Source organism: Actinomadura scrupuli (assembly GCF_050971785.1).
Classification (GTDB): domain Bacteria; phylum Actinomycetota; class Actinomycetes; order Streptosporangiales; family Streptosporangiaceae; genus Actinomadura_E; species Actinomadura_E scrupuli.
On record NZ_JBPCCU010000002.1, the window covers coordinates 281968 to 338045 of the forward strand.

The 56078-nt window shown below is 71.7% G+C and carries 53 protein-coding genes and 1 tRNA gene (2 of these 54 only partly in view); 29 read left to right on the top strand and 25 right to left on the bottom strand.

Annotated elements, in window-relative coordinates:
* From ACRYCC_RS08980 to ACRYCC_RS08990, 3 genes are all read left to right on the top strand, one after another.
* On the top strand, positions 1-1303 hold the 3' portion of the coding sequence (locus tag ACRYCC_RS08980) for a DUF2207 domain-containing protein (RefSeq protein ID WP_433810220.1). It extends 422 nt beyond the left edge of the window; the window shows 1303 of its 1725 coding nt (coding positions 423-1725); its start codon lies beyond the left edge, outside the window; it ends in the stop codon at positions 1301-1303.
* Positions 1304-1371: 68 nt separating this feature from the next.
* Positions 1372-1830: a hypothetical protein gene (locus ACRYCC_RS08985; protein WP_433810222.1), complete on the top strand. Its 459-nt coding sequence runs from the start codon at positions 1372-1374 to the stop codon at positions 1828-1830.
* A gap of 77 nt (positions 1831-1907) precedes the next feature.
* Positions 1908-2180 carry a hypothetical protein gene (locus ACRYCC_RS08990; RefSeq protein WP_433810224.1) on the top strand — a complete coding sequence of 91 codons (273 nt, stop codon included), beginning with the start codon at positions 1908-1910 and terminating at the stop codon, positions 2178-2180.
* Positions 2181-2236: 56 nt separating this feature from the next.
* Here the strand turns inward: ACRYCC_RS08990 and ACRYCC_RS08995 are convergent, their stop codons facing one another.
* The 4 genes from ACRYCC_RS08995 to ACRYCC_RS09010 all read right to left on the bottom strand — a co-directional run bounded on the left by ACRYCC_RS08995 (position 2237) and on the right by ACRYCC_RS09010 (position 4682).
* Positions 2237-3148: a M56 family metallopeptidase gene (locus ACRYCC_RS08995; RefSeq protein ID WP_433810226.1), complete on the bottom strand. Its 912-nt coding sequence runs from the start codon at positions 3146-3148 to the stop codon at positions 2237-2239.
* Positions 3145-3507, bottom strand: a complete 363-nt coding sequence (locus tag ACRYCC_RS09000) for a BlaI/MecI/CopY family transcriptional regulator (RefSeq protein WP_433810228.1) — start codon at positions 3505-3507, stop codon at positions 3145-3147. The genes ACRYCC_RS08995 and ACRYCC_RS09000 overlap by 4 nt, the downstream gene beginning before the upstream one ends.
* A gap of 99 nt (positions 3508-3606) precedes the next feature.
* A complete protein-coding gene (locus tag ACRYCC_RS09005; protein WP_433810230.1) occupies positions 3607-3822 on the bottom strand; it encodes a hypothetical protein in 216 nt (71 codons plus the stop codon).
* The gene (locus tag ACRYCC_RS09010; RefSeq protein WP_433810232.1) at positions 3753-4682 is read right to left on the bottom strand and encodes a hypothetical protein; all 930 of its coding nucleotides are present in this window, start codon (positions 4680-4682) and stop codon (positions 3753-3755) included. Before ACRYCC_RS09010 ends, ACRYCC_RS09005 begins: the two co-directional genes overlap by 70 nt.
* Before the next feature lie 136 nt (positions 4683-4818).
* Here ACRYCC_RS09010 and ACRYCC_RS09015 point away from each other — a divergent pair, with 136 nt between their 5' ends.
* Complete coding sequence (locus tag ACRYCC_RS09015; RefSeq protein WP_433810234.1) at positions 4819-5736, top strand: class I SAM-dependent methyltransferase; 918 nt, start codon at positions 4819-4821, stop codon at positions 5734-5736.
* 70 nt (positions 5737-5806) lie between these two features.
* Here the strand turns inward: ACRYCC_RS09015 and ACRYCC_RS09020 are convergent, their stop codons facing one another.
* The 4 genes from ACRYCC_RS09020 to ACRYCC_RS09035 form a co-directional block, all read right to left on the bottom strand.
* Entirely contained in the window at positions 5807-7435 is a 1629-nt protein-coding gene (locus ACRYCC_RS09020; RefSeq protein WP_433810235.1) for an esterase-like activity of phytase family protein, read from the bottom strand.
* Positions 7436-7520: 85 nt separating this feature from the next.
* Positions 7521-8084 (bottom strand): O-acetyl-ADP-ribose deacetylase, encoded by a 564-nt coding sequence (locus ACRYCC_RS09025; protein ID WP_433810237.1) that lies wholly within the window; start codon positions 8082-8084, stop codon positions 7521-7523.
* A 71-nt stretch (positions 8085-8155) separates the two neighbouring features.
* Positions 8156-9439 (bottom strand): alkaline phosphatase family protein, encoded by a 1284-nt coding sequence (locus ACRYCC_RS09030; protein ID WP_433810239.1) that lies wholly within the window; start codon positions 9437-9439, stop codon positions 8156-8158.
* Positions 9440-9614: 175 nt separating this feature from the next.
* The gene (locus ACRYCC_RS09035; protein WP_433810240.1) at positions 9615-10385 is read right to left on the bottom strand and encodes an SDR family NAD(P)-dependent oxidoreductase; all 771 of its coding nucleotides are present in this window, start codon (positions 10383-10385) and stop codon (positions 9615-9617) included.
* A gap of 83 nt (positions 10386-10468) precedes the next feature.
* Between ACRYCC_RS09035 and mshA the strand changes: the two genes are divergently transcribed.
* Both mshA and ACRYCC_RS09045 read left to right on the top strand, forming a co-directional pair.
* Complete coding sequence (mshA, locus tag ACRYCC_RS09040) at positions 10469-11752, top strand: D-inositol-3-phosphate glycosyltransferase (RefSeq protein ID WP_433810242.1); 1284 nt, start codon at positions 10469-10471, stop codon at positions 11750-11752.
* The gene (locus ACRYCC_RS09045; protein WP_433810244.1) at positions 11749-12237 is read left to right on the top strand and encodes a type III secretion system chaperone family protein; all 489 of its coding nucleotides are present in this window, start codon (positions 11749-11751) and stop codon (positions 12235-12237) included. The genes mshA and ACRYCC_RS09045 overlap by 4 nt, the downstream gene beginning before the upstream one ends.
* 46 nt (positions 12238-12283) lie before the next feature.
* Here ACRYCC_RS09045 and ACRYCC_RS09050 read toward each other — a convergent pair whose 3' ends face one another.
* Positions 12284-13462 (bottom strand): PP2C family protein-serine/threonine phosphatase, encoded by a 1179-nt coding sequence (locus tag ACRYCC_RS09050; protein WP_433810245.1) that lies wholly within the window; start codon positions 13460-13462, stop codon positions 12284-12286.
* Positions 13463-13555: 93 nt separating this feature from the next.
* Here ACRYCC_RS09050 and ACRYCC_RS09055 point away from each other — a divergent pair, with 93 nt between their 5' ends.
* From ACRYCC_RS09055 to ACRYCC_RS09070, 4 genes are all read left to right on the top strand, one after another.
* Positions 13556-14053: a MarR family winged helix-turn-helix transcriptional regulator gene (locus tag ACRYCC_RS09055; RefSeq protein WP_433810247.1), complete on the top strand. Its 498-nt coding sequence runs from the start codon at positions 13556-13558 to the stop codon at positions 14051-14053.
* A 131-nt stretch (positions 14054-14184) separates the two neighbouring features.
* Positions 14185-14655: a MarR family winged helix-turn-helix transcriptional regulator gene (locus ACRYCC_RS09060; RefSeq protein ID WP_433810250.1), complete on the top strand. Its 471-nt coding sequence runs from the start codon at positions 14185-14187 to the stop codon at positions 14653-14655.
* A gap of 172 nt (positions 14656-14827) precedes the next feature.
* Positions 14828-16084 (top strand): PP2C family protein-serine/threonine phosphatase, encoded by a 1257-nt coding sequence (locus ACRYCC_RS09065; protein ID WP_433810252.1) that lies wholly within the window; start codon positions 14828-14830, stop codon positions 16082-16084.
* 11 nt (positions 16085-16095) lie between these two features.
* Positions 16096-16962: a phosphoglyceromutase gene (locus tag ACRYCC_RS09070; protein ID WP_433810254.1), complete on the top strand. Its 867-nt coding sequence runs from the start codon at positions 16096-16098 to the stop codon at positions 16960-16962.
* Positions 16963-17121: 159 nt separating this feature from the next.
* Here ACRYCC_RS09070 and phoU read toward each other — a convergent pair whose 3' ends face one another.
* Positions 17122-17784: a phosphate signaling complex protein PhoU gene (gene phoU / locus ACRYCC_RS09075; RefSeq protein ID WP_433810256.1), complete on the bottom strand. Its 663-nt coding sequence runs from the start codon at positions 17782-17784 to the stop codon at positions 17122-17124.
* A 187-nt stretch (positions 17785-17971) separates the two neighbouring features.
* Between phoU and ACRYCC_RS09080 the strand changes: the two genes are divergently transcribed.
* Positions 17972-19186 (top strand): sensor histidine kinase, encoded by a 1215-nt coding sequence (locus ACRYCC_RS09080; RefSeq protein ID WP_433810258.1) that lies wholly within the window; start codon positions 17972-17974, stop codon positions 19184-19186.
* Positions 19183-19863 (top strand): response regulator, encoded by a 681-nt coding sequence (locus ACRYCC_RS09085; RefSeq protein WP_433810260.1) that lies wholly within the window; start codon positions 19183-19185, stop codon positions 19861-19863. Before ACRYCC_RS09080 ends, ACRYCC_RS09085 begins: the two co-directional genes overlap by 4 nt.
* 120 nt (positions 19864-19983) lie before the next feature.
* On the opposite strand, the gene ACRYCC_RS09090 is transcribed toward ACRYCC_RS09085, so the two are convergent.
* The gene (locus ACRYCC_RS09090; protein WP_433810262.1) at positions 19984-20673 is read right to left on the bottom strand and encodes a copper chaperone PCu(A)C domain-containing protein; all 690 of its coding nucleotides are present in this window, start codon (positions 20671-20673) and stop codon (positions 19984-19986) included.
* Positions 20674-20788: 115 nt separating this feature from the next.
* Positions 20789-21538, bottom strand: a complete 750-nt coding sequence (locus ACRYCC_RS09095) for a hypothetical protein (RefSeq protein ID WP_433810263.1) — start codon at positions 21536-21538, stop codon at positions 20789-20791.
* Between the two features lie 324 nt (positions 21539-21862).
* Here ACRYCC_RS09095 and ACRYCC_RS09100 point away from each other — a divergent pair, with 324 nt between their 5' ends.
* Both ACRYCC_RS09100 and ispF read left to right on the top strand, forming a co-directional pair.
* Positions 21863-22345, top strand: a complete 483-nt coding sequence (locus ACRYCC_RS09100; protein ID WP_433810265.1) for a CarD family transcriptional regulator — start codon at positions 21863-21865, stop codon at positions 22343-22345.
* A gap of 66 nt (positions 22346-22411) precedes the next feature.
* A complete protein-coding gene (gene ispF / locus ACRYCC_RS09105) occupies positions 22412-22891 on the top strand; it encodes a 2-C-methyl-D-erythritol 2,4-cyclodiphosphate synthase (RefSeq protein WP_433812123.1) in 480 nt (159 codons plus the stop codon).
* Positions 22892-22896: 5 nt separating this feature from the next.
* Here ispF and fahA read toward each other — a convergent pair whose 3' ends face one another.
* Together fahA and ACRYCC_RS09115 are read right to left on the bottom strand one after the other, a co-directional pair.
* On the bottom strand, positions 22897-24108 hold the full coding sequence (fahA, locus tag ACRYCC_RS09110) for a fumarylacetoacetase (RefSeq protein ID WP_433810267.1): 1212 nt from the start codon (positions 24106-24108) through the stop codon (positions 22897-22899).
* Between the two features lie 59 nt (positions 24109-24167).
* On the bottom strand, positions 24168-25715 hold the full coding sequence (locus ACRYCC_RS09115; RefSeq protein WP_433810268.1) for a hypothetical protein: 1548 nt from the start codon (positions 25713-25715) through the stop codon (positions 24168-24170).
* A gap of 225 nt (positions 25716-25940) precedes the next feature.
* Between ACRYCC_RS09115 and ACRYCC_RS09120 the strand changes: the two genes are divergently transcribed.
* From ACRYCC_RS09120 to ACRYCC_RS09160, 9 genes are all read left to right on the top strand, one after another.
* Entirely contained in the window at positions 25941-27113 is a 1173-nt protein-coding gene (locus ACRYCC_RS09120) for a homogentisate 1,2-dioxygenase (RefSeq protein ID WP_433810269.1), read from the top strand.
* 99 nt (positions 27114-27212) lie between these two features.
* Positions 27213-28025, top strand: a complete 813-nt coding sequence (locus ACRYCC_RS09125; protein WP_433810271.1) for a DUF6585 family protein — start codon at positions 27213-27215, stop codon at positions 28023-28025.
* Positions 28022-29425, top strand: a complete 1404-nt coding sequence (cysS, locus tag ACRYCC_RS09130; RefSeq protein WP_433810273.1) for a cysteine--tRNA ligase — start codon at positions 28022-28024, stop codon at positions 29423-29425. Before ACRYCC_RS09125 ends, cysS begins: the two co-directional genes overlap by 4 nt.
* A 224-nt stretch (positions 29426-29649) precedes the next feature.
* A complete protein-coding gene (gene rlmB / locus ACRYCC_RS09135; protein ID WP_433810275.1) occupies positions 29650-30603 on the top strand; it encodes a 23S rRNA (guanosine(2251)-2'-O)-methyltransferase RlmB in 954 nt (317 codons plus the stop codon).
* A gap of 35 nt (positions 30604-30638) precedes the next feature.
* A complete protein-coding gene (locus tag ACRYCC_RS09140; protein ID WP_433810277.1) occupies positions 30639-31364 on the top strand; it encodes an SMI1/KNR4 family protein in 726 nt (241 codons plus the stop codon).
* Positions 31365-31437: 73 nt separating this feature from the next.
* Complete coding sequence (locus ACRYCC_RS09145; protein WP_433810279.1) at positions 31438-32379, top strand: aldo/keto reductase; 942 nt, start codon at positions 31438-31440, stop codon at positions 32377-32379.
* 104 nt (positions 32380-32483) lie between these two features.
* A tRNA-Thr gene (locus tag ACRYCC_RS09150) sits at positions 32484-32560 on the top strand.
* Between the two features lie 191 nt (positions 32561-32751).
* Positions 32752-34254, top strand: a complete 1503-nt coding sequence (locus tag ACRYCC_RS09155) for a peptidase M16 family protein (RefSeq protein ID WP_433810281.1) — start codon at positions 32752-32754, stop codon at positions 34252-34254.
* Positions 34255-34276: 22 nt separating this feature from the next.
* Positions 34277-35896, top strand: a complete 1620-nt coding sequence (locus tag ACRYCC_RS09160) for a hypothetical protein (RefSeq protein WP_433810283.1) — start codon at positions 34277-34279, stop codon at positions 35894-35896.
* A gap of 93 nt (positions 35897-35989) precedes the next feature.
* On the opposite strand, the gene ACRYCC_RS09165 is transcribed toward ACRYCC_RS09160, so the two are convergent.
* From ACRYCC_RS09165 to ACRYCC_RS09195, 7 genes are all read right to left on the bottom strand, one after another.
* Entirely contained in the window at positions 35990-37009 is a 1020-nt protein-coding gene (locus ACRYCC_RS09165; RefSeq protein ID WP_433810284.1) for a D-alanyl-D-alanine carboxypeptidase family protein, read from the bottom strand.
* Between the two features lie 121 nt (positions 37010-37130).
* Positions 37131-38399, bottom strand: a complete 1269-nt coding sequence (locus ACRYCC_RS09170) for a sensor histidine kinase (RefSeq protein WP_433810285.1) — start codon at positions 38397-38399, stop codon at positions 37131-37133.
* Position 38400: 1 nt separating this feature from the next.
* Positions 38401-39117 (bottom strand): two-component system response regulator CseB, encoded by a 717-nt coding sequence (gene cseB, locus ACRYCC_RS09175; protein WP_433810287.1) that lies wholly within the window; start codon positions 39115-39117, stop codon positions 38401-38403.
* Between the two features lie 105 nt (positions 39118-39222).
* The gene (locus ACRYCC_RS09180; protein ID WP_433810288.1) at positions 39223-39966 is read right to left on the bottom strand and encodes a hypothetical protein; all 744 of its coding nucleotides are present in this window, start codon (positions 39964-39966) and stop codon (positions 39223-39225) included.
* 5 nt (positions 39967-39971) lie between these two features.
* A complete protein-coding gene (locus ACRYCC_RS09185; RefSeq protein ID WP_433810290.1) occupies positions 39972-40646 on the bottom strand; it encodes a TetR/AcrR family transcriptional regulator in 675 nt (224 codons plus the stop codon).
* A 17-nt stretch (positions 40647-40663) separates the two neighbouring features.
* Positions 40664-42109 (bottom strand): MFS transporter, encoded by a 1446-nt coding sequence (locus tag ACRYCC_RS09190; RefSeq protein WP_433810292.1) that lies wholly within the window; start codon positions 42107-42109, stop codon positions 40664-40666.
* Positions 42110-42273: 164 nt separating this feature from the next.
* Entirely contained in the window at positions 42274-42426 is a 153-nt protein-coding gene (locus ACRYCC_RS09195; RefSeq protein ID WP_433810294.1) for a hypothetical protein, read from the bottom strand.
* A gap of 859 nt (positions 42427-43285) precedes the next feature.
* Here ACRYCC_RS09195 and ACRYCC_RS09200 point away from each other — a divergent pair.
* Positions 43286-43705, top strand: a complete 420-nt coding sequence (locus ACRYCC_RS09200; protein ID WP_433810296.1) for an FAD-dependent oxidoreductase — start codon at positions 43286-43288, stop codon at positions 43703-43705.
* A gap of 167 nt (positions 43706-43872) precedes the next feature.
* Positions 43873-46146 carry a S8 family serine peptidase gene (locus ACRYCC_RS09205; RefSeq protein ID WP_433810298.1) on the top strand — a complete coding sequence of 758 codons (2274 nt, stop codon included), beginning with the start codon at positions 43873-43875 and terminating at the stop codon, positions 46144-46146.
* Between the two features lie 72 nt (positions 46147-46218).
* Here ACRYCC_RS09205 and ACRYCC_RS09210 read toward each other — a convergent pair whose 3' ends face one another.
* On the bottom strand, positions 46219-47817 hold the full coding sequence (locus ACRYCC_RS09210; protein ID WP_433810300.1) for an MDR family MFS transporter: 1599 nt from the start codon (positions 47815-47817) through the stop codon (positions 46219-46221).
* Between the two features lie 97 nt (positions 47818-47914).
* On the opposite strand from ACRYCC_RS09210, the gene ACRYCC_RS09215 reads away from it, so the two are divergent.
* Entirely contained in the window at positions 47915-48466 is a 552-nt protein-coding gene (locus ACRYCC_RS09215) for a MarR family winged helix-turn-helix transcriptional regulator (RefSeq protein ID WP_433810302.1), read from the top strand.
* 5 nt (positions 48467-48471) lie between these two features.
* Here the strand turns inward: ACRYCC_RS09215 and cax are convergent, their stop codons facing one another.
* Positions 48472-49569: a calcium/proton exchanger gene (cax, locus tag ACRYCC_RS09220; RefSeq protein ID WP_433810304.1), complete on the bottom strand. Its 1098-nt coding sequence runs from the start codon at positions 49567-49569 to the stop codon at positions 48472-48474.
* Positions 49570-49808: 239 nt separating this feature from the next.
* Between cax and ACRYCC_RS09225 the strand changes: the two genes are divergently transcribed.
* The 3 genes from ACRYCC_RS09225 (at position 49809) to ACRYCC_RS09235 (ending at position 52943) form a co-directional block, all read left to right on the top strand.
* Positions 49809-50135: a DUF3263 domain-containing protein gene (locus tag ACRYCC_RS09225; protein WP_433810306.1), complete on the top strand. Its 327-nt coding sequence runs from the start codon at positions 49809-49811 to the stop codon at positions 50133-50135.
* Between the two features lie 18 nt (positions 50136-50153).
* Positions 50154-50963, top strand: a complete 810-nt coding sequence (otsB, locus tag ACRYCC_RS09230) for a trehalose-phosphatase (RefSeq protein ID WP_433810308.1) — start codon at positions 50154-50156, stop codon at positions 50961-50963.
* 162 nt (positions 50964-51125) lie between these two features.
* Entirely contained in the window at positions 51126-52943 is a 1818-nt protein-coding gene (locus ACRYCC_RS09235) for a serine/threonine protein kinase (RefSeq protein WP_433810310.1), read from the top strand.
* A gap of 76 nt (positions 52944-53019) precedes the next feature.
* Here the strand turns inward: ACRYCC_RS09235 and ACRYCC_RS09240 are convergent, their stop codons facing one another.
* Positions 53020-53574, bottom strand: a complete 555-nt coding sequence (locus ACRYCC_RS09240; RefSeq protein WP_433810311.1) for a PadR family transcriptional regulator — start codon at positions 53572-53574, stop codon at positions 53020-53022.
* 166 nt (positions 53575-53740) lie between these two features.
* On the bottom strand, positions 53741-56078 hold the 3' portion of the coding sequence (locus tag ACRYCC_RS09245; RefSeq protein WP_433810312.1) for a serine/threonine-protein kinase. It continues 59 nt past the right edge of the window; 2338 of the gene's 2397 nt are visible here — the last part of the coding sequence; the start codon falls outside the window, past its right edge; the stop codon is at positions 53741-53743.

The window sequence follows — 56078 nt, forward strand, 5'->3', positions numbered from 1 at the left end:
CACCCTGGGCAACGCCGAGGAGCTGCGCTGGACGGCGGTCGGCGGCTGGCGGGTGCCGGTGCAGCAGGCCAAGGTCACGGTCGACTCCGGGTCGCCGATCCGCAACCTCAACTGCTTCGCGGGATCGCTGCAGAGCTCCACCGGCTGCACCCAGTTCTTCCTGTCCAACCACACCCAGACGCGAGGCGAGTTCTCCCAGCAGAACCTGCTCCCGGACGAGTACCTCACCGTCGTCGTGGGCTTCCCGCTGGGGATGAGCAAGGCCCAGCCGCTGTACGAGATGCGCCGCACGCTGGCCACCGCCTTCAGCGTCAACTCGGTGACCGGCGGATCGCTGCTGGGCCTGCTCGTGCTGCTGCTCGGCGGGTTCGCGCTGCTCTACCAGCTGCGCGGGCGCGACGCGCGCACGGTCAGCAAGAAGGCGGCCGAAGGCGACCACGCCCCGGTCGACGACCACGGCTTCGCGCCGCCGGACGGGGTGCGGCCCGGCCAGATCGGGACCCTCATCGACGAGCAGGCCGACGTCATCGACGTCACCGCGACCATCGTCGACCTGGCGGTGCGCGGCTATCTGCTGATCGAGGAGGAGGATCGGGCGACCACCGGGCGGCTCGACTGGAAGCTGGTCAAGCAGGACCGCCCGAACTCCGACCTCCTGCCCTACGAGCAACTGCTCTACGACGCGCTCTTCGACCACCGGACGGAGATCCGGCTGTCGGAGCTGGGCGGCACCTTCGCCGGGGACCTGGCCAAGGTCCGCGAGGCCATGTACGCCGACGTGGTCACCCAGGGCTGGTTCACCCGCCGTCCCGACGCGGTACGTACGCGCTGGACCGTCGCGGGCTTCGTGCTGACCGGGCTGGGCGTGGTGGGCACGGTCGCGCTGGCGCTCTTCAGCGACCTGGCGCTGATCGGGCTGGCCGTCATCATCGGCGGTGCCGCGCTCGCGATGGGCGGGCAGTACATGCCGGCCAAGACCGCGCGCGGGGCGACCGTGCTGGCGCACACCATCGGCTTCCGCGCGCACCTGCTGCGCGGCGAGTCCGCCCCCGACCTGGCCGACACCCAGCGCATCGCGCTGTTCTCCCGCTACCTGCCGTACGCGGTGGTCTTCGACGCGATCGGGCACTGGGCCAAGAGCGTCGAGGACGCGGGCGTCCGGGAGGAGGGGGCCGACAACCTCTACTGGTACGAGGGCCCGGCCGAGTGGGATCTGTCGAAGTTCGCCGAGTCGATGCGGACGTTCACTCTCGCCACATCAGGTGCCATCTCTCAGTCCCGCCAGTTCCGCAGTCTTTCCTAACTCGGGGTCATCAAAAGCTGTCACGCGCAGTAGTGAGGCCAATGCGCAGCGTGATATAAGTTGGCCGTATGGTCGCGAGTTCGCGCGTACGTAAAGCCGGTGGCCGCCTGGGGCGGACACTGTGGCTGACGACGCTCCTCGCGGCGTTGCTCTACTCCGGGATGTGCCTGCAGGGCTGGCTCGATCCCGACCTGCGCGCCACGGTGACCCAGGCGGTCGAGGCGGACGACTCCGCCTCCTTACCGATGCCGTCATCGGCGGGGGACGGCGCCCGGTACCAAGCCGGCGATGACGGCGACCACGACCCCGGGCGCGACGTCCCGCCCGGGCACCGGCATCATCATGCCGTCCTGCGGGCCCCCGCCCTGCGCACCGGTGCGGCGAGCGCGGCCGGGCCGGTGCTCATCGCCATGGCCCCGGTGCGCACGCACGACACCCGGCTGATCGAACGGCGCCGCACCGGCGAGCGGCCCCGGCGGGTGGTCGGTGCGTCGCTGCTGACCATGATCGGCGTCTCTCGTACATAACGGGCACGGTGCGGGGCGGGCCCGCTCCGCACCTTCTGGTGAATCCATCTGTTCGGCTGGAGTTCCAGGAGTGCCCCATGAGGGACGTACACGTCATCACCGAGATCTGGCGTTTCGAGTGCCTGAGTTGTCAGAGCCACTGGGAGCACGCCTACGAAGCCTGGCACGCCGATGACGGTCATGGCGGCAACGCCGTGACGTGGCGGCGGGCCGGCACCGTGAGCATGCCGCCCTGGGCCGATCCTTCCTGCGCCGACTGCAACGACCTTCGGGTCCGGGTACTGCCGCCGAGGGCCGACCTCGGCGACCGGCCGGTGGCACGGGTCCCGCGGCAGCCGGGTCCGGAATAGCCCGGCCGGGCCGGGCCTGGGGGCGACGGCTCCCGGGCCCGGCTCTGCCGCCCGCCTCAGGGCAGCGTGTAGAGCAGGACGGGGAGGACCGCGGTCAGGGTCGCCGCCGCCAGCGCGGTGGCCTGCACCGCGACGGGCGGCGGGACGGGGTCGAGCAGCCGGCGCACGCGCGCCATGACCGGCCCGCCGCCGCCGAAGCCGTCGTCCGAGAGCGAGAGGGCGCCGGAGGGGGCCGCCACCGGCCGGGCCGCCGCGAAGCGCAGCAGCGCGGTGGCGAGTTCCCGTGGGGGCCGGTGCCGCTGGGCCCGGTCGTCGGCGGTCATCTCGATGAGGAGTTCCACCGCGTCCAGGGAGCGGGCCACCAGCCGGAAACCGGGGAACACCTGGCGGAGCGAGGCGAACGGCAGCAGCACCAGGTCGTGGCGCTCGCGCACGTGCGCCCGCTCGTGCGCGAGCACGGCGGCCAGCTCGGCCTGGTCCAGCAGCTTCAGGGTCCCGGCGCTCACCACGACCTTGGACGAGCGCACGCCCGGCACGCAGTACGCGGCCGCCGCCTCGTGGTCCAGCACGAGGGTGTCGCGCAGACCAGAGTCCCGGGCGACCAGCGCCAGCAGGGCGCGGTGGCGGCGGCGCGCCCGCAGCACCCGGACGACCGCCCACATCAGCATGAGCAGCAGGACGGAGCCGAGGGCCAGCCCGGCGACCAGGGCGATGAGGTGCGGGACGTCGAGCCGGGCTCCGCCGTCGGCGCGGAGGGGGAGCAGCCCGCCGATGACGCCCTGCCGGTACGGCAGCAGCGCGAAGCCGAGCAGGGCCCCGATGCTGGCGACCCCCCAGGCCAGCCCCAGGGCCTGCCACAGGGCGATGGCGGTGCGCGGAGTGCGCCAGGTCCAGCGGGCGCGGGACAGCAGGTGCGCCCCGGGCAGAGTGCCTGCCGCGATCAAGGCGAGCAGGACCGTGCCGGTCATCCCGGGGGCTCCAGAGCCGCCAGGGCCTGGCGAAGCACGGCGGCCTCGTCTCCGGAGACCGAGCGGGCGAAGTGGGCCAGTGCGGCGTCCCGGTCACCGGTCAGGTCGAGCGCGCCCAGCATGAGCTCGGTGACGTAGTCCTCCCGGCTGGTCGTCGGCTTGTACAGCCACGCCCGCCCATCGCGCTCACGGCGCAGGAAGCCCTTCTTCGCGAGCCGGTCCAGCACGGTCATGACCGTGGTGTGGGCCAGGTCGCGGTCGTCGGCGAGGGCACGGCTCACGTCACGGGCCGTCGCGGCGTCCGGCCGTGCCCAGAGAAGTTCCATGACGGTGCGTTCCAGCTCTCCCAAACCCTTCACGCTCACCAGCCTAACCGGCCCGCCGGGGATTCACCACACCGAGTAGTACTACGCGGCGTAGTCTCCGGGCCTCCTTCGGTGCGGTCACCTGCCGGCGGCTCAGCCGTACCGCTCGGTCATCGGGATCCGGCGGAAGGTCTCCTGGATGGCGCCGGTGCCGAGCACGACCGAGGTGCCGGGCACCCGGTCCACGTCGCCCAGCATGGCATGCCCGTCGCGCTCCGGCCCGTACTTCTTCTCCCAGGTCAGGCCGGTCCAGTGCAGGTAGTAGCTCGTCTCGTGGTGGCGTCGTCGTCGGTGTAGGGGACCACCCACGCGCCCCGACCTCCGTCGTCGGTGACCGACAGGGCCCCGACCGCGCCGGGGGTGGGGATCTCCTGCCAGCGCAGCCCGTTCCAGTGCAGCAGCGCGGACGAGGCGGGGCTCCGGATCGCCCAGACGTCGGCCGGCGACACCACGTGGATGCGCATGATGAGGCTGTGCGCGGCGTCCCCCGGCACGGGCAGGGCGATGGTCCGCCAGGACCCGCCGTCCCAGTGCATGACGAACGGCCGCACGTCGTCGCCCGTCCCGGCCGACCCGCTGATCCACACGTCGTGGGCGGAGCCGGCGGCGACGGCCGTCAGGCTCGCACCCGGCGGCAGCGGCACCGTCACCTTGGCCCAGGCGGAGCCCGTCCAGCGCAGCACCACGCCGCCGCCGCCGAAGAGGGCGCCGCCGACCGACCAGGCGGAGCCGTCCGGGGCCGCCGCGATGCCCACCGGGATCCCGCCCGGGTAGTCGACCCTGTTCCAGGTGGTGCCGTTCCAGTACAGCGCCGCCCCGCCGGTGAGGGTGATGCCCCCGGCCCAGGCGTGACCGGCGTCCGCCCCGGCCACGTCGGTGGGCACGATGTGCGGTGCGGTCTGGCGGTTCCAGCGGGTGCCGTCCCACCGGTAGACGGCGCTCTGCTGCCCGTTGTTCTCCTCGACGCCGACCGTCCAGGCGGTGCGCGCGTCCACCGCGTCGATCTGGTTCAGCGCGCCGGGGTACTGCGGCACGGGGGTCGGGTCGTCCCGCCACTGCGGTGCCGCCGCCGACGCGTCGCCCATGGTGAGGCCACTCACGAGTGCCGCCGCGGTGAGGAGGACCCCCGTCCCGCCGCGCGTGCCCGGATGCGTGCGCGCTCTTCCCATGGCGGCGACCCTAGGGAGCCGGCGACCGTGCCTCTAGTACGCCCCTGACAACTCCCCGGGACGTTCTTCGGCTCTGCCTGCGCAGGGGGCCCGCGACCTCGTCCGGAGCGCGGCCGGGAACTCCTACAGTTGGGGCGTGTCCCGACCAGCCCGGCCCGTGGGTGTCATCACCCGTGGCACCACCCACCCCAACCGGCTGCGCCGGGTGGACCGGTGGATCGCCGCCGCACACGGCCGGTCGTTGCGCGGCCGGGACCGGCCGCTCGTGGTCGACCTGGGCTTCGGCGCCTCCCCGGTCACCACCGTGGAGCTCTTCCTGCGGCTGCGCGCCGTCTGCCCGCGGGTCGAGGTGGTGGGGCTGGAGATCGATCCCGAGCGGGTCGCGGTGGCCCAGGAGTTCCTGCGCCGCACCCCGTACCCGGGCCTGTCCTTCCGGCGCGGTGGCTTCGAGCTGCCGGTGGACCGGCCGCCCGACCTGGTGCGGGCCTTCAACGTGCTGCGGCAGTACGACGAGGCCACGGCCTGGGAGTCCTGGCACCGGATCTGTTCCGGGCTGGCCCCCGGCGGCGTCCTGGTGGAGGGCACCTGCGACGAGATCGGCCGCCGTGCCATCTGGGTGACCCTGACCCGGGACCCGGGCACCGGCCGGCGCGTCCCCCGCCCGGCGGAGCCCGCCCGCACCGCCCCCGGACCCGCCGGGAGCCGTACGGCTCCTGTCGCGGTGCCTCGGACGATCACCTTCGCGGCGCGGGTGGCCTCGCTGTCCCGGCCGTCCGAACTGGCCGAGCGGCTGCCGAAGACGCTGATCCACCACAACGTCCCCGGAGAGCCGGTCCACGGGCTGCTGGGCGACTTCGACCGTGCCTGGGCGAGTGCGGCCCCCCAGTCGGCGTTCGGCCCGCGCCAGCGCTGGATCGCCGCGGTGGAACTGCTGGCCCGGTCCTGGCCGGTGGAGACCCGCGCACCGCTCGGCGGCCGGGCCAGATGGCGGCTGGGCGAGGTCACCCTGCCCTGGTCCGCCGTGGCGCCTCCCGGGGCCCCGCCCCTTCCCTGATCGTTCCAGCTGCGAGAGGGGCCCCTCACCGAGGACCTGACCGTGGCGCGAGAGAGGTCGGCCGGGATCGCTAGCCGACGTGAATGGTGACCGTGGCGGTCGTGGTGGCGGCCGGCCCGGTGGTGTCGATGACAAGGAACTCGCCGTCGTCCTGCCTGCCGGTCGCCGGGCTCACCTTGGGGTGCAGCGCGTACGGGGGCGCGGTGCCGGTCACGCCGTCGACGCCGAAGTCGCTGTCGTTGCTGATCACGATCTTCTTGCCGCCGTCGACCGCCGCGACGCCCTCGATCTTGTCGTGAGAGAAGAAGCGGGCCTTCGGATCGAGGCCGACCAGGAACGCGTTGACGTCCAGGCCCAGCGTCTTGGCCACGGGAGTGATCCCGGCCGCCGTCAGGGCGGAGGCGGAGCCGGCCGTGTCCTTGCCGTTGAGCAGCAGCTCGATCGACTTGCCGCCGACGGTCAGGCCGCCCTTCGAGGCGTCGTAGACGGCCCCGGCGACCGTGGCGTGCGGGCCCACGTCCGTGGCCTTCGAGGTGTCGATCTTGAACAGCTTCTTGTAGCCGGTGGCGCCCACGAAGTCACCGTTGCGCTCGTCCACCAGGAAGGTGGTGGACGACAGGGCGGTGATCTCGCTCACCGCGGTCCCGGTCGTCTTCGGGTCGTCGAGCAGGTACACGTACTCGTGCTCGGCGTGGGTCTTCAGGTCGTAGGTGACGATGCGCAACGGGGTCAGGTTCTTGGCGTTGGCGGCGCCCAGATCGGTCTGCTGCAGGGCCGACTGCATGATGCCGACCAGGGTCCTGCCGTCGGGTGTGACGGTGAGGCCCTCCATGCCCTTGTTGGGGATGCGCTTGATCAATTCCGCCGGGAGCGTTCCATCGACGGGGGAGAGCCGCTGCAGCGCCCGCCCGCGGCTGTCGAAGTGCGTGATGAACGGGCCGTACTCGTCCGATATCCAGAACGTGCCGTCCCGGAGCACTGCCAGGCCCTCGGGGTCGTAGCCGTTCGGGTCGGTGGTCAGCTTGTGGCCGTTCAGATCCTCGATGGTCTCGCCGGTCGGGTTGGCGTTGTCGACCAGCCCGGAATACGGATGTCCCTGGCCGTCCCGCAGCGGAACGACCTTCTGGAGCACCGCACGGCCGTCGCGGAGGCGGAACCTGCCGAGCGCCGGGGTGAACGACGGGAGGGGCTCGCCCTTGCCGCCGTCGGGCAGGTCCACGTTCGGGCCGCGGTCGGTGAGACCCCAGAACTCGTCCTTGGAGCCGGGCACCGGGAAGAGCGACGAGCCGTACGCGCCGCCGGTCATCGCGATGCCGCCGATGTTGCCGAGCGGGGGCAGCCCGGTGGGGTAGAGGCGCGCGGCCCCGGTGGTCGTGTAGGTGAAGGTGTCGTCGCCGGTGAACCCGGCCTGGGGCACGTAGGTGAAGGAACCGTCCGGGGCGACGGTGACCGTGCCGTTGGCCGGATCGCTGTGGGCCACCAGCTGGGGATCGCGGCCCTGGTCGTTGGCGAGGAGCCCGCTCTTCGCGGTGACCGCGAGAGTGCCCGTGCCGCGGGTGCCGTAGGAGTCCGCAACGGCCTGCACGGGCCGGTCCCGGCTCGTGGCCAGTGCCGAGGCGGGGCCCGCCTGGGTGAGGGCCAGGAGTGCCGCTCCGGCGACGCCCGCCCGTACGACCGATCTGTGGATACGACGCATCATGCCTCCGACGATCAGAACTGCCGGAACCCTCAGGGGCGCCGCGCACGTGGAAGCCAAGCCAAAGCGGTCGAATAGGGAGGAAGGGTTACGGTCCCGACGCCTTGCGTGCAGGCGACGGCCGGATGAACAAATCTCGTTCCGCCGAGGTGAGGGCCCGTTCGAATGCCGCGTGGGCGTCGGAGGTGAACAGCACGAACCGTACCTCCGCCACCTCGGTGGATGCCGCCCGTACGGTGCCGACGGCGATCCGGGCGGCATCGTCCAGCGGCCAGCCGTAGATGCCGGCGGACACCGCGGGGAACGCCACCTCGGCCGCGCCGAGCTCGTCGGCGACCCGCAGCGACTCCCGGTAGCAGGAGGCCAGCAGCTCCGAGCGGTCCTCGGACCGGGCGTAGACCGGGCCGACCGTGTGGATGACCCAGCGGGCCGGGAGTCGGCCAGCGGTGGTGGCGACCGCCTGGCCGGTCGGCAGCCCGGAGCCGTAGTGCCCCGCCCGCAGTTTCCGGCAGGCCGCCAGGATCTCCGGGCCGCCCTTGCGGTGGATGGCCCCGTCGACCCCGCCGCCGCCCAGCAGCGAGGAGTTCGCCGCGTTCACCACGGCGTCCACCCGCTGCGCGGTGATGTCCCCTTCGACCAGTGTGATCTCCATGGGACCATCATCCATCCAGCCCCCGCCGGGCTCTCCGGGCAGGCCGGTTCTTCGGGCCCGGGACGGTGCGGCTAGGCGGTCGGGAACCGCAGCCCCGCGGCCAGGTCGCGCAGCCGGGACCAGTCCTCGTTGTAGGCGTGCGGGTCGAGGCACCCGGCGGTGATCGGTGCCGGCACGTGGTAGCGCGGGGCCCTCAGGTCCGGGCTGCCGGTGAAGTCCAGCACCTCGGCGAGGTTGCGGGCCGCGGCGTCGCGCACGGTCAGCGGGGCCAGCCCGAACCGCCATTCGATCATCTTGAGCACAGAGGTGTGGTCGTAGACCTCGTGCGCGATCGCCCGGCGGCGGGCCCTGGGGGAGATGAGCAGGCAGGGCACCCGGAAGCCGCGCAGCCCGGTGCCGAGGTCGGGCCGGGGGTCCGGGCCGGCCGGCGGGGCCACGTGGTCGTAGAAGCCGCCCCATTCGTCGTAGTTGATCACCAGGGCGGTGCGCTCCCAGTTCGGGCCGGTGGTGACCGCCTCGTACACCTTGCCGAGGAAGTGCTGGCCGAGCCGGATGTCGGAGAGCGGGTGCTCGTCCTCCGACAGGCCGATCTCGCCGCCCAGCAGCCGGGGGTCGACGAAGGACACCGAGGGCAGCCTGCCGCGCCTGGCGTCGTCGTAGAACAGGGCGATGTGCCGGGTGATGTCCAGGTGCCGGGTGCCCCACAGTGCGGTGAAGGGGACGTCGCTGAAGTAGTACCGGCCGGTGAGCCGCTTCTCCTTGAGCCGGTCCCAGATGGTGGGCAGCTGGGAGAGCGTCAGGGTGTTGGACGTCCGGTCGGTCTGGCCCGCGTTCTGGAAGAACCGGTTGGGGAAGGTCGGCCCCATCACGGCGGCGAAGTAGCGGTCGCAGACCGTCCAGTCGAGGGCCGCCCGGCCGTAGAAGCCGAGGTCACCGCCCTGGTAGTAGCCGATCGCCAGGTCGTCGTTGTCACCGGCCCGCAGCCAGCCGTCGCACGCGCCCCCGTTGTACTCGATCCGCCCGCCCGCGTAGGAGTGGTCGGGGTCCTGGTAGCCGCAGCCGTGCGGGGCGGTCAGGTGGTGGGTGGGGTGCAGGACGCCGTCGTCGTCGGCGAAGCTCAGCCCCGCCTGGCGCCCGTCGGCTCCCGGCAGCCAGCCGAGGTAGTGGTCGAAGGAGCGGTTCTCCATCATCACCACCACGATGTGGTCGATGCCGGAGGCCTCGGGTTCCGGTAGCGACGACACCGGGGCGGGCCCGGAGCCGGTCTGCGCGTCGGCGGCGCCACCGCTGACCGCCGCCATCGCGACGGTCCCCGCCGTGCCGGCCAGAAATCCGCGCCGGGTCAGCTCGTCCATGCCCACCGGTCCTCTCGACACCGAGACTCACACTGCGAAGAGGACTGTGAGTCTCCCGACCGAGGGCGGCCCGGCGATAGCGCGAAAGTGAACAACTACGGCCGCGGGCACGGCGATTTTCCCGCAGACTCTGAGTGAGGTCACGCTGCGTGCCGCGACGGGCGGCGCTACGGGTTCAGGAGCCGACCCGCTGGATCCGGTGCGGCGCCGCCTGGGCGCGCGGCTGCACGTCGATCCGGTCGATGTTCACGTGCGCGGGCCGGGTGACGGCCCACGCGACGCAGTCGGCCACGTCGTCGGCGGTCAGCGGATCGGGCACCCCGGCGTACGGCTTCTTCGCCGCCTCCGCGTCCCCGCGGAAGCGGACCAGCGAGAACTCCTCGGTGTGCACCAGACCGGGGGCGATCTCGGTGATGCGGACCGGCTGCTCGACCAGTTCCAGCCGCATGGTGTCGTTCACGGCGGCCGCGGCGTGCTTGGCCGCGATGTAGCCCGCACCGCCCTCGTAGGCCACGTGGGCGGCCAGCGAGGTGATGTTGACCACGTGGCCCTCACCGCTGTCGATCAGCTTCGGCAGCATCGCCCGGGTCATCCGGAGCAGCCCGAGCACGTTGGTGTCGTACATCGTCTGCCAGTCCGCCGGGTCGGCCTCGGCGACCGTCTCCATGCCGATCGCGCCGCCCGCGTTGTTGATCAGAACGTGGCAGGCCGGCAGCCGTGCCGCCAGGGCGTCGACCGACTCCTGGGACGTCACGTCGAGCGTCACGGCCTCCACGAAACCGCGCCGTCCTGCCGGGTCCGCGTCCTCGATCTCATGGACGAGGTCGTCGAGCCGGTCGCGCCGGCGGGCCGCCAGGACGACGTTGAACCCCTCGGTGGCCAGCCTGCGGGCCGTCGCCGCGCCGATACCGCTGCTTGCTCCCGTGATAACCGCAGTCTTCCGCACCGGCCCAGTATTTCAGGTGTCAGCGCCCGGCCAGGGGAACATAGATCTGTGCCGATAGGTTCTGCTAGCGGAGGTGGTGCCCCGTGTCGCGCCGAATCACCCGGGTTGCGACGGTAAGTGTTCATACGTCTCCCCTGGACCAACCTGGTACAGGTGATGCCGGTGGTATGAACGTCTACATCGTCGAGGTCGCCAAGCGGCTCGCCGCCCGGGGGATCGAGGTGGACATCTTCACCCGCGCCACCTCACGGGCACTGCCGCCGGTCGCCGAGCTGGCGCCCGGCGTGCTGGTACGGCACATCGTGGCCGGCCCCTTCGAGGAGCTGGACAAGAACGAGCTGCCCGGTCAGCTGTGCGGTTTCACCTCCGGCCTGATGCGCACCGAGGCGTCCTACGAGCCGGGCCACTACGACCTCCTGCACTCCCACTACTGGCTGTCCGGGCAGTCCGCCTGGGCCGCCAAGGAGCGCTGGCGGGTGCCGATGGTGCACTCGATGCACACCCTGGCCAAGGTCAAGAACGACGCGCTCGCGGTGGGGGACTCCCCCGAACCGGGCATCCGGGTGCTCGGCGAGGAACTGGTCGTGGAGTCCGCCGACCGGCTGATCGCCAACACCGACAAGGAGGCCCGCCAGCTCGTCGCCCTCTACGGCGCAGATCCGGCCCGGGTGACCACGGTGAACCCCGGGGTGAGCCTGTCGGTCTTCCGCCCCGGCTCGCCCGACCTCGCCGCCGGCACGCTGGCGGCCAGAGGGCGGCTGGCGCTGCCCGAGGACGCCCTGGTGATGCTCTTCGTCGGCCGGATCCAGCCGCTCAAGGCTCCCGACGTGCTGCTCCGCGCTGCCGCCCGCATGATCGACGACGATCCGTCGCTGCGCACCCGGCTGGTGGTGGCCGTGGTGGGCGGCCCGAGCGGTACGGGCCGGGAGCGTCCCGAGGAGCTGCAGAAGCTGGCGGCCACCCTCGGCATCGCCGACGTCGTACGGTTCGAGCCGCCATGCCCGCAAGCCGAGCTGGCCGAGTGGTACCGGGCCGCCGACGTGACCGTCGTGCCCTCGCACAGCGAGTCGTTCGGGCTGGTCGCGCTGGAGTCCCAGGCCTGCGGCACCCCCGTCGTGGCCGCCGCGGTCGGCGGGCTCTGCACGGTCGTCCGGGACGGCGAGTCGGGCCTGCTGGTGGCCGGCCACGATCCGGCGGACTACGCGGACGTACTGGCCGGGCTGGCCGGGCGCCCGGGGCTGCGGCGGCGCCTCGCCCGCGGAGCCGTACGCCATGCGACCGAGTTCGGCTGGTCCGCCACCGTCGACCGTCTGCTTGAGGTGTATACCGGTGTCGTGAACGAACAGGCCGTGAGGATCTCCGCATGAGCGCAGCAGAGATCATCGAGGAGACCCTGAAGACCGCCGGACTCGAGTACGAGCGGCCGCGCGACGGCGCGTACTTCATCAAGCTCCCCGGCACGCACAAGCTGGCCACCATGGCGTGGCTGATCGTCGGCGACCACAGCCTGCACATCGAGGCCTTCTTCTGCCGGAAGCCGGACGAGAACCACGCTGGGTTCTACCGGTTCCTGCTGGAGAAGAGCGGGCGGATGTACGGCATGGGATTCACCCTCGACGAGGCCGGCGACGTCTATCTCGTCGGCAAGGTCCCGCTGGCCTCGATCAGCGCCGACGAGATCGACCGGCTGCTCGGCTGCGTCCTGACCTACTCGGACGAGAACTTCGACCGGGCCCTGGAGCTCGGCTTCAAGAGCTCCATCCAGCGCGAGTGGGAGTGGCGGGAGAAGCGCGGGGAGAGCCTCGCCAACCTGCAGGCCTTCGCCTCCTTCGCCGACCCCGCCCGGCGCTGAGCCCCGGCCGGCCGCGATCCCCGCGCCGTGACCGGTGCCGCCGTGATCACTCGGGGCCGGTGGCCGGGGTCCGGTCCAGGCACACGATGACCGCGTCGTCGAGGAGTTCGCCGCCCTCGTGGTAGTCCAGCAGCTCGCGGGTCAGGGTGCGTACCGCTTCGGAGGGGTCCTGCAGGCGGGTGGCCTTCAGCGCCCGGGGCAGGCCGGCCGAGCCGTAGAGATCTCCGCCGGGCGACCGCGCGGTGTGCACGCCGTCGCTGACCAGGACGAGCCGGTCGCCGGGCTCGATGGCGAACTCCTCCTCGGTGTAGACGGTGTCGTAGAACATCCCCAGCGGGAGCTGCTCCTCCAGCTTGAGCACGTCGACCGAGGTGCCGCGCATCCGCCAGAGCTGCGGGGATCCGGCGTCCACCGCCCGTACCCGCCCGCCGGCAACGTCCCACTCCAGTAGCAGCGTGGCCACGTTCAGCTCTCCGCCGTGGTGCGAGTGGATGATCTCGTTGGCCAGCACGGCCTGGTCGAGCAGGCTCGCCCCGGAGCGGCGTGCGTTGCGCATCGTGCTGATCGCCAGATGGGTGAGCATGGCGGCCTCGGTGCCCTGCCCCATGCCGTTGCTGACGGTGATGGTGAGCCGGTCCTCGGCGGCGGACCAGTCGTAGTTGTCGCCGCAGATGGCGTACGCGGGCTCCAGGTGACCGGCCAGCCGGTATTCGGGGCAGGTACAGGACCGGCCGGGCAGCAGGTCCCACTGCATCTCGGCGGCGAGGGTGAGCCGGTGGTGCCTGCGGCGGATCTCCCGGTAGGTGTCGGTCGCGTTGTCGGCGAGTTTCATGGCCCGCGCCAGCGTGGCCGCGACCGTGGTGAACCGCCGCGTCTGGCCGGGGGCCGGGGCGGTGTCGGTGGACAGCGACAGGATCCCGACCCGCTCACCGTGGACCGTGAGCGGCAGGTGGAGCCGGTACGGCCCGTCGGCGGGCGAGGCCGGGGTCTCGGCGATGATCTGCTGTGCGGCGAACGCCCGCCCGGCAGGGGTGGTGTCGATCCGGAGGGCGTCCAGGTCCATGGTGACCGGGACCAGCCGGCCCATCGGGTAGTCGGCCAGGTAGATCTGCACGTCGCGGATGGACGGATGCGCGCCGATGACCCGCAGTGCGGTGTCGGCGACGGCATGCGGCCGGGCCTGCCAGATGGCGCTCTCGGTGTCGAGCGGAAGTTCGTCGGGCATGGCCCTCGGCCCCTCTCCCGGGTGGGTCACCGGGCGGCCAGGACGGTCGCCCGGACGCGGCGCGGTGCTGGTGGCATGTGGAACAGTAGTCCCATGGGCGCAGTGGATGAGCCGTCGCAGGTCGAGGAGCTGACGGCCGCCGTCGACGAGCTGGCCGCGACGTTCACCGAGGTGTGGGGCCGTGCCCACCAGATCCCGCGTTCCCCGATCTCGCTGACCCAGCTGAGGGCGCTGTTCATCGTGGAGCGGGAGGGCAGCGTCAACATCAGCGGCCTGGCCGCGGAGCTGGAGGCGTCGCTGCCGTCCGCCAGCCGCCTGTGCGACCGGCTGCAGGCCGGCGGGCTGCTGGTGCGCGCCGCCCCCGGCGATGACCGGCGGGAGACCTGGCTGCGGGTGAGCCGCGAGGGGCAGGCGCTGGTGGACCGGGTGCGGCGGGCCCGCCGCGAAGATCTCCGGCGCGTGCTGGCCGCGATGCCGGCCGCCGCGCGCACCGCCCTGCTCACCGGTCTGGCGCACTTCCAGGCGGCGACCGCGGAAGGCCGGCGGCAGGCCACCGGATCACCGAGCTCGATCATGGGCCGCCCCGCCTGACCTGGCCCGGCGCCGACGGCCGGGGGCCGTACGGCGGCACCTGGGTCACAGGTGTCACCGGCGTCCCGGTGGGCAGGGAGATGATGCGCGTCCGTCCCGAGGTCCCCCGCCCCCCGAGCGAGGAACGCAAGGTGAACGAAGATCAACGGTCCCCCTCCCGCCCGCACCCGTTCCAGGAGGAGAGCGCCCTGCTGGAACAGGCGACCAGGTCGCTGCTCCAAGTGTGGTGCCGTGCCCAGGACGAGTCGGTCACCGGCCTTCCCTTCGCCCAGCTGCAGACGCTGGAGGCCATCGCCCAGCTGCGGTCACCGGGGCTCGGCGAGCTGGCCGACACCCTGGGCGTCATCCCCTCCTCCGCCAGCCGGCTGTGCGACCGGCTGGCGCCCGCCGGACTGGCCCGGCGCGCCACCGGCCCCGGGGACCGGCGGCGGGTCAGCGTCGCGCTGACCCCCGAGGGCGACCGGGTGCACGCCGAGCTGGTGGCCCGCCGCCGCCGTGAACTGCGGCGGGTGCTGGCCCACATGACCGACGACGGCCGTACGGCGCTGCTGCGCGGGCTGGACGAGTTCGACGCGGCGCTCGGCTCGGCGGGGCCACGATGACCCCCCGGGTGCCGCTCCGGCCCTGACATTCGGGGACCGAGTCATCGCAGGCAGTGATAGTTGTCGTACGACAATCATCACCAGTATCGTGCTTCCCGGTCGTAGCGACGCTCATCGCCCCGCTGCCGGAGCGGTGCAGTCGGTTCGTGCCGGTGATTGGACGGAAACCCCTGTGAGTATCGGCAGCCGATCACGGCCGCGTGTCGCCGGCGCCGCCGGTCAGGACGTCTTCGACCTGCTCCTGATCGAGGACGATCCGGGCGACGTCCTCCTGGTGGAGGAGTACCTCGAGGAGAGCGACCTCAACGTCCGCATGACCGTGGCGCGCAGCCTCGGGGACGCGCGGCGGTTACTCACCCCCGACGCGGACCCGGCACGCTGCATCCTGGTGGACCTGTCGTTGCCCGACGCCTCCGGGCTGGAACTGCTCAGCGAGGTGCTGACCCGGGCACCGAGGTCGGCGGTGCTCGTGCTCACCGGGCTCCAGGACGTCCAGGTGGCCGCGTCCGCGGTCGCCGCCGGGGCCCAGGACTACCTGGTCAAGCAGGAGGTCGAGGCACCGCTGCTGGCCCGGGCGATCCGCTACGCCATCGAGCGCAAACGCGCCGACGAGACCGAGCGGCAACTCTTCGAAGAGCGCTTCCTGAGCGAGGAGAACGCGCGGCTCGAACGCGGGCTGCTGCCCGTGCCGATCCTGAGCGACCCGGATCTGCGGCACCACGCCCGCTACCAGCCGGGACGCCAGTGGACCCTGCTCGGGGGAGACTTCCACGACACCGTCCAGACGCCCGACGGCCGGGTCCACGTGGTCATCGGCGACGTGAGCGGGCACGGCGCCGACGAGGCCTCACTGGGGGTACGGCTGCGCATCGCCTGGCGCACCCTCGTGCTGGCGGGGCACTCCGGCGAGCGGGTGCTGACCACGCTGGACGCGGTGCTCACGGCCGAACGCTGGGCCGACTACATCTTCACCACCCTGTGCATGATCACCATTGACGCGTCCCGGCGCCGGGCCCGGATGTTCCGCGCGGGCCATCCCCAGCCGCTGCTGGTCCGCGGATCGCAGGTCGAGGCGCTGCCCGACGACCGGTGCGGTCCCGCCCTGGGGCTCATCCCGGACGCCGAGTGGCAGACGACCGAGATCGAGCTCGGGGAAACCTGGAGCCTCATGCTCTACACCGACGGCCTGATCGAGGGGTACGCCGGCGAGAACGGCGCACGCCTCGACCTCGAAGGACTGGTGGAGCTGGCCGGCCGGGCGGTCGCCGACGGCCACACGGGAGCCGAGCTGATCGATCATCTGGTCTCCGAGGTCGAGACGCTCAACGGCGGGGTGCTCACCGACGACCTGGCGGTCCTGCTGCTCACCTGGGACGGGCCCGGAGCCGCGCCGCGGGTGCCCGCACTCCCGGGCGCCCCGGGCCACTAAGCTTTGGGGCTATGGCGACCTTGGTTTTGCTCCGCCACGGCGAGAGCGTGTGGAACGCGGAGGGACTGTTCACCGGATGGGTGGACGTCGACCTTTCCGAGAAGGGCGAGGGCGAGGCGACCAACGGCGGCGATCTGCTGCTGGACGCCGACATCGTCCCGGACGTCGTGCACACCTCGGTGCTCAAGCGGGCCATCCGCACCGCCAACATCGCGCTCGACGTGGCCGACCTGCTGTGGATCCCGGTCCGCCGGTCCTGGCGGCTCAACGAGCGGCACTACGGCGCGCTGCAGGGCAAGAGCAAGGCCCAGACCCTCGAGGAGTTCGGCGAGGAGCAGTTCAAGATCTGGCGCCGCTCGTTCGACACCCCGCCGCCGCCGATCTCCGACGACGACCCGCTGTCCCAGGTCCACGACCTGCGCTACTCCGAGCTGCCCTCCGAGCTCGTACCCCGCACGGAGTGCCTGGCCGACGTCATCGACCGGATGCTGCCCTACTGGTACGACGCGATCATCCCGGATCTCGCGGCCGGCCAGACCGTCCTGGTGGCCGCGCACGGCAATTCGCTCCGGGCGCTGGTCAAGCACCTCGACGGCATCTCCGACGAGGACATCGCCGGGCTGAACATCCCCACCGGCATCCCGCTGGTGTACGAGCTCGACAACGACTACGTGCCGCTGAAGCGGGGCGGGGTCTACCTCGACCCGGAGGCCGCCAAGGCCGCCATCGAGGCCGTCGCCAACCAGGGCAAGAGCGCGCCCAAGGCCGGGGCCAAGGCCCAGCCGGAGGCCAAGGGCAAGCCCGAGGCCGCGCCGGCCGGCAAGGCGAAGGCCAAGGCGGAGCCCAAACCCCGCAGCAGGCGCCTCGGCCGCAAATAAACCTCCCTACCCCGTCTCCCATCCGTGATCATGCAATCGTTGGACGATTGATTGCATGATCACGGAAGGAGTGTTCGTGGGGAGAAAAAGAGCGTGTTCGTGGAAGTAAGGCGGCGCCCCCCCCGGGTGGGGGCGGCGCCTCTTTCGACGCGGGAGGCCTTACTGGCTCTCGATGATCTCCTCGGGGCGCTGGCCGGTGACCAGGTACACCACGTTCTCGGCCACGTGCACCGCATGGTCGGCGAACCGCTCGAAGTAGCGGCCCGCCAGGGTGATGTCCACGGCGGGCTCCACCCCGTGCTTCCAGTTGGGCGACAGCAGGGTACGGAAGAGCTTGCTGTGCAGCCGGTCCATCGCGTCGTCGTCGGTGTCGAGCTCCAGGCCCATCGCGACGTCCTGTGACGCGATGACGCTGCCGGCCTTTGCGATCATCCGCTCGGCGATCTGGCCCATCTCCAGGATGGTGGCTTGCAGCTCCGGCGGCACCGCCGACTCGGGGTGACGGCGCCGTGCGGTCTTGGCGATGTGCACGGCCAGGTCGCCCATGCGCTCCAGATCACCGCTGGTGCGCAGGGTCGTGATCACCTGGCGCAGGTCGCTCGCCACGGGCTGCTGGCGCGCCATGAGCTCGAAAACCGACTCCTCGATCTCCAGGTGGAGCTTGTCGACGTGCTCGTCGGAGCCGATGACCTCTTCCGCGAGGCGCAGATCCGCGTCGAGCAGGGCCGTGGTGGCCCTGGCCATGGACGACCGCACGAGCCGCGTCATCTCGACGAGTTTGTAGGAGAGGGAATCGAGTTCTTCGTGGTAGGCGTCGCGCAATTGATGTCCTTCTATGGTGAACGAGGAGGGGTGCGGCGGCGCGCGCCCTACCCGGAATGGTCCATGGCACACCCTCCATGACCGGCATGAACGAACCTGGATAAGGAGGTGAACTTTGAGCGAACGTGACTTCGGTATCTCCCCCCATGGTGCAAGACCGCACTGAATCACACCTACGATCCCAAGTGTGGAGGTCGAAGTTGTCGCAGGTCTGGCGGGGCTCGTGGGGCTCGCGACGGGATTGGCGACCGGATTGGCGGTAAGGGTGAGCGAGAAGGCCCAGCGCGCCGTCCAGCCGCCGGCCTCGCCCTCCGGCGTGCCGCCGGGAGTCGCGTCGGTGCTCAGTGTCCTGCCCTCCTCGGCCGTCGTCATCGACGGTGAGGACCGGGTGCTGCGGGCCAGCTCCGCCGCCCGGGCGTTCGGCATGGTCAGCGGAGACCGGCTGGTGGTCGACGAGCTGCTCGCCATGACCAGGCTGGTCCGCCGGGACGGTGAGATCCGCGAGATGGAGCTCCCGGTGGGCTCCTCGCGCATTCACCGGGAGGGCCGCTGGTTCGCCGTCCGGGTCGCGCCGCTGGGCGTGCACGGGCTGGTGCTGGTCCTCGCGGAGGACCTCACCGAGCTACGGCGCGTCGAGGCGATCCGCCGCGACTTCGTCGCCAACGTCAGTCACGAGCTCAAGACCCCGGTCGGTGCGCTCTCACTGCTGGCCGAGACCGTGGAAGAGGCCGCCGACGATCCCGACGCCGTCCGCCGTTTCGCCGGCCGGATGCAGTTGGAGTCCGTCCGCCTCACCAACCTCGTGCACGACCTCATCACGCTGGCCCGGGTGCAGAACGACGAGCCGCTGCCCGAGCTGCGGCCGGTGTCGCTGGACCAGATCGTGGTCGAGGCCGTGGACCGCTGCAGGCTCAAGGCCTCGGCCCGCAACATCGACCTGGCCACCGGCGGCCGCGACGGGCTCAAGGTCCGCGGCGACGAGGAGCTGCTGATCACCGCGCTGCGCAACCTCGTGGACAACGCCGTGGCCTACAGCCCCGAGAACACCCGGGTGGTCATCGCCACCCGGCAGACCGACGACGACGATGTCGAGATCAGCGTGACCGACCAGGGCATCGGCATCCCCGGTGCCGACCTCCAGCGGATCTTCGAACGGTTCTACCGGGTCGACCCCGCGCGATCCCGGCAGACCGGTGGTACGGGCCTCGGGCTCGCCATCGTCAAGCACGTCACCACCAAGCACGGCGGCGAGGTCACTGTATGGAGCAAGGAGGGCTCCGGCTCCACCTTCACCCTCCGGTTGCCCCTGTTGTCGCCGGCACATCCGACCACCCGCCAGGAAGCCCCCGAATCCCCTGAGGATGCATCTCTGATGGACACCGCCCGGGAGGAAACACCGTGACCCGCGTTCTCGTCGTAGAAGACGAGGAGTCGTTCAGCGACGCACTGTCGTACATGTTGCGCAAAGAGGGTTTCGAGGTCGCCATCGCGGCGACCGGCCCCGATGCGATAGAGACCTTCGAACGCAACGGCGCCGACCTGGTGCTGCTCGACCTGATGCTGCCGGGCCTGCCCGGCACGGAGGTGTGCCGAGAGCTACGGGCACGTTCCAATGTTCCGGTGATCATGCTGACCGCCAAGGACAGCGAGGTCGACAAGGTCGTCGGGCTGGAGCTCGGCGCGGACGACTACGTCACCAAGCCGTTCTCCTCCCGCGAGCTGGTCGCGCGGATCCGAGCCGTACTGCGCAGGCAGGGCGACGTCGAGGAGCTCGCTCCGGCGACCCTGGAGGCCGGCCCGGTCCGGATGGACGTCGAGCGGCACATCGTGAGCGTGAGCGGCCAGTCCGTGCAGCTCCCGCTCAAGGAGTTCGAGCTGCTCGAGGTGCTGCTCCGCAACGCGGGCCGGGTGCTCACCCGGATGCAGCTCATCGACCGGGTCTGGGGAGCCGACTACGTCGGGGACACCAAGACGCTCGACGTGCACGTCAAGCGACTCCGCGCCAAGATCGAGCCGTCGCCCTCGGCGCCTCGCTACATCGTCACCGTGCGCGGCCTGGGCTACAAGTTCGAGCCCTGACGAACGCCGTGACCTGCGTGTTCTCTCAGGCCAGGTCGTCTGAGGGCACACCCAGGGCACTCGGCATCTCGCGACCGGTGCGGCGGCGCCCCGGCGACGGGACCAGGGCGCCGGCGGGGGTCAGGGCGTCGGGGTGGGGCTGGGCGTCTTCCGCACCTTCTTGAGCTTCCTGGACGCCGGTGAGGCGGTGGCGCCCGGAGTGGCGGTGCCGGAGGCGCCCGCCGAGGCACTCGGTGACGCTCCCGGCGTGGACGCCCCCGGGGTGCTCGGCTCCGCGCTCGGCGCCGGCCCGTAGGTCTGGAAGTCACCGCTCTGCGGGACGACCGGGACGGTGGCCTTCACCACTCCGGCCCGCTCGAACTGCAGGGCCACCTGAATGTTCTCGCCGCCCTTCAGCGGCTGGGTGAGCCCGGACAGCACGGCCCGCGGGCCGGTCGGGCTGTTCAGCGACACGGCCTGGCCCGCCGGCAGCGCCAGCCCGCCGCCGGCGAGCGGCGCGGGCGCCCCGGAGACGTTCGAGGAGACCGCGACGAGCTTGTCCGGCTGCCCGTCGGCGGCACTGTTGATCAACGTGGCGTAGAGCGGCGCCGATCCGCCCGCGGTGAGGGTTTTGCCCTCGGCCGGGCCCAGCACGAACATGTTCCGGATCTGGACGTCCAGGTCCGTCCGCGAGACGTTGACGCCCTCGGTGAGCTGGGTCGGCCGGGCGGTCTCCGGGTTTGCGCCGGCGCCACAACCGGTCACCGTGGAGGCGAGGGTGAGGGCACCGGCGATGGCGAGTGCGGTCACCCGGCGGCTGTTGCGGATCACAGCGTCGATCTCCTCATGGTGCAGAAGGGTGCTCGGAGCTCGCGCGAAGGGGGAACTCCCGGCGTGTGGCGGAAATGCCTCAGCGAAGCGTAGCGACTTCAGCGGGGAGGTTGGTTCAGGGGGTGGGAATCAGGCCCTGTCCCGGCGCCCGGAGCTTCTCCAGCTCCGGCTGCAGATTGAGGCCGGGCTGGACGTTGAGGCGGGTGTCGCGGAGCACGCCGTCGGTGTGCACGAGCAGCAGGGTGAGCCCGGCGGCGTGGTAGGTGCGGCTCAGCACCCCTTCCTCGTCTCGCACGATCTTCGCGCCGTTGCCGGCGGTCTCGTCCAGCGCCCGCAGCTCGCCGGCGGTGTTCTTGGTCCAGTGGTGGCTGCCGACCAGGAACCGGCGGAGGTCGTATTTCTGGGCCTGCCGGGTGACGTCCCGGAGGGCCTGCTCGCACCGGCAGCCGTCGGGCACCAGGGCGACGAGCCCGACCAGGTCGCTGGTGGGGCCCTGCGGCTGCCCGGTGATGGTCACCTGGCCGGCCGGCAGGAGACCGCCGGGCCTGCCCGGCTGGGCCGTGATGGGCCCGTCGGCCGTCGGCGTGCCGCCCGTGCGGGGGATCGAGCTCCTCGGCCCGAAGACGGTCATGAGCGTGCCGCTGACGACCGCGATCAGCAGGGCCAGCGCGATGATCGGTGTCGCCAGGCCATAGCGCGTGAAGGGGCCGGTCAGCCGCCGCATCCGCTGCCGGCGGCGACGCTGACGCTCCTCCCGCCGGTAGGCGATGAGATCACGGTCGAGCTCGCGCGCGTCGTCGGGGATGATCACCTCGACGCGTGGCAGCCCATAGTCATCGCGCTCGGGGTCGCCGTCTTGCCTCACGCCGCACCTCGTCCTGCACAGCCACGTTCTCCGTTCCCGTCGCTCTGGTGACGGGACATACCCACAACTCCAGTATGAGCGGCGAAAGCCGGAGTGTGAGCGGTGTGACCAAGGTCTTCTGGGGGAATCTCGTTGGCACCTCGACCGCGTTACCGAAGCATTGCCCAGGAGGTCAAGACTGATACCAAAGCTTCCAGTTGCACCATCTTGCTACTTTGTCAAGACCCCAATTAGGGTGCTGACCTGCGCTTATGTCGCTAAGGTCGGTGCGCCCACCTGGAAGTGCGTGCTACCCTTGTTCCTAGCGGAAGGGGTACTTGTCACATGACTTTCACGGTCGGCGACACCGTCGTCTACCCCCACCATGGGGCTGCTCGGATCGACGCCATCGAGATTCGCACCATTAAGGGTGAGGACAGGACCTACCTGGTTTTGAAGGTCGACAAGGGTGACCTGACAGTACGCGTCCCCGCCGAGAACGCCGAGCTCGTGGGCGTTCGTGACGTGGTCGGCCAGGAAGGTTTGGAGAAGGTGTTCGAGGTGCTGCGTGCACCTTACACCGAGGAGCCCACCAACTGGTCGCGGCGTTACAAGGCCAACCTGGAGAAGCTCGCCTCCGGGGATGTGAACAAGGTCGCCGAGGTCGTGCGTGACTTGTGGCGTCGCGACAAGGAACGCGGCCTGTCGGCCGGAGAGAAGCGGATGCTGGCGAAGGCCAGGCAGATACTGGTCAGTGAGCTCGCACTGGCAGAGAAGACCAACGAGGACAAAGCAGAGGCCCTCCTCGACGAGGTTCTGACGGGCTGAGGCCCCCCGAGCCGGGGAGCCGGAAGACTCTTGGCCTGTTGAATGAGGGACGTGGAAGTTCCACGGGTGGGCGTCGGGACCGACGTCCACCCTTTTGCGCCCGGACGGCCGCTGTGGGTGGCCGGAATGCAGTGGCCCGGCGAAGGCGATGGCCTGGCCGGCCACTCGGACGGAGACGTGGCCGCGCACGCGGCCTGTGACGCGCTGCTGTCGGCGGCCGGTCTCGGTGATCTCGGAGCCGTCTTCGGCACGGCCGATCCGCGCTGGTCCGGCGCGTCGGGCGTGGACCTGCTCCGCGAGGTCGCCCGGCTGGTCCGCGAGGCGCACTTCGCCATCGGCAACGTGGCGATCCAGATCATCGGTAACCGCCCCAAGATCGGAAAGCGCCGGGCCGAGGCGGAGAAGATCCTCGGTGAGGCCCTCGAAGGTGCCTCGGTGAGCATCTCCGCCACCACCACCGACGGCCTCGGCCTGACCGGGCGGGAGGAGGGCCTCGCCGCCATCGCCACGGCCCTCGTCGTCCCGCTCGGCCCACCCGCCCCGTAAGCCGCTCATGCGGCCGGCGCCGCGGGCTGGACGGTGCCGCTGACCTCGCCGAGGCTGATGCGGGAGCCGTCGGCGCCCGGCGCGGTGGCCCGGACGGTCACGGTGTCACCGTCTTCGAGGAACGTGCGCTTGGTGCCGTCCGCCAGCTCCAGGGGCTCCTCGCCGTTCCAGGTCAGCTCCAGCAGGCAGCCGCGCTGATCGCGTTCCGGGCCGGAGACCGTGCCGGAGGCGAACAGGTCTCCGGTGCGGAGCGTCGCGCCGTTGACCGTGGCGTGGGCGAGCTGCTGCGGCGGCGTCCAGTACATCTCGCGGAACGGCGGCCTGGCCGCCACCTGCCCGTTGATCAGGACTTCCAGGGCGAGGTCCAGGCCCCATGGCTCGGCGCAGCGCAGATAGGGCAGCGGCTCCGGGTCCTGCGCGGGAGGGGGCACTCTGGCGGCCTCCAGGGCGGCGACCGGGACCACCCAGGGCGAGATCGACGTGGCGAAGGACTTGGACAGGAACGGGCCCAGCGGCTGTGCCTCCCACGCCTGCAGGTCGCGGGCGCTCCAGTCGTTGACCAGCACGAACCCGAAGACGTGATCGCGGAAGCCGCTCGGCGGCACCGGGCCGGCCGCGGGCGGTCCGGCCACGAACCCCACCTCGGCCTCCAGGTCGAGCCGCAGCGACGGGCCGAAGGACGGGTTCTGGTCGCCGGGCAGCAGCCGCTGCCCGGACGGCCGCACCACCGGCGTGCCGGAGACCACCACGGTGCCCGCCCGGCTGTGATACCCGAGCGGGAGCCGCCGCCAGTTGGGCGTCAGCGGCTGTCCGTGCGGGCGGAAGATCCGCCCCACGTTGGTCGCGTGCTCCAGCGAGGAGTAGAAGTCGACGTAGTCGGCCACCTCGATCGGCCGGTGCAGGTCCACGTCGGCCACCGGCAGCAGATGCGGCTGGACGTGGTCGGCGTACGACGAGTCGGTGAGCAGCTCGGTGAGCCTGACCCGGTTGGCCCGCCAGGCGGGCGGCCCGGCGGCCATGAAGCCGTTCAGCGACCCCGCGGCGAACCAGCGCCCGCGCTCCTCGATGAGGCAGTCCGCGGCGAGCCCGGCCAGGTCCAGCACGGAAGCGCCCACGGCCACCCCCACCCGCGGGGGGCCGCCGGGCGGGGAGAACACGCCGTACGGCAGGTTGGCCAGTCCCAGGCCACTGTCCTGCGGGATCGCAACCCAGCTCATGCGGGCTTACCTTCCCCCTCCGGAGCCGATCAGCCCCTCCTCCGGCACAACGTACGGGATCATTCGTCGGGCGGTGTGGGGGAGCTGCGGAACGTGCTCGACGGCGGCCTCCACTCGACCTCGCCGGTCCGCTCCGGCTCCAGGCCGGGCCGGTCGGTCCGCAGGCCCTCGGCGGTGTCCTCGGACCACCTCCGCGCGTCCTCGGCCGCCTCGGCGCTCCAGCGTTCCACGTCGTCGGTGGTGCTCTGGGCCCCCTCCGGGTCCGCGTCGCCCGCGGTACGCCCGGGCACCAGGGGGTCGTCGCCCGCGTCCGGGTCCTCGGCACGGTCCACCACGGGCACGTCGGCGCCGTCCTCGTCGCCGCCGGAGGCCGGGTCACCACCCGTCACCGGTTCCGTACGGAGATCGCTCGCCGGAGGGGCGGCCTGGGGGTGCGACTCCGGAGGGGGATCGGTCGCCCAGAGCGCTGCCCCGGCGTCCGGCTCCGCGGCACCGGGCATGACGATGTCCGGCCGGGTGGTCGCGGCCGGCCGGCCCACCAGCTTGATGTCCGTGGGCAGCGAGGCCTGCGGGGGAGGCTTGCCGAACGTCACCGGCTCCGGCTCCGGCTCCGGCTCGGGGCCGGCGGCCGGCCCGGGGATCGGCTCCGAACCCACGGGCGGCTCGGAGATCGCCCTGGGTTCGGAGAACGCGATCGGCTCCTGCCCCGCCGCAGGCTCCGGGATCGCGAAGGGGTCGGGGCCCGCGGCCGGCTCCGGGATCGCGAAGGGCTCCGGGCTCGCGGCCGGTTCGCGGCTCGTCACGGGCTCGGGGCTCGCGGCGGGTTCCGGGATCGGGTTCGGGATCGGGTCGGCCTCGTAGGCCCGCAGCGGGTCGCGCTCGTAGGGCTGTATCGCGGGATCGGGTTCGTACGGCGCGGGCTCGGGATCGTAGGGCACCAGCGCCCAGTCGAGCGCGGCCTCGGCGGGCGGCTCCTCGGGAGCCCAGGGACCGCGCCAGGCGGGCTCCTGCGCGTCGGCGGCGGTCTCGGCGGGAGGCCGTCCCGTCTCGTGGTCCGGGTGGGTGTCCGGGGCGCCGGCGCCCTCCCCGTCCGGCGCCGGTCCGTCGTCCCCGGCCGGGGAGCCCTCGCCCGGGCGTGCGGCCCGGCGCGCCAGTGCCGCCCGGGCCTGCTTGAACATGGCCAGCCACAGCCAGATCGCCAGCAGCAGCATGACGTGCGGGGCGACGGCGACGCCCGCCCTCAGCGCGTCGTCCGGCAGCGCGGCGTACCCCTTGGTGGCCCGCTGCACGCTGGCCGCCGCGGCCCCGGCCAGCAGGACGAGCAGCAGCAGCCAGCGGGGCCAGCGGACCCACCAGCGGGTGTTCCGGGCCACCACCAGCGCCAGGATCGTCACCGTGATGAGCACGTCGAACATCACCGGGTAGGCCGGGGCGAACCGGCGGGGAGCGTGGCCCTCGACGACGAGGGCACGCAGATCGGCGTAGGTGACGACGAACGCCACGCCCGCGAGCACGGCGACACCGAGACCCGCGGACACGGTCAGCAGCCGCCGCTGCGTTCTGGTGTACCGCGGCGTCCCGGAAGGGTTGGGGGGCATCTCACTCATCTCGGGGGAGCGTAATCAAGTGGCCGGTCCGTTGGCTCTATCTTCGGCGCGATCTCCCAGTTGGGTACGGAATGCCGGCGCGTGTCGCCGCCCGGATCGGGGCCCGCGGGCTGGTCCGAGTCTCTCAGAGGCCTGTCTCTCCCCTCTCTCGGCGATCGGGCCCCGGGGCCGTACTGTGAGGTGAACAGGGCGAAACGGAATCCGGGACTCAGCGTGGAGGCGACGATGCCGTACTACCGGGCCGTGGGAGAGATCCCGCGGAAACGTCATGTGCAGTTCCGCAGGCCGGATGGCGGGCTGTACGCGGAGGAGCTGATGGGCGAGGAGGGCTTCTCCTCCGACGCGAGCCTGCTCTACCACGTGCATCCGCCGACGGCGATCGTGAAGGTCGAGGGGGCGCCGGAGGCCGTCGAGCCCGAGATGGTGCCCAACCATCCGCTGCAGCCCCGCGGCTACCGCACCCAGGACCTGCCCGGCGGCGGCGATCTGGTGCTGGGCCGTCAGGTGCTCGCGGGCAATCAGGACGTACGGCTGTCGTACGTGTCGGCCGACGTCGCGAGCGAGCTCTACCGCAACTCCACCGGCGACGAGGTGGTCTACCTCCAGGAGGGGTCGGCCAGATTCGAGTCGACCTTCGGGGCGCTGGAGGCCGATCCCGGTGACTATGTGGTCATCCCGGCCGGGACGATCCACCGGTGGCTGCCGGAGAGCCCGCTCAAGGCACTGGTGATCGAGGCGCGCGGCCACATCCGGCCGCCCAAGCGGTACCTCTCCCAGCACGGCCAGTTCCTGGAGCACGCGCCCTACTGCGAGCGTGATCTGCGGGCCCCGGCGGAGCCGCTGGTCGTCACGGAGGGGGCCGAGGAGACCGCGGTCCTGGTGCGCACCGCGGCCGGGATGTCGCGGCTGACCTATCTGCACCATCCCTTCGACGTCGTCGGCTGGGACGGCTGCCTGTACCCGTACGCGTTCAACATCGACGACTTCGAGCCGATCGTGAAGCGCACGCACGCGCCGCCGCCGGTGCACCAGACGTTCGAGGGCCCGGGTTTCGTGATCTGCTCGTTCTGCCCCCGGCCGCTGGACTTCCACCAGGACGCGGTGCCGATCCCGTACAACCACCACAATGTCGACTCGGACGAGGTCATGTTCTACGCCGCGGGCGACTACGAGGCCCGGAAGGGTTCGGGCATCGGGGTCGGGTCGATCTCGCTGCATCCGTCCGGCTTCACGCACGGTCCGCAGCCGGGCGCGGTCGAGGGGGTCCTGGCGAGCGGGCAGACCGCGACCACCGAGCTCGCCGTCATGATCGACACCTTCCGCCCGCTGCTGCTCGGCCCGGCGGCGGCCGGTTGCGAGGACCCCGAGTACGCCTGGAGCTGGGCGCGTTCGTCGTGAAGTGACCCCGGTTCCCGGGGAGTATTGCCGCACCGTGAGTCTTTTGTATACACATGACTGCTTTCCTGCGGGCCTGGGGTGGGTAGACGGCTTAACGCGATGAGAAACGAGCCGTTCCCCCCACGGGTCCGGAGGGTCGCCAGACGATCACGTCTGGGTGCGCCGGTCCGGGCACACGACTCACGTGGCCGCGCGTTCGCCTGGGTGGCGCTGCTGGGCGGCGCCGGGGTCGTACTGGTGCCGGCCGGGCTGTCCTACCTCCACGACGACGAGATCTGGCTGGGCGTCCCGAGCCTGGTGCTCGCCGCCGCCTACCTCGGCGGCGCGGGCTGGATCCTCGGCCGGACCGGGCTGGCCGGCCGGGGCGTCTACCGCTATGAGCACGGTTTCGTGCGGGCGGGCAATCCACCGGAGGTCTACGCCTGGGACGACCTCGTCGCCGTGACCATGTCGGGCGTACGCCGCTCCAGCCGGGGGCGTACGACCTGGCGGTTCACCGTGCTGAACGGCGACGACCGGGAGGTGACGCTCGGCGAGGAGACTCCCGGCGTGGGCGACCTGGGCGAGGTGGTGGTGGCCGAGGTGACGCGCCGGGTGGTCCCCTGGTACGTCAGCGTGATCGCCGGCGGCGGCTCCGTCGAGCTGGGGCCCTTCACCCTCGGCCCGCGGGGCATCGCCAAGGACGGCGACCTGGTGCCGTGGGCGTACGTCGACGAGGCCGTGGTCAGCAACGGGGTCGTCTACGTGCGCGACACGGAGGGGCAGATCGCGCTGGCGGCCACCGTGGGCCAGGTGCCGAACGCGCTCGCGCTCGCCGCCGTGTGCGGGCACGCGGTCCGCCGGGGCGGCGGCGATCCACAATACGAATGTAGGCGAGCTTCTCCGGGCCGATCCCATAACCTTGACACGTGAGCCTGCAGCTATACGACACCGGAACCCGTACCGTCCGCCGCTTCGAGCCCCTCCGCGAGGGCCGTGTGGGGATGTACGTCTGTGGTGCCACCCCGCAGGCCGCACCGCACATCGGTCATCTGCGCTCCGGCGTGATCTACGACGTCCTGCTCCGCTGGCTGACCCGGTCGGGGTACGACGTCACCTTCGCCCGCAACGTCACCGACGTGGACGACAAGATCATCGACGTGGCGGCGCGCACCGGGACGCCCTGGTTCGCGGTCGCGGAGGGCAACCAGCGGGTCTTCAGCCGCGGCTACGACATGCTCGGCTGCCTGCCGCCCACCATCGAGCCGCGGGCCACCGGGCACGTCCCGGAGATGATCGTGCTGATGCGCCGGCTGATCGAGGCCGGTCACGCCTACGAGTCGGGCGGCGACGTCTACTTCTCCGTCAAGTCCTGGGCCGATCGCTATGGCGCGCTCTCCAACCAGAAGGTGGAGAACATGCGCGACCCGAAGGACACCCCCAACGCGGAGTTCAAGCGCGACCCGCTCGACTTCGCGTTGTGGAAGGGCGCCAAGCCCGGAGAGCCGAGCTGGGAGACGCCCTGGGGTCCCGGCCGGCCCGGCTGGCACCTGGAGTGCTCGGCGATGGCCACCAAGTACCTCGGGGAGACCTTCGACATCCACGGCGGCGGCGTCGACCTGATCTTCCCGCACCACGAGAACGAGATCGCCCAGTCCCAGGCGGCCGGTGACGGCTTCGCCCGCTACTGGCTGCACAACGGGCTGCTCACCGTCGACGGCGTCAAGATGAGCAAGTCCCTGGGCAACGTGGTGCTCCTCACCGACCTGCTGGGCCGGGCCCGGCCGGTGGAGATCCGCTACTACCTGGCCTCCGCCAACTACCGGTCGCTCATGGACTACACCGACGCCTCGCTGGCCGAGGCGGTCGCCGCCTACCAGCGCATCGAGGGCTTCGCCACCCGGGCCGCCGAGGTCGTGGGCCCGGTGCCGTCCCCGGCCGAGGCGGAGCTGCCGGAGGCCTTCACGGCCGCGATGAACGACGATCTCGGTGTGCCGCAGGCCCTGGCCGTCGTGCACGAGGCCGTACGCGAGGGCAACACCGCCCTCGCCCAGGAGGACGCCGAGACGGCCCGTGCCCGGCTGGTGGACGTACGTGCCATGACCGGCGTGCTCGGGCTCGATCCGCTCTCGCCGCTGTGGGGCCACGAGAGCGGCGACGACCTGCGGCCGGTGGTGGACGCGCTGGTCGCGGTGGCCCTCGAGCAGCGCCAGTCGGCCCGGGCCCGCCGCGACTTCGCGGCGGCCGACGCCATCCGGGAGGGCCTCGCCGCCGCGGGCATCCTCGTGGAGGACACCCCGCACGGCCCCCGCTGGGAGCTCAAGCACGACTGACACCCCTCGGCCACGCGGCCCCCTCTCCGCAGTGGATCGCGTGAGCCTCCCGCCGTGATCATGCAATCGTTCGGCGAACGATTGCATGATCACGGCGGAGGGGGCGTGAGTGACTGGGATCTGGGCGGAGCGGGCGCCTCGTATCCTGGACGCCGCGTAGAGTTTCATCGTTGGGGCGTTCATCGAGTGTGCCGCCCAGCCGAACAGGAGGGCGCAGGAGACCGATGGCGAAGAGCAAGAGAGGTGCCACCCCCAAGGCCGAGGACCGGCACTGGCACGACAAGCGGCAGAAGGCGCGGGCGGCGAAGTCCGCCTCGCGCGCCGGCACCCGCACCACCGGGCCGGCGGCCCCCCGGGGCAGTGCGGCCACCGGTGCCCGGGGTGCCGGAGCGGCGGCCGGCCGCGACACCGACACCGGCCGGACCGGCGGCGCCCCGACGCGGCGCTCCCCGGACGCCCCGGAGGTCGTGGCGGGCCGTAACCCGGTGCTGGAGGCGCTGCGCGGCTCGGTGCCCGGCACCACGCTGTACGTCATGTCCGACACCGGCGACGAGCGGGTCCGCGAGGCCATCCAGCTCGCCGCCGACCGCGGGATCCCCCTCATCGAGGCGGGCAAGCCCCAGTTGGACCGGCTCACCGACGGCTCCATCCACCAGGGCATCGCGCTCAAGGTGCGGCCCTACAAGTACGCGCACGCCGACGACCTGCTCAAGGGCACCGCGCCGCTGATCGTCGCAGCGGACGGCATCACCGACCCCCGCAACCTCGGCGCCGTCGTACGCTCCGCGGCCGCGTTCGGCGCGACCGGCGTGGTCGTGCCGGAGCGCCGGGCGGCCGGGGTCACCGCGGGCGTGTGGAAGTCCTCCGCGGGCACGCTGGCCACGGTGCCGGTGGCGCAGGTGACCAACCTGACCCGCACGCTGAAGGCCTACCAGAAGGCTGGCTGCTTCGTCGCCGGGCTGGACGCGCGGGGCACCACGCCGGTGAGCGAGCTGGACGTCGCCACCGGGCCGTTCGTGCTGGTCGTCGGCTCCGAGGGCAAGGGCCTGGCCCGGCTGGTGGCCGACACCTGTGATCTGCTGGTCACCATCCCGATGAGCGGTGGCCGGGCGGAGTCGCTCAACGCCGGGGTCGCGGCCGGGATCGCGCTGTACGAGATCTCACGTCAGCGTTCCTGATCAGCCGGAGCCGCCGGGCTCCTAAGATCTGGGCCATGACGGACATGGCGACGATCAGCGGCAAGCTCGGTGAGCTCCGCGCGGCCGATCCCGATCTACGGATCTTCGGAGCCTCCGGGCACCGGTACGAGACCGGCCCCGCTGCCGACCCGGCCGTCCTCGGCCGGGTCGAGGATCTCGTCGGCGCGCGGCTGCCCGAGGACTACCGGGAGTTCGTCACCACCGTCGGAGACGGCGCTCCCGGTCCCTACTACGGCATCAAGCCGCTCACCCTGGCCGTGGAGTCCGTGACGGAGGTCTGGGGTGCCGCGACGCTCGGCGCCGACAGCCCGCTGACCGGCGACGTCGACTTCACCGAGCTGCTCGGGGGCCCCGAGGACTGGGAGGCGCACGCGGCCCGGCTGGACGACGACCCGGCCTACGCCGCCGGGTTCGACCGGCTCCAGGAGACGTACCTCTTCGAACCGTGGTGCAACGGCCGCCTGCCGATCGCCGACTACGGCTGCGGGGACTGGCTGTTCCTCGTCCTGCGCGGCCCACGCCGGGGCACGATGTGGGTCGACTGCCTGAGCAGCGCATCCGGCCTCTACTGCCTGGAGGTCGGCTTCGGCACGTGGTACACCCGGTGGCTGGACGACGCCCTCGACCGCACCGCGCGGGGCGACTTCGCCCCGGAGAACGCCGCCTACTCGGTCCTGCGGTACGGCGACAATCCGCGGTACCGGCTGGTCGAGCCCGAGCGCCCGATCGGCCTCGCCTGAACCGCACCGCGGCACCGGCACTAGTGTGACTGTGAGTGCCTGGCAGGGCTCTGTCATCGGTCAGGGGGCGTAGATGGACACGCGCAACATCGGCGGGCTGGAGGTCGGCGCGATCGGCCTGGGCTGCATGGGAATGACCTTCGCCTACACGACCGGCGAGCGGGACGACGCGGAGTCGATCAAAGTCGTGCACCGGGCCATCGACCTGGGCGTGACCCTGATCGACACCTCCGACGTGTACGGGCCGTACACCAACGAGGAACTCGTCGGCCGGGCACTGCAGGGCCGCCGCGACGAGGTCGTGCTGGCCACCAAGGTCGGCCTGGTGATCCCCGAGGGCGGCGGTGCGATGTACCGCGACGGCCGGCCCGAGCACGTCCACGCGGGGGTACGCGAGTCGCTGCGCAGGCTGCGGACCGACCACCTCGACCTGTACCAGTTGCACCGGATCGACGAGAAGGTGCCGCTGGAGGAGACCTGGGGCGCGATGGCCGCCCTGGTCGAGGAGGGGCTGGTCAGGGCCATCGGGCTCTCCGACGTTCGGCCGGGCCAGATCGAGCAGGCCCACGCGATCCATCCGGTCGCGACCGTACAGAACGAGCTGTCGCTGTGGACCCGCGACGACGAGGTGGTGGCCTGGACCGCCGCGCACGGAGTGGGCCTCATCCCGTACTCCCCGCTCGGCCGGGGCTTCCTCACCGGCCGCTACACCTCCAGCGCCGAGTTCGGCGCCGACGACTTCCGCTCCCGGCTGCCGCGCTTCGCCGACGGGGCGTTGGACGCCAACCTGGCCATCGTGGAGCGGGTGAAGGCGGTGGCCGAGCGGCACGGGGCCACCCCCGGCCAGATCGCGCTGGCCTGGGTGCTGGCCCAGGGCGACCAGATCGTCCCCATCCCCGGCACCAAGCGCCTGACCTATCTGGAGGAGAACGCCGGTGCCGCCCAGGTCCGGCTGACCCCCGAGGACGTCCAGGAGCTCAACGAGATCCCGCCCCCGGTCGGCACCCGCTACTAGGGCGTATCGGTCGCCCCTCCGCGGTCCCGTACAGACGACGCGCCGGTAGCCCGGTTATGGAGGAGCGGCCGAGGGCCCGAGTCGACTACGATTTCGACAGGCCCGCCTCCGTAGCTCAGTTGGCCAGAGCAGCCGCCTTGTAAGCGGCAGGTCATCGGTTCGAGTCCGATCGGAGGCTCCAGCCCAGAGGCCACTTCCAAGCTTTCGGAAGTGGCCTTTGACATCACCGGGGGTAGTGGCGTCCCGCCCGGCCGGCCGCGGACGACGCGACCGCGCGGGGCCGACGACCCACCAGCTCCGGGGGCGTCGAATTCCAATTGATCAACATGGGCGAGGCGCTCTATGCTCTCCCGATGATCAGAGGGGTTCGCGGTGGATTGGACACGCATTGAGGTCGCCGGGATTCCCACGTTCTGGAGTGAAGGCCAGGGGCCTCTGAAGGCCGGACTGATCTTCCGCGTCGGCCATGCCGACGAGACGCTCGCCACCCGGGGCATCACCCACCTCGTCGAACATCTGGCTCTACACCCGATCGGCCAGCCCGCGCACCACTACAACGGCCAGGTCGACGCCATCACGACGGCCTTCACCACCGAGGGCAGCCCCGACGAGGTGGCGGACTTCCTGTCGTCGATCTGCCGATCCCTGCACGATCTGCCGGTCGATCGGCTGAAGGTGGAGAACCGGATCCTGCAGACGGAAGAGGACGGCCGCCGGGCGGGGCCGCTCGGAGCACTCCTGCTCTGGCGGTACGGCGCCGCGACGTACGGGTTGCCGGGGTACGAGGAGTTCGGCATCGGCCTGCACACACCAGAACAGCTCGGCGCCTGGGGCCGCAGGTGGTTCACTCAGGGCAACGCCGTGCTGGCGCTGATCGGCGGCCCGCCTCCGGAGGGACTGCGGCTGGAGCTGCCCGCCGGTGAGCGCATCGCGCCGCCCGCGCCGTCGAGCGCGCTTCCTCGCACTCCCGCCTACTTCAACGAGCAGCTGAACGGTGTCGCCATGCTCAGCGCGGTGCCGCGATCGGCTGCGGCCCAGGCGTACTCGCTGCTGCTGGCCAGACGGCTGCACAGAACGCTCCGGCAGGACAGCGGAATCAGCTACAGCCCGACGGCCGACTACATGCCCCGGGACACCGGCACGGCCCATGTGACGGCGTTCGCCGACGGGCTCGAGGACAGCCATGCCAAGCTGATCGCCCAGTTCGTCGAGGAGATCGAGCGACTCGCGACCGAACCCGGCGCGCAAGACGAATTGGACAAGATCATCACCCAGATGCGCGCACGGGTGAGCGACCCCGAGGCGATCGCGGGAGTCGCGGTGGGAGCGGCGATGCGCGAGCTACTGGGCTCCGAGCCCCTCGACCGCGCCGCCCTCCTGGCGGAGATCGACGCGCTGGACGCCCGAGCGGTCCAGGAGACGGCGGCCCAGGCCCTCGACGCCGCACTGCTGATGCTGCCGAGGGGACACGAGCCTCAGGGACGCCGCTTTCACATGGCGCCGGCATCATCGCCCGGCACGGTCGACGGCCGGACCCTGCGCAGCGCTGACGCCCCCATCGACCGTGATCGCCTGATCATCGGGCCGGAGGGTGTCAGTCTCGTCCATGGTCCCCGGTACGTCACGGTCAAGTTCAGTGCCTGTGAGGCGATGCTCGCCTGGCCCGACGGGGCACGGCGGCTCTACGGCAGGGACGGTTTCTCGCTGCACCTGGAACCGACCCTGTGGGAGAACGGCGGATCCATTCCGGAGGCCCTCGATCGGGCGGTTCCCGCCGACCGGGTGATCCCTCAACAAGCCCGGTCGGAAGACCACATCCCCCAGCCCCGGACCAGCCGGCTGGAGCGCGCACGTGCCCGCCTGAAGCGCCGTTGATCCTTACCGAGTGGAGATCCTGATGCCCACCATCCCGTTCCGCCGACGGGTCAGCGAGGGGACCGCCTGGGACGACCCGGCCCTGACGGCGGGACTGCCCGACGTCCGCAAGGGACGGCTGGAGGCCGGCCGGCGGCTGCTCGCGGAGACCCGAGGCGACCACGACCTTCGCGCTCTGCGGCTGGGCAGGCTGTCGATGGCGGCCATCCCGCATCGTGAAGCCCTCGCCCGGCTGTACGCCGAGAATCCCGGCGACGCGGACCTGGCACTGTGGCTGGGCGACACCCGTATCTCCCATGCCTGGGAGGTGCGCGGCGGCCAGTGGGCGAGCCGGGTCAGCGCCGATCAGTTCGAGGAGTTCTGGCTGATCCTCGGAACGGCGTACGACCCGTTGATCGCGGCCAGCGAGCTGCTGGTGGACGACCCGGTGCCGTGGGACCGGTTGCAGTGGCACGGGCTCGGTACGCAACGGGGCCGCGCCGAGCTCGACGAGATCTGGGCGGAGTTGCACCGGAGAGGTCCCGACTTCTACACCGGTCACTACTCACGCCTTCAGGTGCTGTGCGGGAAGTGGAAGGGCTCGGACGCGGAGGTGCTCGACTTCGCCGAGACCGCCGCGAAGGCCGCACCACCCGGCAGCCCCATCGCGGCCATCCCGGTGGCCGCGCACCTGGAGGTGCTCCTCGTACAGGGGATCTCCCCGGCCGGGTACTTCCGGCAGCCGGCCGTGCAGACGCGCCTGGCCGAACTCTCCGACGCCTGGTCCGAACACGTCACCGAGCACCCCCGGGTGCCGGAGGCGCATCACCTGTTCGGCGCCGCCTTCTATCTGGGCGGTGACTGGCTGCGGGCCAGACGGCACCTGTCCCAGGTCAGCGCCGGAAGCATTCCTGGGACGTTGCCCTGGTCGTATCTCGGAGAGGGCCGTGGCTACCTCGAGGCGAGGAAGGAACTGGGGCTCTCGGCCGACAGCGGACCCATCCTGGAACCGGGACCGCTGCCCACCATTCCGGCGATGCCGCGGGTTCCGCGGTCCGCCCAGGCGGGCGAACGCCGGCAGTGGGCGGGAGCCGGCGGCGTAGCGGCGGTGGTGGTCTTCGTCGTCCTCATCCGGCTGGCGGTCACTATCAGTAACGTGTCCAGTTCGGCCGACGCTCCGCGGGACCAGCAGGCATCCGCCGCCGAGACCCCGCCCATCGAACCGCTCAACCTGCCCGAACTGCCCGACGCCGTCGCCGGCATGGTCCGCACGAACAGCCCGTACACCCGGGACCTCGCGGACACCTTCACGCGGCTTCTCACCGGCGGGGAGACTCCCGCCGGAACGGCGGCCGGCGTCTACTGGGCCGGCAGCCAGGGCCCGTCGGTGGTGACCGTCATCAAGTACGCCACGGATCCAGGCTCCGTACCCGCCTCGCTCGTGAACACGTCCCTGGCCAACCTGGCCATCACCGAGACGGCGGCCTATCCGACCGGCACGCTGAAGGGCACGCTCCGATGCGGCAGGTCCGCGATCAGCGGTGTCGTCTGTGTATGGGCGGGCCAGGCCACCGAGATCGCGGTCAACTTCGACAAGAGCTCCTCGTCCACCAGTGCCGCGGCCCAGCGGACGCGGCGGATCGCCGATGACCTTGTGAAGTGACGGCAGGCTCACCGAGACGTGCGACCGGGCGGCGTTGAGAAGGCCCTTCCACGGTGTTTCCAAGGCTGGAAAGGATCACCGGCCTGGAGGGCGTCACGGCGTGCTCTGCCGGTGCCGTGCCGTGACGGCGGCGGGCAGCGACTCCTGGACGGCACTGATCAGCTTCTCGCTGTTGCCGAGGGCGGCCTGGAGGCCCGTCGCGGGGGTGGTGCCCGCACGCTGATGCAGAACGACACCGAGGATCAGCCAGGTCCGGCCGCCCGCGGTGGCCTCCGCCGCCCACATCAGGGCGCCGCCCGCCGGGGTGCTGGAGCCGGTCTTGAGGCCGATCACGCCGGATCTGCCCAGCAGCGGATTGGTGTTGGCGATCGTGCCCGGCACGCCGGGGATCGTGGTGCTGGGCTTGGCGACGATCGAGCGGAACACCTCGTCCTTCATCACCTGCCGGGCCAGTTTCAGCTGGTCGACGGCGGTGGACGTGGTGGTGGGCTCGATGCCGCTGGCGCCGGTGTAGGTGGTGCGGGTCATGCCGAGCCCGGTGGCGGCGCGGTTCATCTTCGCCACGAAGGACTCCTGGGTGCCGGCGTCCCAGCGGGCCAGCAGGCGGGCGACGTTGTTGCCGGAGGGGATCAGCATCATCTCCAGCAACTGCCGCTCGGTGAGGCGCAGGCCCTCCCGGACCGGTGCGCTCGACTCCTCACGGGACAGCGACTCGTCGGCGGCGGCCTGGTCGACCTCGATGACCGGGCCGGTCTCGGCTCCGCTGAGGGGGTGATCCCGGAGGATCACGTACGCGGTCATCACCTTGGTGACACTCGCGATCGGTACGGGCTCGCGCTCGCCCTTCGAACCGAGGCTGCCGAGGCCCTCGACCGTCACGCTCGACTGGCCGCCGTCCGGCCAGGGCAGTGGCATCGCGGTGGTGGCGCCCTCACCCGGCCGCACACCCCCGTGATCGTCGCGTACGAAGCCATACCAGCCGGCACAGCAGGAGACGGCGACGGCGATGGCGATGGCCCAGACCTGGGCGGCGCGCTGGGAGCGGCGCGGCGGGATCGGCTGGTCCGACCGCCGCTCCGCGCGGGCCACGGCGGGCAGGCGGGCAGCGCACATGGAAACACCTCCGGGGGATCGGTGCGCCACAGAAGCGCACGTCAGCCACCCTGCGCGGTGCAGATGTCGGTGCCGCCGAGGCCGCGTATCCGGGCCCGCTCGGCTGTGTATCGGGTGGGTATCAGCCGTCGAGGCGGAGCGTGGCGACCGCGCCGCCGTCCGGTGCGTTGCCGAAGGTGAGGTCGGCGCCGATCACCTCGGCCTGGCCGGCGGCGATGGTCAGGCCCAGGCCGTGGCCCCGGCCGCGCTCCGCCGCACCGGTACGGAAGCGCTGCGGTCCGTCGGCCAGCAGCGCGTCCGGGAACCCGGGCCCGTGGTCACGGACGACGATGGTCGTACCGTCGACGATCACCTCGACCGGAGGCCGTCCGTGGCGGTGCGCGTTGGCGAGCAGGTTGGCGATGATCCGGTCGAGGCGGCGCGGGTCGGTGTCGGCGACCGGGTCATCGATCACCGTCAGCCGAGCCTGGAGCCCGGTCCGGCGCAGGGACTCCCCGACGACCTGGTCCAGCGGCACCCGTGCGCGATCGGCTCGTTCCGCGCCCGCGTCCAGGCGGGAGATCTCCAGCAGATCCTCGACCAGCGCCCGCAGCACCCGCACCCGGTCGCGTACGAGGTCGGTCGCCTCGCTCGGCGGGAGCAGCTCGGCCGAGGTGACCAGGCCCATCAGCGGGGTGCGCAGTTCGTGGGCCACGTCGGCGGTGAAGCGCTGCTCGCTGCGCAGCCGCTCCCGCAGGGCACCCGCCATCGAGTCGACGGCCACCGAGATCTCGGTGATCTCGTCACGGATCGGGCCGCCCGTCCCGATCCGGGCGTCCAGGTCGCCGTCCGCGATGCGCCGGGCGGTGCCCGCCACCCGCCGCAGCCGCCGGTTCAGCAGTTCACCGGCCAGCGCCGCCAGGGGCACGACGACGCCGAGCCCGGCCAGCGCGGCCATCACGATATGCCGGTCGAGCGCCTGAAGGCTGCGCAGCTCGGAGCCCATTTCGATCTCCACGGCCAGGACCTCGCCGCCCGTGCTGGAGGCCGCCCACATCCAGGGCTGGTCCGGTTTCCTGGCGTCGTACCAGGTGGCGACCTTCCCGGCGCGCACCTGCCGGGACAGCTCTGGGGGGAGCTCGGCCGGGTCCGTGAGAGCACCGGCCGGCACCGCCCCGGTCCCGGCGTACTCGGCCGTCGCGGTCTGGAGGGCCTGGTAGGCCGCGTTCCGGCCCAGGGCGAGCGATCGGTCGTAGGTGGCCTGGTGCACCAGCATCCCGACGACCGCGGTGACCGCGCAGGACGCCACGGCGACCAGCGCGGCGATCTGCCAGCGCAGCGACAGCGAGTTCCACGGCCTCTTCCGCCGGTCCGGCGGCGTACGGCTCGTCCCAGCGGGCCCGATGCCCACCTCAGCGCCGCAGCTTGTAGCCGAAGCCGCGGACCGTCTCGATCCGGTCGGCGCCGACCTTCTTGCGCAGGCGCTGGACGCACAGGTCGACCACCCGGCTGTCACCGTCCCATCCGTAGTCCCAGACGTTGCGCAGCAGCGTCTGCCGGTCCAGCACGATCCCCGGATGCGCCGCGAACTCCAGCAGCAGCCGCAGCTCGGTGGGGGCCAGCGCGACCGGCTCGCCGTTCCGCCGCACCTCCAGGCCCCGGGTGTCGATGGCCAGGTCCCCGAAGACCAGATCGGCGGCGGGCTCCGGAGCGTCCCCGGAGACCGGCGCGAAAGTGGCCCGGCGCAGCAGCGAGCGGATCCGCGCCACCAGCACCGCGGTGTCGACCGGCTTGACGACGTAGTCGTCGGCACCCGCCTCCAGCCCCGACACCACGTCCAGCGCGTCACCACGCGCGGACATCATCAGGATCGGGACCAGGCTGGACTCCCTGATCCTGCGGCACAGCCCGATGCCGTCCAGCCCCGGGAGCATCACGTCCAGCAACAGCAGGTCGTGCCGTCCGTCCCGGAAGAGCTCCAGGCCGGTCAGACCGTCGCCGGCCACGGCCACCTCGTAGCCGTACCGCTCCAGCGCCATCCCGACCGCCTTGCGGATCACCTCGTCGTCCTCGACGAGCAGCACCGTGACGGGGGCCGGCGGTCCGTTACTGACCCTCAAACCTGCCATCTCTCCCAAATCGTGACGAATGAGGCACCAAAGCAATATAGGGGCTCTCAAGGAGCAGGCCGGCGGGATGTTCCCGGCGTGATCTTCCCCGCCGGCACCGGCGGATCAATAGGGGCTGACGCGTCCGTCGATGAGCACGGTCAGCCCGGGCTCGACCCGGGGCCGGATGATCTCATGGGGCCGCGGTGCGACGAGGTCCTCGACGACGACGCCGAAGTCCCACTGGGTCTCGGTGATCGAGGCGATGCTCCCCGGCCGGGCATGGGAGCGGAGGATGGTCACGCCCTCACAGGTCCGGCGCAGCCGGCCGTCGGCCGTCAGCCATACGTCATAGGTCAGCTTCTTGATGCCGTGTCGCTCACAACGCTGGTAGAGCCCGGCGAGCAGGGGGTCGGTCTCGTGCCTGCGCGGCCTGATCCGCAGCGAGAACCGGCGGAGCCGTTCTCCGTCGTGTTCCTCCACGGTGGCCGCGACGGGCACGGCCCGGTGACGGATGGCGGCGACGGTCTCCGCGCGATGGTTCTCCCAGCCGGGGTCCGCGGGGCTCTCCCACCTCCACGTCATGCCCGTCCTCTGCTGCTCCTCCGGGGTGAGCCTGCACAGGACGTCGGGTCCCGCGTGCAGATGGTGGGCGATCACTTCTCCGGTCGAGATGCGGATGAAGCCGAGATGGTGCCGGTAGTCCCAGAACCCCTCATGGCGCACCGGGAGTGTCCTGCCGTCGCCTCGGCTCACCAGGACGTCGGCGGTGAGCCGGGCGGTGGTCACGGCTTCGACCTCGTCGGCGATGTGGCCGAGCGGGACCTCGTCCGGCGGCGGACGGCCCCGGAAGACCCGGGCGAGCCTCATGTCCGTCAGCCGGGGACCGTACGGCCCGCGGGCGGGGCGAGGGCGGACAGCAGGGTGGCGGTGAGCAGGCCGGGTACGGCCTCCGGCGTGAGCCGATCGGCCTCGACCTCGTCGGCGGCGGTGTGGAGCAGGCTGAAGGTGAGCGTGACCAGCCAGTCGGTGGGCAGGTCGGTGCGGAAGACTCCCTGCTCCCGGCCCTGCGCGATGAGCCGCTCCATCCGGCTGCGCACCGGGTCGTGATATTCGTGGAGCCGCTCGGGGCCGAGGTCGGCCAGCGCGTGCCGGCGCAGCCTGCGATGGCGCTGGAGTACGGACCAGGTGGAGCCGATCAGGCCGGCCAGCACCTGGTCGGCGAGCCGGTCGGCGGACTGGCCGCCGGGCTGGTCGCCGCGCTCGTCGGCAAGGGCGGTGAGTCCGGCGTCCATGGCCTGCTCGGCTTCGGCGATGGCGTGCCGCATCAGGGCCTCGACCAGATCGGCCCGGGAGGGGAAGTGGGCATAGACGGTGACCCGGCCGAGCCCTGCGGCCCGCGCGACGTCGGCCATGCTGACGTTGGCCTCGCGCCCGAACAGCTCCAGCCCGGCGGCGATGATCGCCGCGATGTTGCGTTCGGCGTCGGCCCGGCGGGGCGCGGTGTTCTCGTCCTGCCGGGCCGGTGCCGAACGGCGTCCAGAGACCATGACCGAAGCTTAGGACCTCAGTGCACGAACGGTCCGGCGGGCAGGCGCGGCCTGCCCGCCGGTGCGACGGCGAGTGCCACGACGGCGGCTGCGGCCGCGGTGACCGCGGCAACGGTGAAGGCGCTGCCGAACCCGGTGACGGTGCCGGTCCGGAGACCCGCGGCGGCGACGGTGGAGACGACGGCGACCCCGACGGAGCCGCCGACCTCGTGGAAGGTGCTGATGAGGCCGGAGGCGAGGCCCGCCTCCCGGTGCTCGACGAACCCGAGCGCGGTGGTGGTCGCCGCGACGAAGACGGCGCCCACGCCGATGCTGACGAGGACGAAACCCGGCAGCAGGGCGGTGTACGGGTCGCTGTGCGAGTCCAGCCCGGCCAGCAGCCCGAAACCGATCGCCGCGGACACCAGCCCGGCCGAGGCGATCGGCCGGGCACCGCGCCGGCCGATCAGCCGGCCGGCCAGATGCGCGCCGACCCCGGTGCCGAGCGCGACCGGGAGGAACATCAGCCCGGTCCGCAGCGCGCTGTAGTGCCGGACGTGCTGCAGGTAGAGCGAGCCGAGGAAGAACGTGCCGATGAGCAGCGCGGTGGCCACCAGCATCAGGAAGGCCCCGGCGAGCACCGGCCGTCGCCCCAGCAGGCGCAGGTCCATCAGCGGTGACCGGACCGTACGCTCCACGATCGCGAACCCGGCGTACAGCGTCGCGGCCGCGGCCAGCGCGACGAGGGTGGCGGTGCCGCTCCATCCGGAGTCCCCCGCCTTGACCAGACCGTAGATCAGTGCCGCGGTGCCGCCGGTGACCAGCAGCGCCCCCGGCACATCGATCCGCCGGGGTACGGCGGGACCCGGCGAGCCCTTGACCACCAGCGGCAACGCGACGAGGACGGCGAGCCCGACGGGCACGTTGACGAAGAACACCCATTTCCAGCCGGGGCCCGCGGTGAGCGCACCGCCCAGGAGCACCCCGGCCGCCGACCCGGTCCCGCCGAGAGCGGCCCACACCCCGAGGGCCTTGTTGCGCTCGGCCCCGTGGAAGGTGGTGGTGATGATCGACAGGGCGGCCGGTGAGAGGAGTGCGGCGCCGACGCCCTGGGCCACCCGGCCGCCGAGCAGCATGGCGCCGTCCCCGGCGAGCCCGGTGACCAGCGAGGCCAGCGTGAACACCACGACACCGGCGGGGAGCGTACGGCGGGCGCCGAACGCGTCGGCGAGCCGGCCGCCCAGCAGCATCAGGCCGCCGAAGACCAGCGTGTAGGCGGTCACCACCCAGGTGAGGGTCTCGCGGCCCAGGTGCAGGCCCGCGCCGATGCCGGGCAGCGCGACGTTCACCACGGTGACGTCCACGACCAGCATGAACTGGGCGACTGACAGAACGGCGAGCGCCGCCCATCGGCGCCGGCCGGGCTCGGGGGGAGCGTGCGGGTGCCGGGCCGGAGCGCCGGGGGAGTGGACGGGATGGCTCATGACGGACCTCCGCGCGAGACGCCCGGCAGGAAAGCCCGGGCGATGCCTAATCCGTACACTGCTGTACGGGTTATGAAGGTGAGCGTACCGCTATTCCGTACATAGGTGTACGACTTATTGGCCGCCGTCCGGCGCGGATCGGAAGAACCGGCTGCGGCCGCCGGCTACCGGGCGTCGCCGTAGATCGTCAGCCAGATCGACCGGCCGAGGGTGCGGGCGATGGCCTCGTCGCCCGGGCCCTCGTCCTGACGGCAGTGTGCCGAGATGGTCCGCTCGACCATCCAGGTCAGCACCTGCGCGGTCGTCGTGGTGTCCATGGCGGGGCTGACGTCGCCCGCTCGCTGATCGCGTTCCCGCCAAACGAGCTGGCGCTCTTCGTCAACCGCTTCATCGTGTACGTGACCAGCAGTGACGAGCGCCGCCTCGGGCAGTGGGAGCACGTCCCGTGGTGGGACTACGTACGGGCCGCGGGCAAGTCCCGCGACTACCAGACCATCGTCGCCAAGTTCCTGACCCGCGGCCTGGTGGCGGTCAAGGAGGAGGTGGCCAGCACCAAGACCGTCGGCTCGATGGGCCAGGCGTTCGTGATGTCCGGTCTCGGCCTCGGCACCGACGGCGGGCTGGCCCGGATGCTCAACGCCCCGACCAACGAGGCCTGGATCGACCCGTGGACGGCGTACCTGACCGAACGCGGCGTCCGCTTCCACGTCGGCCAGACGGTCACGGCCGTGGAGGTCGGCGGTGGCCGGATCCAGGCCGCGCACGTGGTGGACGCGCAGCAGCAGACGCGCCGGATCGACGCGGACTGGTTCATCTGTGCCCTGCCGGTGGAGCGGGCGCGGGCACTGTGGTCGGGCGAGGTGCTCGCGCTCGACCCGGCCCTGGCGGCGACCAAGGACCTGCACACCGAGTGGATGAACGGCCTGCAGTTCTTCCTGCGCAGGACCCCGCGCGACCTCGGCCAGGAGATCAGCTTCCTGGACTCGCCCTGGCAGATCACCGCGGTCCTGCAGAGCAACCTGTGGGACCGTGACTTCGCCCGCGACTACGGCGACGGCAGCGTCAAGGACTGCCTCTCGCTGGACGTCTCCGACTGGGACACCCCCCGGGATCCTGTACGGCAGGCCGGCCAGGAACTGCCGTCCCGAGGAGGTGGCCAAGGAGTGCTGGGCGCAGATGAAGGACCATCTCGAGGACACCGGAAGATCGGTGCTTCCCGACGACATCCTGCACTCGTGGTTCCTCGACCCGGCGATCAGCTGGGATCCGGCCCGCCTGCGCAACGACAACGACGAGCCGCTCATGGTGAACACCGTCGGCACCTGGGCCAAACGTCCCCGCACCCGTAGCGCGATCCCCAACCTCTTCCTGGCCGGCGACTACGTCCAGACCAACACGGACCTGGCCACGATGGAGGGCGCCAACGAGTCCGGTCGGGCCGCCGTCAACGCGCTCCTGGACGCGGCCGACTCCGCCGCCGAGCCGGTCGCCATGTGGACGCTCTACCAGCCCCCGGCACTCGAGGGGCTGAAGAAGACCGATGCCCGGCGCTACCGCAACGGACAGCGCAACCTCTTCGACGTCGACACCCCGTGAGCTGGGACGGATGGCCGTACCCGGCCCGAAAGCACGGAGCGCCCCGGAGACCTGGACACGTCATGGCAGAATGAGGCCCCGCGTGGCGGACGGCTCCGGGCGGGGTCACACCGGTGACCAGCGAGGCGGTCCGGCCGCGCCGACGAGGCGGGGAGGAGGTTCGGCCCATGTCCGATGTCGGCCTTCCCCGTTCCGGACGGCATCGCGCCTCGGCCGCCGACCTCCACACCCGCGGCATCCGGGTCATCCGGGTGACCGCGGGTGCGCTCGCGGGCCTGGCCATCGTGATCGCCGCCTCCACCCCCCTGACGGGCGCGCCGTCGTCGACGGAGGCCGCCCAGGCCGCCCAGGCGGCGCAGACCGCCCCCGCCCGCGCCCAGGTCGCGGACGGCATCCGCGCCGGACAGTGGTGGCTGAACGCCATCCACGGGCCCGGCGCCTGGAAGTGGACCAAGGGCTCCGGCGTCACGGTCGCGGTGCTGGACACCGGGGTCGACGGGCGCCACGCCGATCTCACCGGCCAGATCATCCAGGGCCCGGACTACACCACCGGCGGCCGTGCCCCCGGCAACAAGTTCTGGGGACGCCACGGCACGCTGATGGCCAGCATCATCGCCGGGCACGGGCATGGACCGGGCAGGGACTCCGGGGTGCTCGGGGTGGCGCCCCAGTCCAAGGTCCTCTCCATCCGGGTGACCTGGGAGAACGACGACCCGATCCGGAAGAACCACGCCGCGGTCGTCCGCAACCACGACTCGGTGGCCAAGGGCATCAGATACGCGGTCGACCACGGCGCCGGGGTCATCAACATGTCGCTCGGCGGTGGCAGGTCGCTCTACGAGGGCAATCCGGTCGACGCGGCGGCGGTGAAGTACGCCCTCGCCAAGAACGTCGTGCTGGTGGCCTCGATGGGCAACGACGGTGCCACCGCCAACGGCAAGAACTTCCCCGCCGCCTACCCCGGAGTCATCGCCGTCGGCGCCGTCGACCGCGGCTTCAAGCCGTGGAAGGGCTCCAACCACCGTGAGTACGTCTCCGTGGCGGCTCCGGGCAAGGACATCGTCGGCGCGGACGACCTGGGCACCCACTACTCGACCGGCATCGGCACCAGCCCGTCGTCGGCCATGGTGGCGGGGGTCGCGGCGCTCATCCGGTCCCGCTATCCCGTGCTCCCCCCCGACCAGGTGAAGCAGGCCCTCGAGAAGGGCACGACGCACAGGCCCGCGACCGGCCGCAACGTCTGGGTGGGTGCGGGCGTCCTCGATGCCAAGGGCGCCCTGCTGGCGGCGCACCGCATCAACAAGGCGGCCCATGGCCCCGCGACGGCGGCCAAGCCCAAGACGCCCCCGTCCGTGGTGGGCAGGCCGCTGAACCTCCTGCTCATTGTGATCCTGGGCGGTGGCGGCGGGCTGGTGCTGGTCGGGCTCGTGCTCGGCTGGCTCCAGCGCCGCCGTCCCGGAGACGACTGGGAGCCCATCGCCGACGAGCCGCTCGAGCCGGTCGCGGCCTTCGCCGACCTCCCGCCCGCGGCGCAGCCACGCGAGAGCACCCAGCTGTACGCGGCACCGGTGCGCATCCCGGGCCCTGTTCCACCGGGGTCCGAGAGCGAGCACCCACCGGAGAGCGGAGCCTCCGCCTTCGACGCCGGAGTGCTACAGCCGTACGAGGTCCCGGTCGCCGCGGCCGGCAACGGGCAGGGCAACGGCAACGGGCTCGGAGCCGCCAACGGGCTCGGCAACGGCAATGGGCTCGGCAACGGCAACGGCAACGGGCACGGCAACGGCCATCGTCCGGACGGCCTGGTGGACGGCTTCCGGATCGAGGACTTCCGGATCGGCCTGTCCGCCGGCGAGCCCGGCGGGCCTGGCGGGCTCGGCGGGCCGCCCCCCGACGATCCCCGGAGCCGGGAGGGCGTCCCGTCCGCGTTCGACAGCGATCCGCTGAGCGGTGATCTCGGGTCGCTGGCCGAGCCCGGGAGCGACACCCCGCTGGCCGACGAGAGCTGGCGGAGCCTGCTCGGCGGTCGCGACCAGGCAGGCGGCGGGCCGCGCGACCTCGGCGGGCCGTCTCAGGACGAGGTGCCGACGAACACCTTCCCGGCGGTGGATCCCCTGGCGGACCCGCTCACCGGCCCGCTGCGGGACCCGCTCGCCGGGCCCGTGGGCGGTGTCACGAGGGACACCCCTGCCGACCCGCTCACCGGCCCGCTGAACGTCCCGCTGAGCAGCCCGGTGAACGACCCGCTCACCGGTCCGCTGCCCACCTCGCCCGGCCATCCGCCGCGCGGCGCACCGGCCGGGGGCCCCGCGCCCTCGAACGACGAGAGGGACGAGTCGTTCGGGCGGCCAGCCCGGCCGCGTAACCCGGAGGAACACCCCTTCGGCAGCCCCGCCCGGCCCAGGGACACCGACGAGGACGGGTCCCGGCCGCACTGGTGGTAGCACGGCACCCGCCCGCCGGGCCGTGCGGCCGAGGCCGTACGACGGCCGTACGATCCGGCGCGGGCGGGTGCGTCAGTGCAGGGAGGCGGGAGCCGGGTCGGGCTGGACCTCGCCGGTGGGATCGGCGGAGGCGCCCTTGCTGGGAGCACCGCGCAGCGGCTCCTCCTTGAGGAACCAGGAGACCACGAAGGCCACCACGAGGAACGGCACCGCGTAGCGGAACACGTCGGTCAGCGCGTTGCTGAAGGACACCAGGATGCCGTCCCGGACTGGCGGGGGCAGCATGTCGATCGCCTGCCGCGAGATGGACGACGTCTTCGGTGCCTGGGCGCCCTGGGGCAGGTGTGCGGCGATCTCGGCGCTCAGCCGGTTGTTGAAGATGGCGCCGAAGACGGCGACCCCGAAGGAAGCGCCGACCTGGCGGGCGAAGGTCACCGTGGAGGTCCCGCTGCCGATGTCGCGCCGCTCGATGGTGTTCTGGGTGGCCAGCACCACCGTCTGCATGACCATGCCCAGCCCGCCGCCGAGGACGAGCATCATCAGGCTGGAGGAGACCCGGCCGGTGTGCACGCCCATGGTGGAGAGCAGGTAGAGCCCCACGATGGCGATCGCGGTGCCCAGGATCGGGAAGATCTTGTAGCGGCCGATCCTGCTGATGATCGATCCGGACACGATCGAGGTGAGCAGCAGCCCGCCCATGAGCGGGAGCAGCAGCAGGCCGGAGTTGCTCGCGCTCGCCCCCGTCACGATCTGCAGGAACAGCGGCAGGAAGGAGATGCAGCCGAACATCGCGAAGCCCACGAAGAAGCTGACCCCGCTGGAGGCGCTGAAGGTACGGTTGCGGAACAGCCGCAGGGGGATGATCGGCTCGGGCGCCCGCACCTCAGCGAACGCGAAGAGCACGAACAGCAGCACCCCGGCGACGCCCAGGCCGATGATCAGAGGCGAGCCCCAGGCGTACTGCGTGCCGCCCCAGCTGGTCATGAGCACGATGCAGGCCACGGCGGCGGCGATCAGCACCGCGCCGATGTAGTCGATCTTCGGCTTGCCGCCGGGCTTGTGCAGCTTGAGCCCGAAGACGGTCACCAGCAGCGCGGCCGCACCCAGCGGCATGTTGATGTAGAAGATCCAGCGCCAGGTGAGATGGTCGGTGAAGAAGCCGCCGACCAGCGGGCCGGCCACCGAGGCCAGGCCGAACACCGCGCCGAACAGACCCTGGTAACGGCCCCGGTCGCGGGGCGGGACGACGTCGGCGACGATGGACATGGCGGTCAGCATCAGCCCGCCGCCGCCCAGTCCCTGGACGGCCCGGAAGAGGATCAGCTGGGTCATCGACTGGGCCAGCCCGCACAGCACCGACCCGACGAGGAAGATCACGATCACGAAGACGAAGATCGGCTTACGACCGTACTGGTCGCCGAGCTTGCCGTACAGCGGCATGGCCACCGTCGAGGCGAGCAGGTAGGCCGTGACGACCCAGGAGATGTGCTCCAGGCCGTGCAGGTCCTTGACGATGGTCGGCAGTGCCGTGGAGACGATCATTTGGTCGAGTGCGGCCAGTAGCATGCCGAGCAGGAGCCCGGAGAGCACGATCAGTGTCTGCCGGTGGCTCAGGGCGGCCGGTGAATCCTCGGCGTTCGGGGTCACCGACGGGAGGTTCTGGTTGGTCATCGATTCCCTCGTGGGCAAAACTGCATGTACCGTACATATGTAGCGGTCACATGTACCGTACATCTGCACTGTGCAGGTATCAAACAGGAGGCCCCTCATGGGGACCAACGACATCTCGGCCGACCCGGTGGACCCGGTCCTCGCCGAGATCGCGCAGGCGGTCTTTCACCTGCGGCGGGTGTGGGCCAAGCCCGGCCTGATGCGCAAGGTCCGTGAGCAGACCGAGGGCTCCCGGCCGCTACAGATGTCGAACCTCATGGTGGTGCACGCGGTCTCCGGGCTGAGCGCGGAGGCCGACGATGTGGGTGAGGTCACCGTCGGCGCGGTCGCCGACCGGCTGGAGATCGACCCCTCGACGGCGAGCCGCCTGGTCGGGCACGCCATCGACGCCGGCCTGGTCTCCCGCCGGCCGTCACCGGTCGACGCGCGGCGGGCCAATCTGCAGCTGACCGACGCGGGCAGCCGGGTCAAGCAGGTCGCGCACCGTTTCCGGATGGCCTACCTGGCCGATCTCACCGCGGACTGGAGCCGGGAGGAACGGGTCGAGTTCGCCCGGCTGCTCAAGCGGTTCACCAACGCGGCCGCCCAGTCCCCGATGGACCTCGACGGCATCGGCAAGATCTTCAAGGAGGCTGGAGCCCCCGAGTGACGGGCTCAGCCCCACCAGAAGGCGGCGGCGATGATGCAGTACAGCACGATGAGCGTGGCGCCCTCGAGCCAGTTCGACTCGCCGTCCAGCACCACCACCACGGTCACCAGCACGGCCAGGATCAGCACCGCGATGAGCAGCGGCGACAGCACCAGGGTGAAGGACGCGCCGACCAGCGGTGACAGCAGCACCAGGGCGGGCGTGACCACCAGCGCGATCTGCAGCGGGCTCTGCAGGATCACCTGCAGGGCGTAGTCGGACTGGTTCCTGGCGGCCAGCTGGATGCCGACCACGTTCTCCACCGCGTTGCCGGCGATGGCGACGATCACCAGGCCGGCGAACGCCTGCGAGATGCCCATCGCGTCCATCGCCGGGGTGAGGCCCGCCACGAACCAGTCGGAGACGAAGGCGGCCCCGATGCCGGTGACGGCCAGCATGCCGATCGCGACCGCCAGCGGCCAGCTCGGCCCATGGTGCTCCGCGTGCTCCGGCGCGGTCTTCTCTCCGGCGGGCTCCCCGGTGGCTTCCTCCGGGGCCTTCTGGCGCTTCAGGGCGGCCGGCAGCGAGGCCACGAAGAGCCCGAGCAGCAGCAGCGACACCACGATCGACAGGGCGCGCTCGTGCTCCCTGGCGGGCGTGTGCAGGGCGAAGGTGATGGCCGGCACCACCAGCGCCGCGACCGACAGCACCAGCAGCATGGCGATGGTGCGGGCCGAACCCTTCTGGAACCGCTGAGGGCCGTTCTTGATGCCACCGACGAGGAAGGCCAGTCCCAGCACGAGCAGGAGGTTGGCCAGGATCGAGCCGACCAGCGAGGCGGTGGCGACGTCGTACAGCTTCGCCTTCAGGGCGAACAGCACGACGAACAGCTCGGGGAGGTTGCCCAGCGCGCTCTGCACCACGCCGGTCGCCCCGGCGCCCAGCCGGTCGCCGAGCGCCTCCACGCTGCGGCCGACCAGACTGGCCAGCAGCGCGAGCGCGATGGCGGAGATGGCGAAGGGCGCGATCGTGCCGCCCAGCTCCGCGTAGTGGGTGACACCGGCGGCGAGAGTGATGATCCCGGCCAGCCCGATGAGCCGCCAGTCGGAGCGTGTGAGACCCATGGGGAGATCATGCCGTATGTGCGGTGTGGCGTCCCGCTTTGCTCGTTCCTTACCTCGGATGCCCGGCCGCCGCACGGTCACCATGGGCCCCCTCGAAGAGACTCGCCCCACGCGTATCGAGCCGCCGGGGACGCGGGCGCGGCGTTCGGCGAGAACACCGGAAGTCGTCGGTCGGGACGCGTAGCATGACACCGGCCGAACCCGGACGACCGGGACTAGAACCCACAAGAGGGGACCTGATGCGAGCGGCTAACGCCTCGGGCGAAGGCCCTGAAAACGAAGGCCCAGTAGACGACCCCGGCGCTTTCCCCACCGACCTCCTGTCCGACCGTGACCGCCAGATCCTCGCCTTCGAGAGGCAGTGGTGGAAGTACGCCGGAGCCAAGGAGCAAGCCATCCGCGAGCTGTTCGACATGTCGGCGACGCGGTACTACCAGCTCCTCAACCTGCTGATCGAACGCCCTGAGGCGCTCGAGCACGACCCCATGCTCGTCAAGCGCCTTCTCCGGATGCGGTCCCAGCGGCAGCGGAAACGCGCCGCGCGACGACTCGGTATCCAACCCTGAGTGACCGACAATGGTCGCATGAACCCTCACACCCCTGAAGGCGCCGAAGGGCTCGCGGCAATCCGCAAGAGTCCCGACGAGGCGCTCCTCGCCTTCGATTTCGATGGTGTGCTCGCGCCGATCGTGGCCGACCCTGCGGCGGCCCGAGCCCACCCTCGGGCGGCGCGGGCGCTGGCCCACCTGGCGCCGCGGGTCGGCTCGGTCGTCGTCATCACCGGCCGGCCTGCCGGCGTCGCGGTCGAGTACGGAGGCCTGGCGGACATCGACGGGCTCATCGTGCTGGGGCAGTACGGCGCCGAACGCTGGGAGTCCGGAAAGCTGATCACCCCCGAGCCGTCACCGGCGGTGGCCGAGGTGCGCACCAAGCTGCCCCGGGTGCTGGAGACGGCGGGCGCGCCTCCCGGGGTCTTCATCGAGGACAAGGGCCACGCGCTGGCCGTGCACACCCGGCGCGCGGCCGAGCCGGGCGTCGCCCTCGAGCGGCTGCGCAGTCTCCTGGTCGCGCTCGCCGAGCGCCACGGGCTGGTGGTCGAGCCCGGCAGGTTCGTGCTCGAGCTCCGGCCGCCCGGCATGGACAAGGGCGTCGCGCTGCGCGCCATCGTGGCCGAACGCGGGGCGGGAGCGGTGCTGTACGCGGGCGACGATCTCGGTGATCTGCCCGCCTTCGACGCCGTGGAGGCGTTGCGGGCGGAGGGCGTCCCGGGCGTCAAGGTCTGCAGCGGCTCCGCGGAGGTGACCGCGGTCGCCGAGCGGGCCGATCTGATCGTCGACGGTCCGGACGGGATCGTCGAGTTGATCAATTCTCTTGCCGACTCCATCGCGCCCTGAACGGAAATATGAGAGCCGTTCGTCTTTCGTATGCGCCCAGGTGAGGGGTCATCCCTCTTATTTCCACACATATCGACGAACAACGGGGGTTATCGAGAAACCTCGGCCTTTGTCCGCCAATATGATGCGAGCTTGGTGACACGAGGTGACGAGGAGCCCACGATGCCGGAAGTCGAGCCGCTGCGACGGACTGATCCGCAGCGCCTGGGGGACTTCCGGCTGACCGGCCGGCTGGGCGAGGGCGGCCAGGGGGTGGTCTTCCGGGGCGAGTCAGGGCCGGGCGAGGTCGTCGCGGTGAAGCTGCTGCACGCCCGGCTCGGCGAGGACCCCCGCGCCCGGGAGGGCTTCGGCAAGGCGATGGCGGCCGCGCAGAAGGTGGATCCGTTCTGCACGGCCCGGATCCTGGCCGCCGGTGTCGAGGGCGACGCGCCGTACATCGTCAGCGAGTACATCCAGGGGCCCTCCCTGCTGAGCGCGGTGGGAGGCCATGGGCCGCGTTCGGGGGACGTGCTCAACCGGCTCGCCCTGACCACGGCGACCGCGCTCACGTCCATCCACCAGGCGGGCGTGGTGCACCGGGATTTCAAGCCGAGCAACGTCCTGCTCGGGCCGGACGGCGCCCGGGTCATCGACTTCGGGATCGCCCGGGCGCTCGGCAGCGACGGCCAGACGCCCGGCGGCGTCACCGGTACCCCCGCGTACATGGCCCCCGAGCAGCTGTCCGGCCGGGAGCTCACCGCGGCCGTCGACGTCTGGTCCTGGGCCGCGACCATCGTGTACGCCTCCTGCGGCCGTCCGCCGTTCGGCCAGGACGCCGTGCCGATGGTGGTCAGCCGGGTGCTGCACGAGCAGCCCGACCTGGGCACGCTGGACGGGCGGCTGCGGCACCTCGTCCTCGAATGCCTGGTCAAGGACGCACGAGAGCGGCCGTCCTCGCAGTACGTCCTGATGCGCCTGCTGAGCACCGACGAAGGCGCCCCGGTGGCGCCGCTGCCGCCGGCGGCCCCGACGTACTCGGTCCCGCAGCAGGCGCCGCCCTACCAGGTGGTCCCGCAGCAGGTCGCTCCGCACCCGCGCACCACTCAGCCGGTCGCGCCGGTGCATCCGGCCGCCCCGGCGCACCTGGCCGCCGACCCGGCCGGCACCGGGGGGCAGCCGGTCATGACGGGCGTCCCGCAGGGCGAGGCCGGGCAGCCCCAGCCGGACGACAGCGGCATCCAGGTACGGATCGGCCGGGTGGGCGCCGGTCACGAGCGGCGGGCGGCTCTGGGGTCACGGCGGGCCGGACGGCGCACGAGGATGCGCAACGCCGGGCTCGGCGCGGCCCTGGTGATCCTCGTCTGCGGGCTGGCCGCCGCGGTGTTCCTCTGGTCGGACTCGGCCGGCTCCCAGACCTACGACGGGCCGGAAGGAGACGCGGGAAGCCCGATGCCGGGGACCGACGCCGGTCCGGTGAACCCGCCCAGGACCGGCCCGGCCATCAAGGTGAACGCGACCCAGGGCGAGGTGAACGCCCTGACGCTGGCCGCGGTGAACGGCGGCACGACCGACCGGCCACTGCAGAAGACCGGCACTCCCGCGCCGGCCGGGCAGACCTTCGCCTACGCCGACTACGTGCTGACCAACACCCTCGGCCGGGCCGTTCTGATGCCCGATCTCACCAGCGGTCCCGGGGACCTGTTCGTCAAGCGCGCCCTCGTGCCGGAGACGCTGCGGCCCCGGTGCATGCCGCAGGCCGGGGCGCCCGCCGACACCTGCACGCTGGCCAACGAGCAGCGGATCATCGGTCTGCTCGGCCGCTCCGGGGCGCCGACCAGCCAGGACGGCGACCAGTACATGCCGGCCGGCGCGTCCTACCTGATCCGGGTCGAGACCACCCTGCCGGTGGGCAAGGGCGTCACCCGGTCCGACCTGGGGCTGTACGTCTGGCAACCGCTGTACGTGCCCGACCGGGTGGCCCGGCCGATCCCGTTCCCCTGACGCCGCTCCGGGCGGCACGGCGGCTCCCGCCACGGCTCCCGCCCCGGCGCGGAGGTCCGCCGGGGCGAGAGACCGTTCACTCGGCGCCGTCGTCGGCGAGGATGCCGTAGAGGCGGCGGCGGGCGTCGGAGATGACGTCCAGCGCGCGGGACTTCTGATCCTCGGTGCCGGCCATCATGACCTGGCGCAGTGCCATGACGAGCTGGCCGACGGCCTCACGGGCGTGGGTGGCGTTCTCGCCGGCCTCCTCGGAGACCTCGTCCCAGGGGGTCACCGTCTGCTGCTCGGCCTCGGCCCGGCCGGCGTCGGTCAGCGCGAACAGCCGCTTGCCGGACTGCTCCTCGCTGGTCACCAGGCTCTCGTCCTCCAACAACTGGAGGGTGGGGTAGACCGAGCCGGGGCTGGGCCGCCAGACGCCGCCCGTGCGGTTCTCGAGCTCCTGGATCATTTCGTAGCCGTGCATGGGCCGTTCGGCCAGCAGGGCCAGGATGGCGGCCCGGACGTTGCCGCGCTTGGTGCGGCGGCCACGGCCTCGGCCGGGGTGGCGCGGACCGAATCCCGGACCCCACTGGGGGCCGAAGGAGTCTCCGCGGCGCTGTGCCCGTTCTGGGCTTCTGAATCGACGATGCATCTGTGCATCCTTTCTGATCTTGTACCACCTGCTTACGCGGTAGTGACTGCTTGCGATGTATTAACGATATATCGCTAAGCTGTCGTTAGCAACCCCCGAACGGCCGTCGAAACGACGAGAGCCCTGCCGCCGGTGGCGACAGGGCTCTCACTCAGGGGTTATGCGGCTACTTGATCACCAAGCTGTCGAGGATCTTCTTGGTGCGATCGTTGGAATCGACCTGCTTGACCCGGATCCACAGGCCGAACTTGCCGCCGGTGTCGGTCAGCCCGACCTCGGAGATCGACGAGGTGCCGGTCTTGCAACCGGTGTAGCGGGTGATGGTGCCCTTCAGCGTCCCGCGGGAGTACGCCTCCGGCTGCCCCTTGGTGCACTGGGGGTGGGAGGTGGCCGAGGGCGGCGGCAGCTTCCCGGCGGCCACGTCGGTGGTCAGCCCCACGAAGACGCCGGGGGTCGTCCCGGTCGCGGTGCGGAACTGGGCGACGCTCGGGGTGGCGCGCAGCACCGGCTCCTGCTTGGCGTCGGCGAGCCCCACCGTGGAGGGCAGCCAGGTCTGCTCCTGGCCCTTCGGCCACTCCTTCGGCACGGTCGCGGTGAGCCGGCCGGAGGTGTCGCTGACGGTGACGTAGTTCGGGTCGGGGGTCGGCGTCTTGGTGCCCGGCTTCTTGCCGTCACCGTCGAAGAGGCTGCCGACCAGCAGGCCGCCGACGATGGCGATGACCAGGACGCCGACCACGATGCCGATGGGGATGAGCAGCTTGTTGCGCTTGCCGCCGGAGCCGCCTCCGCCGGGAGGCCCTCCGCCGGGCGGCTGCCCGTGGGGCGGCCCGCCGTAGGGCGGTCCGCCGTGCTGGAGCCCGCCGTGCTGAGCCCCGCCGAACTGGGGTCCGCCCTGGCCCGGTGCCCCGGGAGGCAGCCTGCTGCCGACATACGGGGTGGAGTCGTTTGGCCCGGGCGGGCCGGGGGGCGCGGAGTACATGCCGTCCGGAGGGGTGCCGGCCGGCGGTCCGGGCGCGAAGACCGCGGTCTTGCCGTCCTCGCCTCCCGCGGGAGCGTCGCCCTGCGGCGCGGGCTGGTCGAGCACGGTACGGCCGTCGTCGCGCGGGGGCTGCTGATAGCCCGGCGGTATGCGTACCTCCGTCGTCCGCACATCGTCGGGGGACCCGGGCGCGGGCGGCCCGGACGGGCGTTGCGGCCCGGGCGGTCCGCCCTGGCCGGGGGGCACGCCGTGGCCGGGGGCACCGCCTTGACCGGGTCCACCGCCCTGACCGGGGGCGCCGCCTTGGCCGGGAGGCACGCCCTGGCCGGGAGGCACGCCCTGGCCGGGGGGACCACCCTGGCCGGGAGGCCGCTGCTCGTATCCCGGGCGCTGGATCGCCTGGGTGGCGTCCTCCTCCGGCTCGGACTGCGCGGCGGCGAACGGCTGTGCCGGGCCCTGCGGCCGCTGTTCCTGGCCGTACCGCTCCTGGGCGTACTGGCCCTGCGCGTAGGGATCCTGGACGTAGGTCTCCTGCCCGGGCGGGCCCTGCGGGTGCTGGACCGGATTCTGCCGGGGCGTCTCGTCGGAGGTGACCGGAGCCGCCGGCGGCTGCTGGTTGGGGGTGGCGAACTGGACGCTCGGCTCGCGCTGGGGGGCGGTCGAGCCGGGCCCGGTCGGCGGCCGTGGTGTGTCCGGTGTCTCGGCGGGCGGTGTCATGGGCGTGCCCTCCACCCGGGTGGCGTCGTTTCCCCCGGCAGTGTACGGCGGTACGGTGCCCGCCTGCGGGGCCTCCGTCGGTCTCAGTGTGGACAGTGCCTGGGCGAAGGACTCCGCCGTCGGCCAGCGCTTCTCCCGGTCCGCTTCGAGCGCGCGGAGGATGACCCGGTCGAACTCCGGGCCCAGCTCCGGCTTGAGCTGGCTCGGGGTGATCCGCACCGGGGCCGGCCCGGGCGGCCGACCGGTCAGCAGATGGAAGGTCAGGGCGCCGAGACCGTACACGTCGGCGCGGACGTCCAGCCCGCCGCCGAACTTCGCCTGCTCGGGCGACATGTAGCCGGGGGTGCCCACCGGCAGGGTGAAGGCGCCGGACGCATGCGCGAGCGCCTTGGCCAGTCCGAGGTCCGCGACGAGCAGCCGTTCGGTCCCGTCCGACGCGGTCTGGAACAGCACGTTGGACGGTTTCAGATCCCGGTGGATGATGCCCAGCCTGTTGATGACCTCGACGCCGTAGGCGATCTCCTCGGCCACCGCAAGGGCCTCACTGACCGGAAGTGGCCGTTCCTGCATCCTTTCGGCGAGGGTGCCCCGATCGGCGTACGACATGACGAAGTAGGGGCGGCCGTCGGTCAGTTCACCGATGTCGTGGACGCGCACGAGCCGCTCGGAGTCGGCCCGCCGCAGGATGCGAGCCTCTTCCAGGAAGCGATTGCGCACGTCCAGGTCGTCGAGCAGGCTCCCGGCCAGCACTTTGATCGCCACCGGCGCCTCGAGGACATCGTCGTGCGCTAGCCAGACCGAGGCGAAA

Bases quoted from the DNA above. Each gene is read 5' to 3' on its own strand.
- ACRYCC_RS08985 (WP_433810222.1), top strand. From the start codon at position 1,372: ATGGTCGCGAGTTCGCGCGTACGTAAAGCCGGTGGCCGCCTGGGGCGG.
- ACRYCC_RS08990 (WP_433810224.1), top strand. From the start codon at position 1,908: ATGAGGGACGTACACGTCATCACCGAGATCTGGCGTTTCGAGTGCCTG.
- ACRYCC_RS08995 (WP_433810226.1), bottom strand. From the start codon at position 3,148: ATGACCGGCACGGTCCTGCTCGCCTTGATCGCGGCAGGCACTCTGCCC.
- ACRYCC_RS09010 (WP_433810232.1), bottom strand. From the start codon at position 4,682: ATGGGAAGAGCGCGCACGCATCCGGGCACGCGCGGCGGGACGGGGGTC.
- ACRYCC_RS09020 (WP_433810235.1), bottom strand. From the start codon at position 7,435: ATGATGCGTCGTATCCACAGATCGGTCGTACGGGCGGGCGTCGCCGGA.
- ACRYCC_RS09025 (WP_433810237.1), bottom strand. From the start codon at position 8,084: ATGGAGATCACACTGGTCGAAGGGGACATCACCGCGCAGCGGGTGGAC.
- ACRYCC_RS09030 (WP_433810239.1), bottom strand. From the start codon at position 9,439: ATGGACGAGCTGACCCGGCGCGGATTTCTGGCCGGCACGGCGGGGACC.
- ACRYCC_RS09045 (WP_433810244.1), top strand. From the start codon at position 11,749: ATGAGCGCAGCAGAGATCATCGAGGAGACCCTGAAGACCGCCGGACTC.
- ACRYCC_RS09050 (WP_433810245.1), bottom strand. From the start codon at position 13,462: ATGCCCGACGAACTTCCGCTCGACACCGAGAGCGCCATCTGGCAGGCC.
- ACRYCC_RS09055 (WP_433810247.1), top strand. From the start codon at position 13,556: ATGGGCGCAGTGGATGAGCCGTCGCAGGTCGAGGAGCTGACGGCCGCC.
- ACRYCC_RS09070 (WP_433810254.1), top strand. From the start codon at position 16,096: ATGGCGACCTTGGTTTTGCTCCGCCACGGCGAGAGCGTGTGGAACGCG.
- ACRYCC_RS09100 (WP_433810265.1), top strand. From the start codon at position 21,863: ATGACTTTCACGGTCGGCGACACCGTCGTCTACCCCCACCATGGGGCT.
- fahA (WP_433810267.1), bottom strand. From the start codon at position 24,108: ATGAGCTGGGTTGCGATCCCGCAGGACAGTGGCCTGGGACTGGCCAAC.
- ACRYCC_RS09115 (WP_433810268.1), bottom strand. From the start codon at position 25,715: ATGAGTGAGATGCCCCCCAACCCTTCCGGGACGCCGCGGTACACCAGA.
- ACRYCC_RS09120 (WP_433810269.1), top strand. From the start codon at position 25,941: ATGCCGTACTACCGGGCCGTGGGAGAGATCCCGCGGAAACGTCATGTG.
- ACRYCC_RS09125 (WP_433810271.1), top strand. From the start codon at position 27,213: ATGAGAAACGAGCCGTTCCCCCCACGGGTCCGGAGGGTCGCCAGACGA.
- rlmB (WP_433810275.1), top strand. From the start codon at position 29,650: ATGGCGAAGAGCAAGAGAGGTGCCACCCCCAAGGCCGAGGACCGGCAC.
- ACRYCC_RS09140 (WP_433810277.1), top strand. From the start codon at position 30,639: ATGACGGACATGGCGACGATCAGCGGCAAGCTCGGTGAGCTCCGCGCG.
- ACRYCC_RS09145 (WP_433810279.1), top strand. From the start codon at position 31,438: ATGGACACGCGCAACATCGGCGGGCTGGAGGTCGGCGCGATCGGCCTG.
- ACRYCC_RS09160 (WP_433810283.1), top strand. From the start codon at position 34,277: ATGCCCACCATCCCGTTCCGCCGACGGGTCAGCGAGGGGACCGCCTGG.
- ACRYCC_RS09165 (WP_433810284.1), bottom strand. From the start codon at position 37,009: ATGTGCGCTGCCCGCCTGCCCGCCGTGGCCCGCGCGGAGCGGCGGTCG.
- cseB (WP_433810287.1), bottom strand. From the start codon at position 39,117: ATGGCAGGTTTGAGGGTCAGTAACGGACCGCCGGCCCCCGTCACGGTG.
- ACRYCC_RS09180 (WP_433810288.1), bottom strand. From the start codon at position 39,966: ATGAGGCTCGCCCGGGTCTTCCGGGGCCGTCCGCCGCCGGACGAGGTC.
- ACRYCC_RS09185 (WP_433810290.1), bottom strand. From the start codon at position 40,646: ATGGTCTCTGGACGCCGTTCGGCACCGGCCCGGCAGGACGAGAACACC.
- ACRYCC_RS09190 (WP_433810292.1), bottom strand. From the start codon at position 42,109: ATGAGCCATCCCGTCCACTCCCCCGGCGCTCCGGCCCGGCACCCGCAC.
- ACRYCC_RS09195 (WP_433810294.1), bottom strand. From the start codon at position 42,426: ATGGACACCACGACGACCGCGCAGGTGCTGACCTGGATGGTCGAGCGG.
- ACRYCC_RS09200 (WP_433810296.1), top strand. From the start codon at position 43,286: ATGAAGGACCATCTCGAGGACACCGGAAGATCGGTGCTTCCCGACGAC.
- ACRYCC_RS09205 (WP_433810298.1), top strand. From the start codon at position 43,873: ATGTCCGATGTCGGCCTTCCCCGTTCCGGACGGCATCGCGCCTCGGCC.
- ACRYCC_RS09210 (WP_433810300.1), bottom strand. From the start codon at position 47,817: ATGACCAACCAGAACCTCCCGTCGGTGACCCCGAACGCCGAGGATTCA.
- ACRYCC_RS09215 (WP_433810302.1), top strand. From the start codon at position 47,915: ATGGGGACCAACGACATCTCGGCCGACCCGGTGGACCCGGTCCTCGCC.
- cax (WP_433810304.1), bottom strand. From the start codon at position 49,569: ATGGGTCTCACACGCTCCGACTGGCGGCTCATCGGGCTGGCCGGGATC.
- ACRYCC_RS09225 (WP_433810306.1), top strand. From the start codon at position 49,809: ATGCGAGCGGCTAACGCCTCGGGCGAAGGCCCTGAAAACGAAGGCCCA.
- otsB (WP_433810308.1), top strand. From the start codon at position 50,154: ATGAACCCTCACACCCCTGAAGGCGCCGAAGGGCTCGCGGCAATCCGC.
- ACRYCC_RS09235 (WP_433810310.1), top strand. From the start codon at position 51,126: ATGCCGGAAGTCGAGCCGCTGCGACGGACTGATCCGCAGCGCCTGGGG.
- ACRYCC_RS09240 (WP_433810311.1), bottom strand. From the start codon at position 53,574: ATGCATCGTCGATTCAGAAGCCCAGAACGGGCACAGCGCCGCGGAGAC.